At 70.3% G+C, this 56,594-nt stretch carries 57 protein-coding genes (1 of these 57 cut by a window edge); 38 read left to right on the top strand and 19 right to left on the bottom strand.

Going from position 1 to position 56,594, the window contains the following annotated elements; genetic code table 11:
* The 6 genes in view from ACWFR1_RS00420 to ACWFR1_RS00395 are tightly spaced (at most 11 nt apart) and all read right to left on the bottom strand, a layout consistent with a single transcriptional unit that may run on beyond the window.
* A protein-coding gene (locus ACWFR1_RS00420) for a dTMP kinase (RefSeq protein ID WP_453544967.1) crosses the window boundary here: on the bottom strand, nt 1-293 show its beginning. 430 nt of this gene lie to the left of the window's left edge; only the first 293 of its 723 coding nucleotides appear in the window; its start codon is at nt 291-293; its stop codon lies off the left edge, out of view.
* Nucleotides 290-1,108 carry a class I SAM-dependent methyltransferase gene (locus ACWFR1_RS00415; protein ID WP_453544966.1) on the bottom strand — a complete coding sequence of 273 codons (819 nt, stop codon included), beginning with the start codon at nt 1,106-1,108 and terminating at the stop codon, nt 290-292. Before ACWFR1_RS00415 ends, ACWFR1_RS00420 begins: the two co-directional genes overlap by 4 nt.
* On the bottom strand, nt 1,098-1,601 hold the full coding sequence (locus ACWFR1_RS00410; RefSeq protein WP_453544965.1) for a phosphoribosyltransferase: 504 nt from the start codon (nt 1,599-1,601) through the stop codon (nt 1,098-1,100). The genes ACWFR1_RS00415 and ACWFR1_RS00410 overlap by 11 nt, the downstream gene beginning before the upstream one ends.
* The gene (locus tag ACWFR1_RS00405) at nt 1,591-2,325 is read right to left on the bottom strand and encodes a 7-carboxy-7-deazaguanine synthase QueE (RefSeq protein WP_453544964.1); all 735 of its coding nucleotides are present in this window, start codon (nt 2,323-2,325) and stop codon (nt 1,591-1,593) included. The genes ACWFR1_RS00410 and ACWFR1_RS00405 overlap by 11 nt, the downstream gene beginning before the upstream one ends.
* The gene (locus ACWFR1_RS00400; RefSeq protein WP_453544963.1) at nt 2,322-2,714 is read right to left on the bottom strand and encodes a 6-carboxytetrahydropterin synthase; all 393 of its coding nucleotides are present in this window, start codon (nt 2,712-2,714) and stop codon (nt 2,322-2,324) included. The genes ACWFR1_RS00405 and ACWFR1_RS00400 overlap by 4 nt, the downstream gene beginning before the upstream one ends.
* Before the next feature lie 11 nt (nt 2,715-2,725).
* A complete protein-coding gene (locus ACWFR1_RS00395; RefSeq protein ID WP_453544962.1) occupies nt 2,726-3,790 on the bottom strand; it encodes an aldo/keto reductase in 1,065 nt (354 codons plus the stop codon).
* A gap of 988 nt (nt 3,791-4,778) precedes the next feature.
* On the opposite strand from ACWFR1_RS00395, the gene ACWFR1_RS00390 reads away from it, so the two are divergent.
* From ACWFR1_RS00390 to ACWFR1_RS00270, 25 genes are all read left to right on the top strand, one after another.
* Nucleotides 4,779-5,000, top strand: coding sequence for a helix-turn-helix domain-containing protein (locus ACWFR1_RS00390; RefSeq protein ID WP_453544961.1), 222 nt, complete (start codon nt 4,779-4,781; stop codon nt 4,998-5,000).
* 386 nt (nt 5,001-5,386) lie between these two features.
* Nucleotides 5,387-7,411, top strand: coding sequence for an ABC transporter ATP-binding protein (locus ACWFR1_RS00385; protein ID WP_453544960.1), 2,025 nt, complete (start codon nt 5,387-5,389; stop codon nt 7,409-7,411).
* Complete coding sequence (locus tag ACWFR1_RS00380; protein ID WP_453544959.1) at nt 7,408-8,454, top strand: phosphotransferase; 1,047 nt, start codon at nt 7,408-7,410, stop codon at nt 8,452-8,454. Before ACWFR1_RS00385 ends, ACWFR1_RS00380 begins: the two co-directional genes overlap by 4 nt.
* A 107-nt stretch (nt 8,455-8,561) precedes the next feature.
* On the top strand, nt 8,562-10,031 hold the full coding sequence (locus tag ACWFR1_RS00375) for an NUDIX domain-containing protein (protein WP_453544958.1): 1,470 nt from the start codon (nt 8,562-8,564) through the stop codon (nt 10,029-10,031).
* Nucleotides 10,028-10,819, top strand: a complete 792-nt coding sequence (locus ACWFR1_RS00370) for a class I SAM-dependent methyltransferase (protein WP_453544957.1) — start codon at nt 10,028-10,030, stop codon at nt 10,817-10,819. Before ACWFR1_RS00375 ends, ACWFR1_RS00370 begins: the two co-directional genes overlap by 4 nt.
* A complete protein-coding gene (locus tag ACWFR1_RS00365; protein WP_453544956.1) occupies nt 10,816-11,154 on the top strand; it encodes a hypothetical protein in 339 nt (112 codons plus the stop codon). The genes ACWFR1_RS00370 and ACWFR1_RS00365 overlap by 4 nt, the downstream gene beginning before the upstream one ends.
* Entirely contained in the window at nt 11,144-12,394 is a 1,251-nt protein-coding gene (locus ACWFR1_RS00360; protein WP_453544955.1) for a methyltransferase domain-containing protein, read from the top strand. Before ACWFR1_RS00365 ends, ACWFR1_RS00360 begins: the two co-directional genes overlap by 11 nt.
* Before the next feature lie 27 nt (nt 12,395-12,421).
* Nucleotides 12,422-13,798 carry an MFS transporter gene (locus ACWFR1_RS00355; RefSeq protein WP_453544954.1) on the top strand — a complete coding sequence of 459 codons (1,377 nt, stop codon included), beginning with the start codon at nt 12,422-12,424 and terminating at the stop codon, nt 13,796-13,798.
* Between the two features lie 598 nt (nt 13,799-14,396).
* On the top strand, nt 14,397-14,951 hold the full coding sequence (locus ACWFR1_RS00350) for an AAA family ATPase (RefSeq protein ID WP_453544953.1): 555 nt from the start codon (nt 14,397-14,399) through the stop codon (nt 14,949-14,951).
* Between the two features lie 34 nt (nt 14,952-14,985).
* On the top strand, nt 14,986-15,933 hold the full coding sequence (locus ACWFR1_RS00345; protein WP_453544952.1) for a S66 peptidase family protein: 948 nt from the start codon (nt 14,986-14,988) through the stop codon (nt 15,931-15,933).
* 119 nt (nt 15,934-16,052) lie between these two features.
* Entirely contained in the window at nt 16,053-16,862 is an 810-nt protein-coding gene (locus tag ACWFR1_RS00340) for a class I SAM-dependent methyltransferase (RefSeq protein WP_453544951.1), read from the top strand.
* A 116-nt stretch (nt 16,863-16,978) separates the two neighbouring features.
* Nucleotides 16,979-18,283, top strand: a complete 1,305-nt coding sequence (locus ACWFR1_RS00335; protein ID WP_453544950.1) for a phosphotransferase — start codon at nt 16,979-16,981, stop codon at nt 18,281-18,283.
* Between the two features lie 297 nt (nt 18,284-18,580).
* Nucleotides 18,581-19,120, top strand: coding sequence for an NUDIX domain-containing protein (locus ACWFR1_RS00330; RefSeq protein ID WP_453544949.1), 540 nt, complete (start codon nt 18,581-18,583; stop codon nt 19,118-19,120).
* On the top strand, nt 19,117-21,435 hold the full coding sequence (gene fxlM / locus ACWFR1_RS00325) for a methyltransferase, FxLD system (RefSeq protein WP_453544948.1): 2,319 nt from the start codon (nt 19,117-19,119) through the stop codon (nt 21,433-21,435). Before ACWFR1_RS00330 ends, fxlM begins: the two co-directional genes overlap by 4 nt.
* Nucleotides 21,432-22,304: a hypothetical protein gene (locus tag ACWFR1_RS00320; RefSeq protein WP_453544947.1), complete on the top strand. Its 873-nt coding sequence runs from the start codon at nt 21,432-21,434 to the stop codon at nt 22,302-22,304. Before fxlM ends, ACWFR1_RS00320 begins: the two co-directional genes overlap by 4 nt.
* 378 nt (nt 22,305-22,682) lie before the next feature.
* Nucleotides 22,683-23,459 (top strand): PIG-L deacetylase family protein, encoded by a 777-nt coding sequence (locus ACWFR1_RS00315; protein ID WP_453544946.1) that lies wholly within the window; start codon nt 22,683-22,685, stop codon nt 23,457-23,459.
* A gap of 42 nt (nt 23,460-23,501) precedes the next feature.
* Nucleotides 23,502-24,602: an NUDIX hydrolase gene (locus ACWFR1_RS00310; RefSeq protein WP_453544945.1), complete on the top strand. Its 1,101-nt coding sequence runs from the start codon at nt 23,502-23,504 to the stop codon at nt 24,600-24,602.
* A gap of 34 nt (nt 24,603-24,636) precedes the next feature.
* Nucleotides 24,637-25,122: a GFA family protein gene (locus ACWFR1_RS00305; protein ID WP_453544944.1), complete on the top strand. Its 486-nt coding sequence runs from the start codon at nt 24,637-24,639 to the stop codon at nt 25,120-25,122.
* A 398-nt stretch (nt 25,123-25,520) separates the two neighbouring features.
* The gene (locus ACWFR1_RS00300) at nt 25,521-25,724 is read left to right on the top strand and encodes a hypothetical protein (RefSeq protein WP_453544943.1); all 204 of its coding nucleotides are present in this window, start codon (nt 25,521-25,523) and stop codon (nt 25,722-25,724) included.
* Entirely contained in the window at nt 25,724-26,464 is a 741-nt protein-coding gene (locus ACWFR1_RS00295) for a restriction endonuclease (protein ID WP_453544942.1), read from the top strand. Before ACWFR1_RS00300 ends, ACWFR1_RS00295 begins: the two co-directional genes overlap by 1 nt.
* 112 nt (nt 26,465-26,576) lie before the next feature.
* Nucleotides 26,577-27,158 carry a restriction endonuclease gene (locus tag ACWFR1_RS00290; RefSeq protein ID WP_453544941.1) on the top strand — a complete coding sequence of 194 codons (582 nt, stop codon included), beginning with the start codon at nt 26,577-26,579 and terminating at the stop codon, nt 27,156-27,158.
* A 78-nt stretch (nt 27,159-27,236) separates the two neighbouring features.
* On the top strand, nt 27,237-27,689 hold the full coding sequence (locus ACWFR1_RS00285; RefSeq protein WP_453545383.1) for a GNAT family N-acetyltransferase: 453 nt from the start codon (nt 27,237-27,239) through the stop codon (nt 27,687-27,689).
* 99 nt (nt 27,690-27,788) lie between these two features.
* A complete protein-coding gene (locus tag ACWFR1_RS00280) occupies nt 27,789-28,520 on the top strand; it encodes an NUDIX hydrolase (protein ID WP_453544940.1) in 732 nt (243 codons plus the stop codon).
* 83 nt (nt 28,521-28,603) lie between these two features.
* Nucleotides 28,604-28,948 (top strand): MazG nucleotide pyrophosphohydrolase domain-containing protein, encoded by a 345-nt coding sequence (locus ACWFR1_RS00275; RefSeq protein WP_453544939.1) that lies wholly within the window; start codon nt 28,604-28,606, stop codon nt 28,946-28,948.
* Nucleotides 28,949-29,108: 160 nt separating this feature from the next.
* Entirely contained in the window at nt 29,109-29,543 is a 435-nt protein-coding gene (locus ACWFR1_RS00270) for an NUDIX hydrolase (protein WP_453544938.1), read from the top strand.
* A gap of 460 nt (nt 29,544-30,003) precedes the next feature.
* Here the strand turns inward: ACWFR1_RS00270 and ACWFR1_RS00265 are convergent, their stop codons facing one another.
* The 4 genes from ACWFR1_RS00265 to ACWFR1_RS00250 all read right to left on the bottom strand — a co-directional run bounded on the left by ACWFR1_RS00265 (nt 30,004) and on the right by ACWFR1_RS00250 (nt 33,087).
* Entirely contained in the window at nt 30,004-30,531 is a 528-nt protein-coding gene (locus tag ACWFR1_RS00265) for a TSCPD domain-containing protein (protein WP_453544937.1), read from the bottom strand.
* Between the two features lie 205 nt (nt 30,532-30,736).
* Complete coding sequence (locus ACWFR1_RS00260; protein ID WP_453544936.1) at nt 30,737-31,147, bottom strand: hypothetical protein; 411 nt, start codon at nt 31,145-31,147, stop codon at nt 30,737-30,739.
* Between the two features lie 212 nt (nt 31,148-31,359).
* On the bottom strand, nt 31,360-32,268 hold the full coding sequence (gene hemC, locus ACWFR1_RS00255; protein WP_453545381.1) for a hydroxymethylbilane synthase: 909 nt from the start codon (nt 32,266-32,268) through the stop codon (nt 31,360-31,362).
* A 279-nt stretch (nt 32,269-32,547) separates the two neighbouring features.
* Nucleotides 32,548-33,087: a GNAT family N-acetyltransferase gene (locus ACWFR1_RS00250; RefSeq protein ID WP_453544935.1), complete on the bottom strand. Its 540-nt coding sequence runs from the start codon at nt 33,085-33,087 to the stop codon at nt 32,548-32,550.
* Nucleotides 33,088-33,377: 290 nt separating this feature from the next.
* On the opposite strand from ACWFR1_RS00250, the gene ACWFR1_RS00245 reads away from it, so the two are divergent.
* On the top strand, nt 33,378-33,503 hold the full coding sequence (locus tag ACWFR1_RS00245) for a hypothetical protein (RefSeq protein WP_453544934.1): 126 nt from the start codon (nt 33,378-33,380) through the stop codon (nt 33,501-33,503).
* Between the two features lie 625 nt (nt 33,504-34,128).
* Here ACWFR1_RS00245 and ACWFR1_RS00240 read toward each other — a convergent pair.
* Entirely contained in the window at nt 34,129-34,341 is a 213-nt protein-coding gene (locus ACWFR1_RS00240) for a DUF397 domain-containing protein (protein WP_453544933.1), read from the bottom strand.
* Nucleotides 34,338-35,195 carry a helix-turn-helix domain-containing protein gene (locus ACWFR1_RS00235; protein ID WP_453544932.1) on the bottom strand — a complete coding sequence of 286 codons (858 nt, stop codon included), beginning with the start codon at nt 35,193-35,195 and terminating at the stop codon, nt 34,338-34,340. Before ACWFR1_RS00235 ends, ACWFR1_RS00240 begins: the two co-directional genes overlap by 4 nt.
* 432 nt (nt 35,196-35,627) lie before the next feature.
* Here ACWFR1_RS00235 and ACWFR1_RS00230 point away from each other — a divergent pair, with 432 nt between their 5' ends.
* The 4 genes from ACWFR1_RS00230 (at nt 35,628) to ACWFR1_RS00215 (ending at nt 38,091) form a co-directional block, all read left to right on the top strand.
* Complete coding sequence (locus ACWFR1_RS00230; RefSeq protein WP_453544931.1) at nt 35,628-35,807, top strand: hypothetical protein; 180 nt, start codon at nt 35,628-35,630, stop codon at nt 35,805-35,807.
* Entirely contained in the window at nt 35,804-36,313 is a 510-nt protein-coding gene (locus ACWFR1_RS00225) for an ATP-binding protein (RefSeq protein ID WP_453544930.1), read from the top strand. The genes ACWFR1_RS00230 and ACWFR1_RS00225 overlap by 4 nt, the downstream gene beginning before the upstream one ends.
* Entirely contained in the window at nt 36,310-36,480 is a 171-nt protein-coding gene (locus ACWFR1_RS00220) for a hypothetical protein (protein ID WP_453544929.1), read from the top strand. The genes ACWFR1_RS00225 and ACWFR1_RS00220 overlap by 4 nt, the downstream gene beginning before the upstream one ends.
* Nucleotides 36,481-37,104: 624 nt before the next feature.
* Nucleotides 37,105-38,091: a phosphotransferase family protein gene (locus ACWFR1_RS00215; RefSeq protein ID WP_453544928.1), complete on the top strand. Its 987-nt coding sequence runs from the start codon at nt 37,105-37,107 to the stop codon at nt 38,089-38,091.
* A 39-nt stretch (nt 38,092-38,130) separates the two neighbouring features.
* Here the strand turns inward: ACWFR1_RS00215 and ACWFR1_RS00210 are convergent, their stop codons facing one another.
* From ACWFR1_RS00210 to ACWFR1_RS00185, 6 genes are all read right to left on the bottom strand, one after another.
* On the bottom strand, nt 38,131-38,823 hold the full coding sequence (locus ACWFR1_RS00210) for a class I SAM-dependent methyltransferase (protein WP_453544927.1): 693 nt from the start codon (nt 38,821-38,823) through the stop codon (nt 38,131-38,133).
* A gap of 103 nt (nt 38,824-38,926) precedes the next feature.
* Complete coding sequence (locus ACWFR1_RS00205; protein WP_453544926.1) at nt 38,927-40,240, bottom strand: ATP-grasp domain-containing protein; 1,314 nt, start codon at nt 40,238-40,240, stop codon at nt 38,927-38,929.
* Entirely contained in the window at nt 40,237-41,388 is a 1,152-nt protein-coding gene (locus tag ACWFR1_RS00200) for a glycine amidinotransferase (RefSeq protein WP_453544925.1), read from the bottom strand. Before ACWFR1_RS00200 ends, ACWFR1_RS00205 begins: the two co-directional genes overlap by 4 nt.
* A 34-nt stretch (nt 41,389-41,422) precedes the next feature.
* Entirely contained in the window at nt 41,423-42,391 is a 969-nt protein-coding gene (locus ACWFR1_RS00195; RefSeq protein WP_453544924.1) for an aspartyl/asparaginyl beta-hydroxylase domain-containing protein, read from the bottom strand.
* Nucleotides 42,392-42,406: 15 nt separating this feature from the next.
* The gene (locus tag ACWFR1_RS00190) at nt 42,407-43,813 is read right to left on the bottom strand and encodes a preATP grasp domain-containing protein (RefSeq protein ID WP_453544923.1); all 1,407 of its coding nucleotides are present in this window, start codon (nt 43,811-43,813) and stop codon (nt 42,407-42,409) included.
* 71 nt (nt 43,814-43,884) lie between these two features.
* Complete coding sequence (locus tag ACWFR1_RS00185; protein ID WP_453544922.1) at nt 43,885-45,054, bottom strand: cytochrome P450; 1,170 nt, start codon at nt 45,052-45,054, stop codon at nt 43,885-43,887.
* A gap of 368 nt (nt 45,055-45,422) precedes the next feature.
* On the opposite strand from ACWFR1_RS00185, the gene ACWFR1_RS00180 reads away from it, so the two are divergent.
* The 4 genes from ACWFR1_RS00180 to ACWFR1_RS00165 all read left to right on the top strand — a co-directional run bounded on the left by ACWFR1_RS00180 (nt 45,423) and on the right by ACWFR1_RS00165 (nt 49,676).
* On the top strand, nt 45,423-46,742 hold the full coding sequence (locus tag ACWFR1_RS00180) for a helix-turn-helix transcriptional regulator (protein ID WP_453544921.1): 1,320 nt from the start codon (nt 45,423-45,425) through the stop codon (nt 46,740-46,742).
* Between the two features lie 278 nt (nt 46,743-47,020).
* Nucleotides 47,021-47,464, top strand: coding sequence for an NUDIX domain-containing protein (locus tag ACWFR1_RS00175; protein ID WP_453544920.1), 444 nt, complete (start codon nt 47,021-47,023; stop codon nt 47,462-47,464).
* Complete coding sequence (locus tag ACWFR1_RS00170; protein WP_453544919.1) at nt 47,457-48,308, top strand: phosphotransferase enzyme family protein; 852 nt, start codon at nt 47,457-47,459, stop codon at nt 48,306-48,308. Before ACWFR1_RS00175 ends, ACWFR1_RS00170 begins: the two co-directional genes overlap by 8 nt.
* Before the next feature lie 129 nt (nt 48,309-48,437).
* Nucleotides 48,438-49,676, top strand: coding sequence for a hypothetical protein (locus ACWFR1_RS00165; RefSeq protein ID WP_453544918.1), 1,239 nt, complete (start codon nt 48,438-48,440; stop codon nt 49,674-49,676).
* A gap of 837 nt (nt 49,677-50,513) precedes the next feature.
* On the opposite strand, the gene ACWFR1_RS00160 is transcribed toward ACWFR1_RS00165, so the two are convergent.
* Nucleotides 50,514-51,956 (bottom strand): MmyB family transcriptional regulator, encoded by a 1,443-nt coding sequence (locus ACWFR1_RS00160; protein WP_453544917.1) that lies wholly within the window; start codon nt 51,954-51,956, stop codon nt 50,514-50,516.
* A 1,022-nt stretch (nt 51,957-52,978) separates the two neighbouring features.
* Here ACWFR1_RS00160 and ACWFR1_RS00155 point away from each other — a divergent pair.
* From ACWFR1_RS00155 to ACWFR1_RS00140, 4 genes are all read left to right on the top strand, one after another.
* Nucleotides 52,979-54,022 (top strand): hypothetical protein, encoded by a 1,044-nt coding sequence (locus ACWFR1_RS00155; RefSeq protein WP_453544916.1) that lies wholly within the window; start codon nt 52,979-52,981, stop codon nt 54,020-54,022.
* Entirely contained in the window at nt 54,019-54,771 is a 753-nt protein-coding gene (locus tag ACWFR1_RS00150; RefSeq protein WP_453544915.1) for an ATP-binding protein, read from the top strand. Before ACWFR1_RS00155 ends, ACWFR1_RS00150 begins: the two co-directional genes overlap by 4 nt.
* A 122-nt stretch (nt 54,772-54,893) precedes the next feature.
* Complete coding sequence (locus tag ACWFR1_RS00145) at nt 54,894-55,577, top strand: WhiB family transcriptional regulator (RefSeq protein WP_453544914.1); 684 nt, start codon at nt 54,894-54,896, stop codon at nt 55,575-55,577.
* Nucleotides 55,574-56,594 (top strand): DUF2637 domain-containing protein (locus ACWFR1_RS00140; RefSeq protein ID WP_453544913.1); only part of this gene is annotated, 1,021 nt, incomplete at its 3' end. The genes ACWFR1_RS00145 and ACWFR1_RS00140, both read left to right, overlap by 4 nt.

The raw sequence follows: 56,594 nt of genomic DNA, 5'->3' as shown, positions 1-56,594 counted from the left end.
TCGGTTTCGCGGACCTTGAGGGCCAGCAGCGCCAGGGTCTCGACAACGGGGTGTCCGGTGCGCAGGAAAACGTCTCCGCTCGCGGCGAGGGCGGCGATCACCTGGCCTGGCAGGGTGTCGGCGGTCTGGTCGGTCAGCTCGTCAAGAAGCAGGCACCGCGGGCCGAGGGATGCGGCGGTCGCTCGGACCGCGGCGGTCTTCCCGACCCCGTTGATGCCCTCCACGCTGACCCAGAGCGGCCGGGTGGCGTCCCCGCTCACGCGGCGGGGGCCCGGAAGCGTGGTGGTGCTCATGCCGGCCTCCGGCATACATACAGCAGCTCGGTGGCCGCGTCGGGCACGGCGACGGCCGAGACCGTGTCCAGCAGGGCGCTCGGTACGCGGGCGGCTAGATCGCGGTACCAGGCGACCGCGCCGGTCCCGTACCGCTCGCCAAGCTCGGCGGCCACCTGGTCCGGCGCGGGCGGCAGCAGCCCGATCACGTCGTCCACGACCAGGCCGGCCCCCTCGACGGCCTGCTCGACCTCCTCGCGCGCCCACTCGTACACGTGGACCCGGTACTGCAACGGGCGCGGCGGCGGGCCGAATGCCTGCGGAGTGGACAGGAATAGCACTCCCCCGGGTGCGAGCGCGGCGGCCGTGGAGTGCAGGCTCTTCACGCCGAGGTCGTGCGGCAGGTGCTCGAGCGCCGAAGTGTAGATCGCGAGGTCGAACAGCGGCAGCTGCGGCCAGGGCGCGGCGACGTCGCATTCGACGAACTCGACCGGGAACGGGCTGCCGTACTCCTCCCGCAGGCCGGTAAGCCGCGTACGGGCCTCGGAGAGGTTGTCCGGGCTGATGTCGAGGCCGACGTAGCGGCCGGTCTTCGGCGCGTACCGGTGCAGAAGCGGCAGGGCCAGTCCGCGGCCGCAGCAGACGTCGAGGACCTTCGCGCCGTCCGCGCACCGTTCGGTGGCGATGAGGTGCTGCATCAGGTTCATCAGTCCGGTCGGCTTCGCCTCGCCGCGGGCGAGCGCGGCGTAGAAGTCGTCCATCTGGTTGGTGCTGTAGGGGCCGATCATGGGTGTGCCCGGCCGGGTGCGGTGCTGCTCGTCCAGTTCAGTGCCCATGCTGTTCCTCCCAGGGGAAGACGACCCAGGTGTCCGTCAGCGATGCGATGTAGTCGATGCGGGAGCGAGGCTCCGGCCCGTCGGTCCAGTTGGCCCGGTTGACGGTGAGCACGGCGGTTCGCAGCCGCCGGGGTTCGAGGGTCTTGATCAGCCAAGCCGTGTGGGCGAGAGTGGAACCGCTGCCGGCAATGTCGTCGATGAGTAGGACGTCCCGTCCGGTCAGGTTCCCGAGCGAGGCCGTGTTGATGGCGGTCGGGCTGGCCGACTTTGCCGCGTCGATGCCGTCCGCCACGGTGTGGGTGACCTCGACGGTTCGCACGTCACGGATCCGGAGCTGGTGGGCGAGCATCACGGCCGGGATCATGCCGCCGCGCATGATGCCCACCACGGTCTGCGGTGCGCCGTCCGTCGCGACGCGTACGGCGAGGCTGCTCGTGGCGGAGGTGATGGCGTCCCATGTCAGGGTCAGCGCGGTACCCGGGTCAGCGTCCACGCTCGTCCTTCCACAGCAGGATGTGCAGGCGGGTGGTCATGGACCAGCCTCGGGCGATGACCGGATCGGCCAGTTCCCTGCCCCGGCGGATCACGTCGTCGGGGCTGGTGCCCTCCGGCATCACGAACACCGGAGACAGGCCGAAGCTGTCAACGACCTGCTGGACTTCGTCCAAGTCCTCGACCCGCTCGACGACGAACTTGAAGACGGCTCGCCCGCTGCTGGAGAGGACGCTCAGGGCCTCGGGGACAATCCGGCGGCTCTCCTCCCCGCCCGCGTTGGAGAGTTTGGGCGAGACGTTGAACCTGACCCCGTCGATGAGGAGGTCCCTCGCGGGGGCGATGGTCCCGTTCGTCTCGAACTCCACCCGCTTGCCCTCTTTGATCAGGTGGTGCACCAGGGGCACCAGGCGCTTCTGCTGGAGGAGCGGTTCGCCGCCGCTGATCACGATCAACTCGGCGTCCATCTTCGACAGCTCGTCGCCGACTTCCGCGAGGGTGCGCTTGGCGGAGTTCTCGCGCCGCGGGAACCGGGTGGTGTCCCACGTGTACGGCGTGTCGCAGGGCATGCGTTCGGCGCAGGCCAGGTTGCAGCCCCACAGCCGGAGAAAGCCGGCCAGCGTGCCGAGGCTGGTGCCTTCGCCCTGGAAGGTCGGTCCGAAGATTTCCGAGACCAGCAGCTCGGCCGGCTTGCCGAAGCTGGGGGTGTCTGTGAGCGAGGTCATTTCGTGGTCTCCAGGTCGTATTGGGCCCAGGTCTTCCCGGTCTCGCTCACGCGGACCGCCTTCACCCGGCCGTCGATGTGCGGTTCCAGGTTCTTCACCGCCCACTCGGCCAGATGCATGGCCAGCAGCTCGGAGGTGGGTTCGAACGACAGGACCTCGTCGAGGTTTTCGTGGTCGAGCTCGTCCTTGAGGTACTGCTCGAACGGCTGCAGGTTCGCGAAGTCCGTGACGAACCCCGGGCCCACGAGCTCATCCGAGGTGAGGATGAGCTCGGCGGTGTAGCTGTGGCCGTGCTGCCGCGCGCACTTGTGGTCCGGGCCGAGACTGACCAGCCGGTGACCCGCTTCGAAGGTGAAGGTCTTGCCGATGGTGATCGTTCCAGGAGGCATAAGCATGCTCCTCACGAGTGGATGGATGGGGGACGGGTGACTCGGTGACCAAGCGCGCGCAGTCTCTGGCCAAGCTCCTGGTAGACGGAGTGAGCGAAGGCGTACTCGCCATCGCTCAGTTCGTCGCCGAGACCCCGGAGGTTCGCGGTCACCTGCTTCAGGGAGGTGAATCCGGTGAGTACGACCGCGTCGGGGCATCGGCGCAGGGTGTGGTGGAGGGCTACGCGGACGAGCTCCTGCGGCGCCGTACCGAACCGGTCCCTCAGCGGCTGCAGCCCCCGGTGGAGGACGTCGAGGACCGATGCGGGGATCGCGGTGCGGACATCACCGGCCTTGAACACCGATTCAGGGCCGTACTTGCCGGTGAGCAGTCCCATCGCCAACGGCTGGCATACGAGGGTGGCTGCCTCGTGGCGGCCGCTGAAGCCAAAGACGTCCTTGTTGCTCTGGTCGTCATGGAGATCTGGACTCAACGGGTCGTACGTCGTGCTGAGCACATCGGGCCGGACTCGCTGGAAGAGGTAGGCGAACCGGGCCGCGCCTTCCGCTCGTGCGGGGGCCTCGATGCTCGTTGCAGAGCGATGGGGCGTGATCATGCCGAGCGCCTTGACGGCCCCCAGATCTCGAAGAGCCTGAAGGGTCTCCAGTGTTTCGTTGAGGTAGCGGTCGCGGGGACCGAAGTCGTGGTGCTGAAGGGTGAGGACGTCCAGGTAGTCCGTTCCGAGGTTCTCCAGGCTCTGCTGGATCTGGCCGTGGAGGGTCAGTGCGCTGTAGCCACTGAGCCCTGTGCCCTGGAACGCGCCGACTGCGCAGGTCAGTCGGACGCTCTCCCGGGGGACCTGTGCGAGCATCCGCCCGAGCAGCCGCTGGGAGTGTCCGAACCCGTAGACGTCGGAGGTGTCGAAGACGGTAACGCCGAGGGCCTGGGCCTGGAGCAGACCGTCGACCAGGTCACCGTCATCGGCGGCCGCCCAGCCCGCAGCGCGGCCGCGATTGCAGGCAGGGCCGCCAAGGGGGCGACAGCCGATGCCTAACGGGAACTCATCCCGCCCGGCTACCAATCGGCGCCGGCTCACGTGGGAAACGGTCACGGAAAGGGGCTCGCTCTCATCGCGTTAGACGAGGGGATCAGAGATCGCTGGCCATACGCATCAGCCAGGGGACGCCCCGGGAGTCCAAACCGTCCAGAACGGTCCTAGCTGCGGGGTGCCCTGCATTCACGGTGGCAGCGCGTCGCCCAAGCCGTCCAGGTGAGCAGGGGATCACCACGGAGGTCATTCGGCGGGACAGAGCCGACTCGCAACGGGCAACTCGTTTACCAATGTGGCGTTTTAGGTACCTCGTCGAATGCTCGGCGCGGCGCTGCGAATGACCCCTGCCGTGATCCCTCGCCGCTCTGGCTTCCTCTGCACGCGGAACGGCACGCTGATGCCCGGATCTTGAGAACTACCGAAGCAGGCGGTCGCCCGCCCCCGAATTCTGGGCGAGCGCCCCCGGACCGCGAACGGAGCGCAACGCGAAAGGGCCTGGGCTGCTGCGGTGCGATGTGATGTATTGAGACGGGAGACGACGTCATGCCGGGCTACGTCAACGGGGCAACCAGGCTGCGCATCCGCGTACCTGGACCGCGTCGTCGTCCCCGGTTCAGGCGCGCCGGAACGGCCGCAGGTACCAGCGCCGGGTTGCCCTCCCGATCCGCCCTCGCCCCTTGGGGTGCCTGTTTCCTTGCCCGCTGGCGGCGGCGTGAAGGCAAGCCTCTGCTGCCGAGCAGCGTCGTTCGGGCGCCCGATCGGGTAGAGCCAGCCTCCGAGCAGCGCAGTGCCCGATCCAAGACCTGGGAGCTGACCGGTGTACCGCCGCCTCCCCCAAGGTCCTGGAGGAGCACGCGCCGCAGATGACCGAAGCCGGCGGCGCCACACACAAACGCCGACGGAGTTCGTCCCGCCCCTGCTAGCTCAGCCCGCTGGCCAGCATGCCCTCCGAGCTCCATCCACGAGCCTCCGGCCTCGCGGGCCTGCACCCGTGCAACGCGTCAGCCGCCAACCAGAAAGGGACCCGGCCCTCATGGCATCCATCCAGCCCCCAAGCCTCCCGCTCCGAGGGGAGGCCCGCCACTCGTATAGCGCTCAACTCGCCAAGGTGTACGAGAGCGAGCAGCTCAGCATCCGGGCGCTCGCCGCGATGACCCACACCTCCTACGGCCTGGTACACCGACTGCTCAGCGAGGCAAAGGTCCGCTTCCGCGGCCGTGGGGGAAACCACAGGACTCAACTCGTAGATCTGTGAGCACCACCCACAAGGGCAAGCTCCCGCATGCTCGGGCGGAAACGCTTGAGGGGTCCCTATGTCGGCGTTTCGGCCACCCCCCTGCCGGACCACGACCCCCTTGCCACAAGGGTCGGTGCACCCGGCACGAACGCACCTTCGCTCAGTCACGGGGTTCGCACGGCGTCCGAAAAACGTGTGTTCGACGGGCCCGGCCTTGTCGTTGAGCCTCCCGACACCCGAACCCCCTCCCTCCTGGAGAAAGCCATGTACCCCCTTCCCGACCGTCTTGCCGCTCCCGTTCCTGCCGGGCCTCTCCCGCCCTTCGGGGGCCACGTCAGCGCTCCGAGGCCTCGTCGAGGCGCCGGCGCATTCCGCTCAGCACGTCCGGATACGAGGTGGGGGGCATGAAGACCGCCGCGGACAACGCATCGCCCACAGCTGGGGCGGATACCCATTCGGCTTCCGAGCAGCTGCTGTTCGGCGGTCAGCTCGACTACGACCAGGGTTGGAACCAGTACCGCGGGACCTGGGTGAAACTGGGCATGTGGAGCATGGCCGTGAGCTTTCCCCGGCAGGTCGCCGTCGCCGTCCGACTGGCGAGGCAGGCCGACCGGAGGGCCCTGTACACGGTGGCGGTCAGCGAGTTCGGCCGAGGCCTGACGCAGGCGTTCACCCTGGTGGCGGTGAACGCGCTCCTGGCCGAGTTGCTGGCGACGGGGCCCCTGGTCGACCGGCTGCGGGCGTCCGTGCCGGCGCTGGTGCTCGTCTCGGTGATGTCGGTCCTCTCCTCGCTGCTGAAGTCGGCATCGACCGCCTCGACGGGAGTCCTGGAGCCGAAGGTCCAACGGGTCGCCACTGAGCGGTACTTGGGCCTTGTCGCCCGGGTGGAGATGAACGCGATCGAGGACGACGCCTTCCACAAGCTGATGGACTCCGCACAGTGGGGCGCGGACGGGGCCCGGCGGATGGTGGGCTACTGCACGGCCGTGGTCGCCTCGGCCATCTCGCTGGTCGCGGCCGCGAGCGTGCTGACGGTGCTCCACTGGGCACTTTTGCCTCTGCTGGTCGCGATGGCGCTGCCCAGCGCGTGGGGATCGTTGACGATGGCCCGGGCGCGGTACGCGAGCTGGCACCGGTTCGTCCAGCACGCGCGCGCGGCACAGCTGATCAGCCGCCTGCTGATCGATCAGCAGGCGGCGGGCGAGGTCCGGGTCCATGACGTGGGTCCGTTCCTTCTGGAGCACTTCCGCGGTATGGCCAAGACCAGCGAGCGGGAGCAGACCCGGCTCGCGTGGGTGGCAGCCCGTACGGGGCTGTTCGCGGACGGGGCTCGCGGTGTGGCAACGGTGGCCGCATACGGGGTGCTCCTCCTCCTGCTGTGGAACGGGCAGATGGCGCTCGCGGTCGGCGGTACTGCGGTCCTTGCGATCCGGGCCGGGTCGGCGAGCATCACCGACCTGGTGCTGCGGGTCACCGATATCCAGGAGGAGTCCCTGTTCGTTGCCGACCTGGAGCGGCTGTGTGCCGAGGCGGAGCGGCGGGCGATCCCGGATACGGGCGTGGACGTGCCGGAGGACTTCGACGCGATCCGATTCGAGAAGGTCTCCTTCTCCTACCACGGCGCCGAGGAACCGTCCCTGCGGGAGGTGGACCTGGTCATCCCTCGCGGCAAGACCGTGGCCCTGGTAGGCAAGAACGGATCGGGTAAATCAACCATTTCGAAACTTCTGTGTGGCCTACACCTACCTGCTTCTGGCCGCGTTCTGTGGGGAGACGTCAGTGCCGCTGCCGCGTGCCGGGATCGGATCTTCTCCCGGGTGGCGATGGTCGCGCAGGACTTCGAGCGGTGGCCCTTCACTTGCCGGGTGAACATCGGCATCGGCCGCAGCGACGTCGCGATGGACGACACGGTCATCGAGGCCGCGGCCGCGTACGCGGGAGCCGATGAGGTCGTCAAGGGGCTCCCACGCGGTCTGAGTACCCTGCTGGCCCGCGGCTACCGGGGCGGGCAGGAACTCTCCGGCGGACAGTGGCAGAAGATCGGCCTGGCCCGGGCGAAGGCTCGAGATGGTCAGGTGCTGATCGTCGACGAGCCGACCAGCGCCCTCGATCCGGCCGCCGAGCAGCGCGTCTTCGACCAGATCCACCGGCTCGCCGGCACCGGCCAGACCACCGTCCTGATCACGCACCGCCTCCACAGCGTGCGCCACGCCGATCTGATCTACGTGTTGGACGAGGGCCGGGTCGTCGAGCACGGCACGTTCGCCCAGCTCATGGACCCTGCCACGAGCACGGGGGCGTTCCGGGAGGCGTATGAGCTGCAGGCCCGCCAGTTCGCTGCCCCTTCGGTGCCGGCACAGCCCGCCCCGGTGAAGGGCACGTCGAGCGAGCCCGGCAGCCTCCTCGACGAGGGGGAGGTGCTGTCGTGACGCCCACCTCACTGGAGTCGAGAATCTCGCTGGTCACGCTCCTCCTCGCTGCCGACTTCGATGTCCTGCCTTCCTCCGTGGCGGCGGGCCCGGCTGGGACCGACACCCAGAACTATGTCGCCAGGACCGAGGCCGGTCGTCACTGGTTCGTGAAGACCTACGCGGCGGGTACCGACCTGGGACAGGCTGAGCGCGCCGCCGCGCTCAGCGAGTACGCGCGGCTGTGCCGGGTTCCGGTCGCCCCCGCCCTCTACACCGTGAACGAGAACCGTCTCATCGCCAAGCACCAGGACCTGGCGATGTCGGTGACCAGGTTCATCCCCAACGCGGTGACGGCGGAAGGGCGGCTGACCGGGCACCGATGGGAGGCCGTCGGCGAAGCGGTCGGGCGCCTGCACCGGGGCCTGGCCCGGCACCAGTTCGGCCCGCCGCGACTCGGCCCGAGGGACAAGGCCATCGACCTGGCACGGAACGCGGCACGGCTGGAGGATCTCGTCTCCCGGTACGAGGCGGCGCCGCCTGTCACGGAGTTCGAGCGGTGGGCGGTGGCGACGGCCCGCGAAAAGCTGACGCGGCTGCCGGAAGTGGAGCAGCTGCTGGGGAAGGTCCCGCGGGCGATGCTGTCGCAGGTGGTGCATGGGGATCTGTCGGGTCCGAACGTGCTGCTGAAGGGCGAGCGGGTGGCCGCGCTCGTCGACTTCCACCCGCCTGTTCGGCGGTCTCCGGTCTGGGAACTGGGCCGCTTGGCGCTCGACCCCCGCACTGTGCTCTCCCAGCCGGACTGGCCCGAAGGCCTGGGCCGGCTCACCGCCGCCTACCGCTACCTGTATTCGACAGTGGGAGTGGAGGAGCTGGTGAGCGTGGTGCGGGTGACCGCTGCCGCCCTGGCGCTGTCGGTGTATCCGCTCAATACGGTCGTCGACGGACTCGGGCCGCCCACGCCGTCGCTGGAGGCGTACGCCCGTGCCCGCCACCAGGCCGCCGCGGTGCTGCGCGAGCGCCTGGACGAGGCCGAGGGGATCCTGCGTGACCGCCTCAGCTAGATCCCGCCCTCCGCACAGTGTCTCGCCGACATCCCCTGCCGGTGGGACGGCCACGCCATCCGCTGGGCTTCCCACTGCTGGGCCCTTGAGCTTCGTGAGGTTCTGACATGCCGCCTTTCCCCTCCCACATCCATACCCTGGTCACCGCCTACCTCGACCGGCACTCTGGCGAACACGACGCCCTGGCCGGGCTTCTGGCCGCGCTGGAAGCTGCCGGCGATCCGACCAGCCGCACCTCCCTCCCCGGCCATGTCACCTGCAGTGTCGCTGTGATCGACCGCGACGCGCGGGTCCTGCACGTGCTGCACCGAGGCACTGGGCTGCTGCTCGCCCCGGGTGGCCACGTCGAGTCCAGCGATGAGACTCTGCTGGCCGCGGCCCTGCGGGAGGTCAAGGAGGAGGCCGGGATCCCGGCCTCCGCCCTCGTCCTCACGCCGGAGTTCCGGGACAGGCCGATCGACATCGACGTCCACGACATCGACGCCAACCCCACCAAGGGCGAGCCGGCGCACCAGCACTACGACTTTCGCTTCGTCGTCCACCTCGCCGACGACGCACCAGACCTCACGCTCCAGGCCGAGGAGGTCGACGGCACAGCCTGGCTCCCCTTCAACGAGGTCTCTTCCTCCACCCTGCGCGCCAAGCTCGTCGTCTCCGGGCTGGACGGCGTGATCCGGTCGGTGAACGCCGGCGCGGTCATCCACGACGGGCGCGGCCAGTACCTGCTGCATCTGAGGGATGCGAACAAGCCCGAGATCTGGGAGCCGGGGTCGTGGTCGCTGCTCGGCGGCGGCCGGGAGCCTCAGGACGGCACGCTGCTGGACACGATGCGCCGCGAGCTGAGGGAGGAGGCGGGGCTGGAGATCGCGGACCTCCGGCCGTACGCGGTCGAGTACGCCACCGTCACCGATGGCACCCGGGTACCGATCCAGCTGTTCACCGGCCGATGGAGCGGCGACCCGTCGACGCTGCCACTGGCCGAAGGCGTGATGGTCACCTGGGTCCGCCCTGAGAAGTTCCCCTTCATGACCATGGTGCCGTCGACGAGGAAGATGCTGGAGCGGCACGCGGCCGAGCACCCCGTACCCGCCGTCAGGACAGGGCCGGCTGCGGTCGTGCCGGCGAAGGCACCGTCGGGGACCGTGCTGAACGTCGTCGGCGTCCACCTGTACCTGGAGCGCGACGGCCACGTCCTGCTGGGCCGCCGTCATCCCGATTCGGCGTACGCGGGCGGATCCTGGCACGCCCTGGCCGGTCACCTTGAGGCGGAGGCTGCGACCGCTGGCCTGGTCCGGGAGGCGTACGAGGAAGCTGGGCTGGTGATCGACCCGGCCGACCTCGAACTCGTGCACACTGTGCACCTCGTTGACCGGCCCGGAGGCCAGCCCCGTATCGGTCTCTTCTTCCGAGCCCGCCACTGGGAGGGCGTGCCGGAAGTACGGGAGCCGGACAAGTGCGTCACCTGGCAGTGGTGGAGCGCCAAGGACTTGCCTGAGCCGATCGTTCCCTACACCCGCGCCGCGATCGAAGGCATCCTGGCCGGCCGCCTCTACACGGAGATGGGCTGGTCGCGTTGACCGACTTCGCCGCCGTCGGCGCCGCCTACGCCACCCACTCCCGCACTGCCCGGGGTCGCCTGCGCCACGATCTAGTCGCCCGCCGCCTGCTGGCCGAACTTCCCGCCGGGGCCGTGCGGGTGCTGGACGTCGGCTGCGGCGACGGCGAGATGACGCTCCGGATCGCCGCGGCCGGACACCACGTGACCGCGACCGACCCGTCAGCCGCGATGCTCGGCGCCGCGGCCCGTCGCCTGGCCGCCCGGCCCGAACTCGTCGCGCGGGTCCGTCTCCTTGAAGCCGGTATCGAGGACCTCTTCCTCGACGGAGACCAGTTCGACGCGGTGTGCTGCCACGGCGTGCTGATGTACCTGGACGACACGCCGGGCGCGGTTGCCCGGCTGGCCGGGCTGGTCGGACCGGGCGGACCGGGCGGACTGCTGAGCATTCTCACGAAGAACCGGGCCGCGATCGGCTTCCGCGAAGCCTTGCGCGGCGATTACCCGGCGGCGCGCCGTCTCATCGTGGGCGGCGCCGACACGAGCGTCGGCAACCTCGGCCTGGACACACGAGGAGATACGGCCGAGGAGCTCGACCGGCTCGCGGCCGAGCACGGCCTCACGCCGCTGGACTGGCAGGGTCTCCGGGTCTTCACCGACCGTCACAACGATGACTGGGACCCAGACCCCGGCGAGTACACGCAGGCGCTGGAGACCGAGTGGGCCGCGTCGACGCGGGACCCCTACCGGCAACTCGGACGCCTCGTGCACACGCTGGCTCACCGCGAGCCGGAACGGAGCACACCGTGACGGCCACCACCACCCCCGGAGCGAGAACATCCGCCGCCGGTGCCGCTGCTGGCACGCCGCTCCGGCAGGCGACACCGCCCGAGCTGCAGTCCCGCGCGCAGCAGACGTCCGTCTGGCTCGTCTCTGGTGTGCGGCCGCTCGCCGCGCTGACCGCGGGCGGGATCGCCGCCGCGTTCGGTGTGTGGGCGGCGTTGCTTGCAGGGACCCTGCTCTACCTGGCCCCGGTCGCGTTCCTGTGGGCATCTCCCATCCGCCGCATGGCCACCATGCCCGAGCCGGCGTCGGCGCCCCGCCGTCCTGCCTCACTCACGGAGGGCGATCGCCATGAGCACTGACCTGTCGGGTCTCTCCACCGATCCAAGCAGCCGTCGCGCCGCCCTGGTCCACCGTCTCGAAGCCGACGGCGTGCTCAGCGACCCGCGCCTGCGCGAAGCCCTCCTGCGGGTGCGCAGGGAGGTTCTCCTCCCTCACGCCTATGTCCGCGTCAGCGGCCCGGCAGCGGATCCGATCGACTGGCGCCTCCTCGACGGCTCACACCTCGACGACCGGACGGAATGGCTCGACCTCGTCCACGAAGGCGACTCCGTCCTCCTCCAGCGTGACGGAGAACCCCTCGACGCCCTCGGGCGCGGGCCGGTGACCGGTGGCCATATGACCTCGATGTCCAGCGGGCTCCCGTTCACCGTCAGGGCGCTCCAGACGCTGCAACTCGCGCCCGGACAGCGGTTCCTGGACCTCGGGCCGGGTCCGGGGATCTCGCTCGCGCTCGCCGCCACGATCACCGGACCCGGCAACGCTACCGGCGTCGAACGGGACCGGCACATGACCACGTTCGCCCAGCGGAACCTGGACCGGCTCGGGCTCGGCGTCCAGGTCGTGACCGGCGACGCCCTCGACGGGCACCCGGCCTCGGCTCCGTACAACCGGGTCCATTCCGGGTTCGGGGTGCCCTGTGTCCCGCCTGCGTGGGTCGATCAGCTCGCCCCCGGTGGACGGCTGGTGACGACGCTCGCGACCAGGACACCTAGCTGGCCCGGGCAACTGCTCGTCACCCGCACGCCGCAAGGCCGGATCGAGGCCGTCCTCAGGGGTGACCGGCGCGGCACTCGGCCCTTGCTCGGCTACCAGTGGCTCACCGCCGTCCACCACCGCCCCCGCATCGTGGCCGACCCCGGCCGACCGCGCGCCACCCGGCTGGCGCCGCCGGAGCGGAAGGCGTACGGCTTCTGGCTCGCGGCCGCGTACCTCGCTCCGGGGCTCATGTGGGACTTCCAGGACGAGACGATGAGGATCGTCGCCCCCGGCGACGACTCCTGGGCCGTGCCCGGCCCCCAGGAAGGGACCGTCCGCGTGCATGGGTCGCGGGATGTGTGGGCCGAGCTCGAGGCCCTCCACGACCGGTGGGAGCTCGCCGGACGACCGGACGTGTATCGGGTCGAGATCCCCGACGGCGGCGGGCCACAGCACGTCACCTCCGGCGCCCGCGGCAACGCTCTGGAATGGGTGCTGCCCACACTCGCCACCGTCCCCCGCCAACCCGCCTCCACCTCGCATCCGGCGAAGGGCGAACTGTGATCCTGGACAAGGCCGAGGGGGTACTTCGTGACGGTCAGCCCTGACCCGGCCACTTCGCCGGTCTCGTTGTGGCGGCACCGCGACTTCCGGCGGTACCTGACCGGTCAGACAGCCAGCGTGGCCGGGAGCTCGATTAGTTCGATGGCGATTCCCGTACTGGCCGTCCTCGAGCTCGACGCCACGGCCGGCCAGGTTGCCTGGCTGGCGTTCCTGGGGCAGCTCCCGCCCGTGCTGCTTGCTCTGCACGCCGGTGCGCTCGCGGACCGGTACTCCAAGCGGTGCCAGATGATCACCGGCGATCTGGTCAGCGCCGCGGCGCTTGTGACGGTGCCGGTGGCCGCGGCCCTGGGGATGCTGACCCTGACGCAGCTCATGGTCGTCGCCGCGGTCCAGGGGGCCGCCGGGGTGCTGCACGACGCGGCTGCGATCAGCCTGCTGCCGAAGCTGGTCCACCCGTCCCTGATCCAGCGAAGCAACAGCCGCGTGGGCGCGCTGTTCGCGATCGCCGCGACCGGCGGCAGCAACCTCGGCGCCGCGCTGACCGCGCTGCTCGGCCCGGCCCGCGCCCTGCTCGGTGACGTCGCCTCCTACCTCCTCAGCGCCTGGTTCACCACCCGAATCCAGGCCCGAGAGACCACCCCGGCACCCGCCGGGAACCGCCGGTTGCTGACGGAGATCGGAGAGGGCCTGCGCTATGTGCGCGCCGACCACCGGCTCAGCGTGCTCACTTGGGTCAACGCCACAAGTTCGTTCGCCCTTTCGATGCTCAACACGCTGTGGGCTCTGTACCTCCTGCGAGTCCTGGAGATGAGCGCGACCGCTTTCGGCGTGGTCCTGGGCCTCGGCGCCCTGGGCGCGGCCGCCGGCGCGTTTTCTGCCCCGGCCGTCGCGCGGCGGTACGGGCCCGGGCCCATGATGCTCGGCGCACTCGCCCTCACACCACTCACCCAGATCCCCCTGCTGCTGGCCTCCCCCGGCCTCGGCTGGGAGTTCACGATCGGCGGCGCACTGTTCCTGCAGCTGACCTGCGCCGGGGCAGCGGGCACCACCCAGCGGTCGATTCGCCAGATCATCACGAAGTCCAACATGCAGGCCCGGATGCAGGCCGTGAGCACGTGGCTGACCTCCGGGGCCCGGCCGTTGGGGGCGCTGCTGGCCGGTGGGCTCGGCACATGGGCCGGAGTGCGCACCGCCCTGATCGTCGGCACTTGCCTGCTCGCCGTGCCGCTTGCGGTCTTCGTCTGTTCTCCGCTGCGCGCCCTGCGACAGATGCCCGACCCGCCACCCTCCCCGGACGGCCCGTCCGGGACGGAGTCCAAGACGCCTGCCTCACCCTCGCCCGCCGCCACACCGGAACCGCTCTGCCCTTCCCCGACAACGCCTGACGGAAGTGCCCCGCGATGACGCACAGCACAGGCACGGCAACCGGAGCGGTGTCCGCCCCGCCGTTGGCCACGCCGCACGATGCCGCCAAGATCATCCGGCCGCGCTCGACCTTCGTCCTGTCGGACCCTCTCGACGACGAGTGGCTCGTCATCTGCCGCGATCACTCGCTCTCCGGCTCCAGCCCGGAGGCGGCGCCCGCGCCTACGTGGTCGACGCGCCGCCCGGCAGGCTCACCGCAGGCGCGCGGACTCAAGCATCCCGTCCTGCCGACCCCGAAGTACGCCAAGCGGCTGACCGTCCGGAACCACACCGTCGCCACCAAGCCCGCCCACCGGCGCCGCGACCACGCCCGGGGCCTTGCCCGCGCTGCAGAACACGTGGAGCTGGGCGGAGTCACGCTCTACGAACTGCCCGCGAGCGCGGACGCCGGCCCCTGTACGAGGAGTTCGGCTTCACAGGAGATCACTGGTGTCTTGCAGCTGCCGAGGTTCCCCCAGGTCCCGAAAGAGGATGTGGGATGCCGGAGAGGTGGCTCCCGCCCGAGGAGTTCGCTGCATCGCTGCCGAAGACCAGCAGTTTCGCCCCACCAGCACCGACACACACGAGAGAGAAGCGCATGATCGTCTGGGTCAACGGGCCCTTCGGTGGCGGCAAGAGCACGACCGCCTCGATGCTCCACCGACAGCTCACCACCAGCATCGTGACCGACCCTGAGGAAGTCGGATTCCTGCTGCGCAGAAGCATCGATGACCACCCCGACCAGCAGAAGGACTTCCAGGACTACCCGATGTGGCGCACCCTGGTTGCCCAGGTCTGCGCTGAGCTCGACCTCTACACCCGCGGCGGCCCGGTCATCGCGCCGATGACACTGCTACGACGCGAGTACGCGGACGAAATCTTCAACGCCCTCCACAAGGCCGGCGTCGACGTCCACCACCTCGTCCTGCACGCCGACCCCGACACCATCCGGGCCCGGATCGACTCCAGCATGGAGTTCCCCGACAGTGAGGAACGCAGCGAAAAGGTCCGCGCGTTCCGGCGCCGCAAGCTCACGGACTACGAGCAGGCGTACGCATCCTGGCTGAGCAAGCGGGCCGAGGTAATCGACACCACGGCGCTCAGCCCCGACCAGGTCGTCGACCAGGCCCTCACGATCCTGGGCCGTCTGTGACACACACGGCAGGAATCGAGGAGGAAGACGCATCATGACCACCACCGCTGTCCTGCCCGCCCCACTGTTGAAGGGGGCCCGGATCGGCATCGTCACCGTGTCCGCGCCGGAGCCCGCCCTGCACCCCGAGGCCTTTGAGCGGGGCCTGACTGTGCTGCGCGGCCACGGGTTCGAACCCGTCCTCGGCCGCGGTACCCGTGGCAAGCACGGCTACCGCGCCGGAACGGAGAGCGAGATCCTGGAGGACTTCCACCAGTTCATCGCCGACCCGTCGATCGCTGCCGTGATGAGCGCCGGCGGCGGGAAGAGTGCCAACCGGCTGCTGCGGGGCTTGGACTTCCCGCTGATCACCGCCCATCCGAAGCCGGTTGTCGGGGTGAGCGACCCGAGCCTGCTACTGAACGCCATCACCGCCCGCACGGGCATCCCGACCTTCCACGGCCCAGCGGTGATCTGGGACTTCGGCTCGCCGGACGCCTCAGCCTCCACCGCCGAGCACTTCCTCCGGGTTCTGTCCGGCGACAGCTCCGCGGCCCTGATCGACGCCCCGCTCACCTGGGGCAGGGCTGGGACGGCCGAGGGTCACCTCGTGGCCGGGTGCCTGTCCTCGCTGCGCTGCCTGCTCGGAACGCCGTTCGAGCCCCGCTGGCAGGGCGCGATCCTGGCCTGGGAGGACGCCTTCAAGCCGGTCGACCTGCTCGACCAGGCTCTGACGCACTTCCGCGACGCCGGAGTCCTGGACCGGATCGCCGGCATGGTCGTCGGTGAACTCTTCGGCTGCGAGCCCGCCGAGGGCATCGCCGCCCGGGAGATGGTCATGAGCCTGTGCGACGAGTACTCCTTCCCCATCGCCTTCGGCCTGCCGTTCGGACACACCGCCGTCAAGTACACCCTCCCGATCGGCACCGACGTCCGCATCAGCCCCGACGTCGGCCTGACCATCCTGTCCCCTTGGACCACGACGGTCGGGAGCGACCAGTGATCACCGCCGACGTCCCGGCGGCGGAAATCGAGGGCCCCAGTCACGTGGCTGCCGACGCTCGCGGCGGTCTCCCGCCATCCCGCCTCCACCTCGATCCCGCATACTGCGGAAGGAGAACTGTGAGCCTGTTCGACGCGGCGGCGTCCGACTACGCCCGCTATCGGCCCGGGATTCCCGCTGATGTGGGCCGCCTTCTCGCAGACATGGTGAAAGGTGTTGACCGGCCCGTCCTGCTGGATCTCGGCACCGGCACCGGGCAGGTGCCGGCCGCCCTGCTCCCGGCGCTCCCGCGGATCGCGCGCGTGGACCTGGTGGACCCCGACCGCGGCATGCTCCACGAGGCCACCACCGCGCTACTGCCGCTCCTCGGCGACCGCCCGGCCGGCTTTCACCCCGTGGCTGCCGAGGACTTCTCCCCGCCGTCCGACGACTACCGGGCGGACCTGGTCACCTGCGCGAGGGCATTCCACTGGATGCCCCGGACTGCGGTCCTCGCGAAGGTCGACCGTGTCACCGCCCCCAGTGGCGTCCTTGCGATCATGGGTGACGGCAGCCTCTGGACCCACCAGTCGCCGTGGACGACGGCCCTCAAAGGGCTGGTCCAGTCCTACCTCGGCGAAGACCGGCGGGCCGGCACGGCCGGGGTGTACGGCGGGGCAGGCCGCCGCTACGAGGACGACCTCGCCGATTCGCCGTTCAGTGACATCGCCGAACATCACTTTCCCGTCCACCGCATCTGGACCCCCGACGGGGTGGTCGGCTATCTGCGCAGCACCAGCTTCGCCCGCCCTGCGCTGTTCGGTGGACGCCACGGGCATTTTGAAGCCGAAGCGCGCGAGCTTCTTGCGGAGCACGCCGAGGGTGGAGACCTCGCTGAGGACACCGCGTTCACGGTCCTGCTCGCCCGGCGTCCGGGATGTGCCCGGTGAGCGGGGACGGACGGCACACCGTGCCGCTGGACGTGCATCTGCTCGCGACCCGCGAAGGGGAGGGTGGGCCGGAGGTGTTGCTGTCCCGGCGAGCCGGATCCGTATATGCGGCGGGCATGTGGCACGCCATTTCCGGTCACGTAGACGGACCGATCGAGGACGTCGTCACCGCGCTCGTACGCGAGACGTACGAGGAGGCGGGCCTCGTAGTGGATCCGGCCGACGTACACCCCGCGGTCACCATGCACCACCGCTCGCCGGCCGGAGGCGCGCGCGTCGGGTTCTTCTTCGAGGTCCGCCGCTGGGCCGGGACGCCGAAGGTCATGGAGCCCGAGGTGTGCGACGCCATGGGCTGGTTCCCGCTCGACGCCCTGCCGGAGCCGATGGTGGCCTACTGCCGCGCCGGGCTGGATGCGTACCGGGCAGGTGCCGGGGTCGCACTGCACTTTCAGGAGCCGGGGGACCCGATCGGCTACGACCAGGCCGTCGACCGGCTCCGCCTCGTTCCCGCATCGGGTTCCGCCGGGCCGCAGCCCGGGCCGGAGGTAAGAGACTTCGCCGAGCATGCCGTCGGCCGGATCGCGGCATGGGTCGACGTCTCCTGGGCCCGGGAGAACAGCCGCGTCTGGCGGGCCGAAGGCACCGGCGGAGGCCTGTGGTTCGTCAAGGTCCACCAGAACGCCAAGTTCCACCATCGGGAAACGGCCGCCCTGCGCGGGTGGGTCCCGGAGCTGGGCGGCGCCGGGCCCCGCCTCGTGGCCGCCGACCCCGAGCTCCTGGCGGTCGTGGTGACCGCCGTCGAGGGCCGACCCCTCCACGGGGCCGTCCTGACCACCGCCGAGGAGGCCGAGGTATTCCGGTCGATCGGCGCGCTCGCGGCCCGTATCCACACGAGTCCCCTTCCCGCGCCCGGTGCCGCTGCGCCACCGATTGGTCCGTACGACCGGCTGGAGCGCCACCTGGCAGCGGCCCGGCCGCTGCTCGAACCGGGGGACGAGGAGTGCGTCCGCTCGGCCGTCGCCGCCGCCCAGGAGCTGCCGCCGCTCGAACAGGTGGTGACCCATGGTGACCTCCAGTACCGCAACCTCTTCCTCGCCGGTGACGGCACCGTGCGCTTCATCGACGTCGAGCGGAGTGAACCCCAGTCCCGTGTGCGGGACTTCGTCCGCCTCCTCGACTGCTTCGACGGCCGGCCCGATCTGGCCGAGGCGTTCCTCGTCGGCTACGGCCGCCCGCTCACCGGCGCCGAAGAGACGCATCTGGTCGCGAGCACGGCCCTGGACGCGGTCTCCGGCATCGCCTTCGGTACCCGGACCGGGGACCCGGAGCTCGTCGAGCGCGGCCGCCGCACCCTCGCCCGCCTGCGCACCGAAGCCATCTGGCCCTTCTCCAACCGTCCGCAAGGAGGTCTTCCGCGATGACACCCGACGACGGCACGCCGGCTGCCGCAGGGCCCGTTCCGAGGGTGGCGACGCCGGACGAAGCCGCCGAGATCGCCCGGCTGCGCTCCCACTTGATCCCCTCCGAGCCTCTCGACGCCACCTGGCTCGGCATCTGCCGCGACCCGCTCGCGCACGGCTCCGGCCCGGCGGGGACGCCCGCGCCTACGTCGTCGACGCCGCGTCCGGCGGACTTGCCGCATGTGCTCTCGGCTTCACCAGCGATCCCGGCCTCATGCGGATGACGAGGTTCCCGCAGGCCCAGGACGGGAGCCCCCGATGACCGAGTTCCTACCGCCCGAGGAGTATGCGGCGTTGCTGCCGAAGGCGACTGTGTTCGGCGCGCTCTTCTTCACCGACATGAACGACTGGCCCGTGCAGCTGCACGCCGTCTACAGCGCCGAGCATCCCTGGCAGCTACCCGGCGGCACGGCCGAGGACGGCGAGCGGCCATGGGACACCGCGGTGCGAGAGACCGCGGAGGAAACCGGGCTGCTGGTGCCCGGGCCACCGCGCCTGCTAGCGGCCGTCTTCGGCCTGCCCGGCGCGTCATGGCCGCTCGCGACCGCAGGCTTCGTCTTCGACGGAGGACGGCTGACCGACCAGCAGATCGCGAGCCTCACGCTCGCCCCTGACGAACATGACGAGGTGCGAGTCCTCCCGCTGGAGGAGTGGCGCGCGCTGATGCCGGCGCGGGACTCCGCCCGCCTCGCCGCCGTTCTGGAGGCCCGCCGGTCCGGGGTGGCGGCCTACGTCGGCGACTGGGACTGGGACACCGAGACGAGTACGTCCACGAGCACCGAGGAGACAGCACGGTGAGCACGACATCATCCGCAAAGGGCTGGAGCGAGCACTACATGTCGGGCCGTGGCATCAAGCCGCTGTCCGGCGCCGAGACGACCATCGTGCGCGACCGGCTCGTTCCGGGTGCCGATCTGGAGGAGCCGCGGGCGCTGGATGTCTGCTGCGGTACGGGCGAGGTGGCCCGACTGCTCGCCGACCTGGGTTACACCGTCGACGCGGTCGACTACGCCCAGGGTGCCATCGACCGCGCATCCGCCGAGACGCCCGGGCCCACGGTCAGGTACCACTGCGCTGACGTGACCACGGGCGACCTCAGCGTGCTCGCGCCCGCTGACGGCTTCGACCTGATCACGATCCGGCGATCGCTGGCGCACCTGGGCGACCGTACGAGGATCGTTGCCGAGCTCGCGGGCCTGCTGCGGCCCGGTGGAACCCTGTGCGTGATCACCCCGCATGCCGACCGGTTCCCGGAGAGCCTCCGCGACATCTGTCTGGACGACGCCGAGATCTCCCTGCTCACCGACGGCTGGGAGCACTCCGAGCGGGTCGATGCGGAGGACTGCACGGTCGTGCTGCTACGCGCGCCCGGCGCCCGGGCGGCGGCGTATCAGGAGAAGCACCGGCCGAAGGCGGCGGCGTTGGCCGGCGTCGCGGTCGTCGTGACGAACCCGCACGGGCAGGTGCTGCTGGGCTGGAACCCGGCCCGGAACGTGTGGGAACTTCCGGCCGGGAAGGTCGAGCCCGGGGAGCCGTTCGAAGCGACCGCTGTCCGGGAACTGGCCGAGGAGACCGGCCTGCTCGCGACCGCGGAGCAAGTGGTGCTGCTGGGGACCCTGTGCGACGACGCCCACGGTATGACACGGGTCACCGAGGTCGCCCGGCTCACCGAGTACGACGGCGAACCGCTGCCCCTGGAACCCCAGTTGATCGCCCGTTGGGAGTGGCATGCGCCGGGCGCCCTCCGTACTCTCCCGCAGCCGCTGTTCACCGCGTCCGCGCAGGCTCTGAACACGGTGTGGCCTGGCCTGCTGCCCGGTCTCCCGCCCGCGCACTTCACCCTGCGGCCCGCCCCGGCCGGCCGTGAGCGGTTGCGGTTCGGGGAGCCCTCGACGGCGGTGCGGCTGCGTCTTCGGCTCGTCGAGGCTCTGACCGAGGCCGGCTGGACAAGTTCGCCCGCTCTGCGTGCCGCGTTCCAGGTCGTGCCGCGACACGCCTTCATGCCCGAGCAGTCCCTGGACCGCGCCTACGCCAACGAGGCCGTCGCGACCGTGACCACCGACGACGGCACATCCTTGAGTTCCGTGTCCCAGCCCGAGATGCAGGCCGTCATGCTCGACCACGGCCGTCTGCGCGCGGGCAGCCACGGCCTGGAGATCGGGGGTGGCGGCTACAACGCCGCCCTCATGGCCGAACTCGTCGGCCCCGCCGGCACCGTGACCTGTGTCGAGTACGACCCGTACGTCTACCGGCGCACGGTCCGCTTCCTGCAGGAGACCGGGTACGCGGACCGCGTGCGGGTGGTGCTCGGTGACGGCGCGCACGGCGCCCCTGAGCATCTGGTTCCGCCGGGCGGGTTCGACACGATCCTGGTCACGGTCGCTTCAATGGACGTTCCCCCGGCGTGGACGGCGCAACTGGCCGACCATGGCAGGCTCGTGGTCCCGCTGCGGCTCGGCGGCTATACCCGCTGTGTCGCCTTCGAGAAGCAGGGCCCTCTCCTGCGGTCGACGTATGTGAGCCCGTGCGGGTTCGTGCCGATGCAGGGCATCGGTCGCTGGGACGACACTCCGGTCCCCATCGGGGAGAGCGGTTACGGGATCCGCTGGGAGGACACGCCGCCCGCCCCGGTCGACGCCCTGGAACGTGCCGTCGCGGGCGATCCGGTCGAGTTGTGGACGGGCGTCACGGTGGCCGGGGGCGAGTCGTACGAGACGCTGCAGCTCTGGATGACCGTCGCTCTACCGGGCTTCTGCCGCCTGACGGGTGACCGTGAGAAGGGTCCGGTCCTGCTGCCGAAGAACCAGGACGCCGCAGCCATGGTGTCGGGCCGGTCCCTGGGCTGCATGACCGTCCGCCGCATCGAGCACGACGAGACCGCCGGGGAGTCGCTGTGGGAGTTCGGCGCGCAGGGCTTCGGCCCTGACGCCAAAGCCCTCGCGGACACCGTGGCCGGCGCCATCCACGCCTGGGACCAGGACGTCCGCCGCCACGCCATGCCTGTACTGACTGTCCTGCCGACCGCGATGCGCGACGAGCAACTGCCCGCATGGCGCTTCATCGACAAGGAGCACTCCCGCGTCTTCCTCACCTTCCCGGAGGGATCGTCATGACTCCAGGTACTTCCCCCGCCGGCGGCCCCCCGACGGTGTTCAGCGCCCCCGAGGACGCCACTGACCGCGCACGGATGCGGCGTGCGCTCGCGGCAGCGGCCCGGCTGCTCGCGGTCCGGTCCGAAGGGGCGGAGGTATGGGGCTGGCGGGGCCGCACTCTGGGACGCCGGGCCGGTGACCGCTGGCTACGCGTCGTCTCTGCCTTGAAGGAGAAGCAAGGCGGACGCCTGTGGGAGGGCACGGCCCTGGCCGACACGCATGTGCCTCCATCCGTGCCGCGGCCCCGGCTCCATGATGTCCTGGACTGGACCGGCGGCGATCACGCCTATCGTGCCGAGCTCACCGAGTACATCGCCCTCCCCACGGTCACCACCGGCAGTCCGGTACTCGACCGCGACATCGAGCTGCCCAGCGCCTGGTGGGCCGACCTGCGGTCCGCGCTCAACGCGCTCGCGACCGTGCCTACGGACCGCGAAGCGGTGCGCCAGCGGTGGATCGACAAGAACTTCCGCCGCTTCCTCGGCATCGATCCCATCCAGGTCCGGCACTTCACGACCGGGCACGCGGATCTTCACTGGTCGAACCTCACCTCCGGGGCCCTGGTACTGCACGACTGGGAATCCTGGGGACGACTGCCCGTCGGGTACGACGTCGGCCTCCTGCACGCCTACACCCTCACCGTGCCCGCGACCGCGGCGCGCATCCGGCAGGAATTCGCCCACGTCCTCGACAACCCTGCCGGCCGAGCCGGAGAGCTCGTCGCACTCGGCCAGCTCCTGCAGGCGTGCAGCCGAGGCGTCCACCCCACTCTTGCCCCGCTCATCGCCCGCCAGGCCGAGCACCTCACCGGCACCCCCGTACCCGTGTAGGTTCCGCGTCTCGACGCGCAGTGGTCGCGCCAGATGCGCAATCGATGCGCAATTCCGGGCCCGAATGCGCAATGGATCTCGTGACCAATGTCGACGTCGAAGGCGACCCCTCGTCGGCCCACGACTCCGCCGCGGGATTGCGCATCCACGGCCGACCGGACCACTGCGCATCGAGCCCGGAATCCCAGGTTTCCGCAGACCCCAGTGCGCCCGAAGGCGTGGAACCTACAACCCGCTCCCTGATCGATCCGGCCACGACCAGCCCGGAGGAACCCATGCCCGCCCCGCGCATCGGCGTTGCCGTACTCGCGCTGTGCGCAGGCAGCCGGCCACCGGTCATTTTCCCCGCACGCACGTACGCGCACCAGGAGGATCCCTGTGAAGACCAGGAGCCAGCCCAGCCTGTTGGGCGTCTTCGCGCACCCCGACGACGAATCCCTCCTCGCCGGTGGCATTCTGGCGCAGCATGCCGCCGGCGGTGCCCGTACGGCCGTGGTCACGGCAACGTGGACGGCGAGTAGTCGCCGGGCACCCGAACTTTCCGATGCCCTCTCGGTCCTGGGTGCCGGTCCGCCTCGGCTGCTCGGCTACGCCGACGCCCGCAACCCGGAGTCGGCGCCGCCCGGGACGGATCGGCTCGTCGACGCGCCCCTCGACGAAACCGTCGGCCGTCTGGTGAGCCACATCCGCGAGTTCAAGCCCGACATCGTCGTCGGACACGACACTCTCGGCCAGCTGACCGGGCACCCGGACCATCGGCGTACCCACCAGATCACCCTCCTCGCCGTCGAAGCCGCCGCACTCGGGCACCTGTTTCCGGAGGCAGGAGAGCCCTGGCGGCCTTCGGCCTTCTACGCCGCGACCCACTCCACCAGCGGTGTCGGCCGTCTCGCGGCTCTGCTGGAAGGCGTGGGCAAGAGTGTGCTCGCGGTTCCCGACTCCCACGTCACCACGATCGTCGACGTCAGCCCGTGGGCAGAGGTGAAGTGGCGGGCAATCTGCGCCCATCGCGGCGAGGTCGCGGCCGCCCGGCCCTTGCCCGGCCTCCTCGCCCGCCTGCCGTCCGCGGACCGCGACGTAATCATCCGCAGCGAGCAGTTCACCCGCCTCACGCCCGGTCCCATCCCCGGCAACCCGCACCAGCTCACTGCCTGACACCCGCCTGCCCAGACCCGCAGAAGCTCCGATCGGAGAAAGATGACCACGACGACCAACCCCGACGAAGCACCCGGCTCGAAGATGACGGACGAGGAGTACGGGGCCTACCGAGCCTCCTCCGCGCTATGGGCCGGCACCTCCGTCCTGATCACCAACCAGACGGGGGAGGTCCTGGTCCAGCACGTCGACTACCTCGACGGCACCTGCCTCCTGCCGGGCGGAGGCGTGGACAAGGGAGAGTCCCCCGCATCCGGCGCCGCCCGCGAGCTCCAGGAGGAACTCGGCGTCACCGCCGTCATCGATCGCGGCCTCGCCGTCGACTACGTCTCGCCCGGCGCCGTGAACGCGCCCCCGGAGATGCGATACCCCGGGGAACTCCTGCACGTCTTCGACGGCGGCACATGGGACGAGAAGCAGATCGCCGCCATCCGGCTCCCCGAGCGCGAGATCACGTCCGTCGAATTCGTCGAGCCCGCCCGCCTGCCCGACTTCCTCTTTCCTCGCGATGCCCGCCGCGCCCTCGCTGCGCTTCGGGCCCGCATCAACGGCGCCGGCACTGCGCTCCTGGAAGACGGCCACCCTCTGTCTCCGACCGTTCTCGACCAGGCGGGGGTCCTGCGCACGCCGCGCGCCCAGCACCACTACCCCTTCCACGCTGCCCAGGTGCCGGGCGCCAAGACGTCGATCCGGCAGTCCTGGGTCTGGGCCTTCGCGCCGGACGGACGGATCCTTCTCCTCCTCGATCCCGACACCGGCGCCGCGTGCCTGCCCGGCGGGACGCCGGAACCCGGCGACCACGGCGACCCCATCGCGACCCTGACCCGTGAGGCCGATGAGGAGGCCGCCGCACAGCTGGTGTCGGTCACGTACGTCGGGTACCTGTCCGACCCCGAGCAGCCGTGCGCGCGCGTCCGCTACGCCGCCGCCCTCACACGCCTCGGTCCTCCGCCCGTCGATCCGGCCACCAACCGCACCTACATCCGGATCCTGGCCACCCCGGAACAGGCCCTGGAGCTCTTCGACTGGGGGCCGCCCGCGGCCGAGCAGCTCACCGCCGTCCATCAGGCCCGCGAGCAACTCGGCATCCCAAAGGCCGCCCGACAGCCCGTCACCGAACTCGCAGGCCCCGCCACCTGGTAGCTCTGCCCCACCGAAGCGAATTCGAGGATCCCTCATGACCTGCGCCGTCCCCTCGCCCGACCAACCGCCCGCTCTCCTCCCGAGCGCATCCGACGGAACACCTACCGGCCCGAACGGCACTCGTCCCGAAGCCATTCGCACGGGGCACTGTCAGTGCGGCCGGATCGCCTACCAGGTCGCTGGCGACCCGATCGATCCGCACCTCTGTTCGTGCCGCCATGAGACGCGGATCAGCGGCGGGCCCGCCGTGCTCTGGGTCGGATTCCGCAAGGACACCCTGGCCTGGACCGGCCCCGGTGGCGAGCCTGAGTGGTACGCGACCTACCCCACCCTTCGGCGGGGGTTCTGTGACCGGTGCGGCACGCATCTCGTCTCCGTGGCCGACGGAGAGAACCTGATCGCGGTGACCGGTTTCAGCCTCACCGATCGCCGCGGCATCGCGCCCGTCGGCCATTCGTTCCGCGATGAGGCAGAACCCTGGGCAAACTTCACCCTCGCCCCGGACTCGGGACACGTGTAGCGCCTACCCCCACCGTGCTGCCCCGGCCTGAAAGTGAAGACCTGCCCGGCGCTGCGTCCGGCCGGCGGCACGTGGGGGCGCACACGCGCGTACGCGGGGAGCGTGCCCCCTGCCTTTCTCGCCAACTTCGCTCCACCGGGCAGAGTGCTGCGACCAGGGGTTCTCCGGCTGCCGTGTGGTGCCCGGGCGGTGCGGACTCGGCCGGGACGGCGATCGGTTCTCCGTGGCCACCTGGCCGTTCACCTCATGTTCGGCCGCTAGAGGAAGGTCGTTGACGGGGATGGCCGGTTTGGAGTGATCGCGGTGCGGTTCTCCCGGGTCGGTGTCGGTGGCCGCTGCTACATCCATGTCAGGAGGGTTCGCATAGGTGCGGCCCTCATTTCGGGAGGGGACAGTTCATGACGCCTGAGGGCTATCACCGGGTGCGGGGCCACATCCGCCGGAATCCGACCCGGCGGTCTGCGAAGAAGATGAGTCCGTGGCTGATCGGCGGCATCGCCGCCGTGGTGGTGCTGTGGGCGCAGTTCTTCGGGTTCGAGGGGGCGCAGCCGGCACAGCCCCCCGCGCCCGGGGTGACGGCGACGCCGTCGGCGGGCCGCTGATGGGGAGGCGGCAGTTAGCGATCCGTCGGCCGCGCGGCGCGGTCGAGTACGGGGCGGCGGCCCTGGTCGCCGCAGCGGTGGCCTCCTTGGTGGTGCGGTTGCTCGTATGGGTGGGCGAGGCGCTGGTGCGGTGGTGGCCCATCGTGACTGTGCTCGCTCTACTGGGATTCGCGGCCGGCGTCTGGCGGGCTGTAGCGGCCGGCCACGAGCACGCGGCGCGAGCACGGCGTTTGTCGGTCCTGCGGTTCAGCCTGGCGGAGCTCGACGCGATGGACGACCGGCAGTTCGAGTTCGCGCTGCGGGACCTGCTGATCCGGGACGGCTGGTCGGCCCGACAGGTCGGGCAGCAGGGCGATCAGGCCGCCGACGTCATCGCCGACCACCCGGCGTACGGGCGCCTCGTCGTCCAGGCCAAGCACACCAAGGTCGCCGCGAAGGTCGGCTCCCAGGTGATGTACCAGGTGAAGGGGACAGCAGGCCCCGCCCACCGCGCGAATGCGGCGACGGTCGTGACGAACGGCGGCTTCACCCGCGATGCCAGGGAGTGGGGAGAGCGGCATGCCGTGGGCTGGACCGACCGTGAACGGCTGCGCTCATGGGCCGAGCTGGGTATCCCGCTCCACCAGGTCCTGCAGCTTCCCGCCCTCACCCGCCGACGGCTCCCTGGCGCTCGCCGGCCCCGGTTCGCCGCGCCGTACGGACGGACCGCTCCGGAGGGGAGGACGGACGGTGTTCGATGAAGACGGCTCCCTCGACCCGTTTCTGAAGTTCCTGCTGTACACCGCACTGGTCCTGGCCGCCGGGAAGATGCTCTGGGAGTGGTTGACCTGAACCGTCATCGGATGGATCACCGTGGACCTGTGGGGCGCGGTCGCCGCACACCCTTGGTGGACCGCTTTCATCGTGATCGGCTTCCTCGCTGTCCTGTTCCTCCTCGCCCGGCTCGCCGGCGCTGTCCTCGACGTTCTCGCCACACCTGCCGTCGCCGGTGTGGAGGTGACATCGGTCGAGCCGGAGCCTGCCCTGCTCACCTACGGGATGAAGCAGCTCGAGGCCATGAGTCCGACCGGGTTCGAGCACGCCTGCGCCGAACTCCTCGCCCGGGACGGCTTCCTCCATGCCCGGCGGGTCGGCGGATCAGGCGACCTCGGCGCCGATGTCATCGCCACCGACGCTGATGGCCTCACCATCGTTGTCCAGTGCAAGCAGCTCAGCCGCCCCGTGAACTCACCGGCCATGCAACAGTTCAACGGCACCGCCCGCCCGGAGCACGGCGCAGATCACGCCGTCATCATCGGCCTCAACGGCTTCACGCAGCCCGCCCTCGACTTCGCCTCCCGCCACCGTCCGATCACCGTCGGCCGCGAGGACCTGAAGAGATGGGCACACGGCACCCACCTCTACGACGTCATCCGCACCCGCACCACCCCGTAGGCCGGCGCCAGGACACAAACGGTCGGCCCAACGCCCCGTCGTCAACCCGATTCGTACTGCAGGAGGAGCACCTTGGACGTGCGCCGTGCCGACCGCCATGACGCAGCCGAGCTCACCCGGCTGCGCCGCATCATGCTCGACACCACACGGCCCACACCGGACGGCGAATGGGTTACGGCGTGCGAGGCGGCTTTCGCCGACTTCCTCGAAGCCCCCAGCTTCGCCGCCTTCGTCGTCGACACGCCCGACGGCGCCGGTCTCGCCTCCTGCGCGGTCGGCACCTACGCCCCTCGCTTTCCCAGTCCCACCAGCAACTCCCCTTTCCACGGCGAGATCCACTCCGTCGCCACCGACCCCGCCTGGCGCCGGCGCGGCTACGGACGCGCCGTCGTCACCGCAACCATGCAGTGGCTCGCCGGCCAGGGCTGCTCCTCCGTCCGCCTCAACGCCTCCCCCGACGGCCTCCCCCTCTACACCGAGCTCGGCTTCCGCCCCATTCCCGCACCAGCCATGACCTGGAGCTGCCGGTAGGAAGCGATCCAGCGTCCCCGAACCGGAGCAGCCGGTGCGGGGGCCGTACTCGCCACATTCGATCTATCTGAGCGCCCCGACGGGCGGGAAGGACCTCCGATGCAGCCCGGGCATCTCCCTGTCGAGTTCCTCGACGCGCAACAGATCGACTTCGTCGAGCACCCTCCACCGGCCCTGTCACCACAGGAGCGAGGCGAAGTCGACCGTCTCTGGGCGAATACGAAGGCCCACAACCCCACCACCTTCGACGGCCCGCTCGTCGCGAGCCTGGGCATCGACCTGCCCGGGCCCGGCCCGCTGGTGGTGCGATGGGCGAGGACGACGTACCGTCACCGGGCCCTGCGGCAGCTCCGGCCGGCCGAAGAAGTCCCCGGGTCCGTCTTCGTCACCGTCCTGTTGCCGACGGAGGACGGACTCGCGGTCGGACGTGGCTCCTCCACCACCGCGGCGCCCGGCCACTGGAGCCTCCCCGGCGGCTCAGCGGAACCCCCTGCGGCGAGGCGCCCCCTGGACATGGCGTCACTCCGTCGGGATGCCGCCCGCGAACTGGCCGAGGAGCTCGGCGTACGCGTCGCCGCCGAGGAACTGCGGCTATGGGGCCTCACCCGAGGAACACGGTTCGGCAGCCTCGGCTTCCACTTCCTCGCCCCGCCCGTGCCCAGCGCACTCGTGCGTCGCCGGCATGCTGATCTCACCGTGTGGGAGACGGAACGTGGAGACGTATCCGAGCTCGACAAGATCTCGTTCGTGCCCTCGGCCGAACAGGCTGCCTGCCTCGGCCCGGGCGCGGACTACCTGCACCAGGTCCTGGCCCGGTACTTCTCGACCTGAAGCCGCAACCCGGTCCGGCGCTCCCTTCTCCAGGCGAACGGGCAACACTCCTCAGCACACTCACCCCGAAGGGACAGAACTCAGTGGGCCTCGATGAGTTGAAGCGGCAGGCAATCCGCATCCATGACCGCTACGACGAGCTGAACCGTCGTGAGCGCGGCCGAGTCTGGACACGCACCGAATTCGTGCTCGGCTTCATGGGAGACGTCGGCGACCTGGCCAAACTCGTCATGTCGGAGGAGGGTGCGAGAGAGCACCCGGGCGGTCGGCCTGCGCTGGAGCACGAGCTCGCCGACTGCCTGTGGTCGGTACTCATCCTGGCTCACCGCTACAGCGTGGACCTCGAAAGCGTCTTCCATCGCACCATGGCGGAACTCGACGAGAGGATCAGTGCACGGTTGTCTCAGGGCGATACCCCTGGCGCGTGAGCCCCAGGCAATCTGGCGCCATCGACCGCAACGACGGCACGAGCCCCGTCTCGATCCGCTTCGCTCTGACCTGCATCCCACGTGGCGCCCGGGTACTCATGACCGCGGCCGTGGCCGTGGCGGTCGCGTACAGCTTCACCGAAATCGAGAGGGTGTTCTCGTGCCCGAGAAGGTCACCAAGGACAAAGTGCTGTGCTACATCGTGCGTAACGGGAGGCTGCTGGTCTTCCGGCACATCGACTACAGCTACGAGGAGGTCGGGATTCAGGTCCCTGCTGGCACCATCCGTGAGAGGGAGACGCCGGAGGCAGCGGCCCTGCGGGAAGCTGGGGAGGAGACCGGCCTGAACGACTTCAAGATCGTGCGAAAACTCGGCGAGGCGATGTACGACATCAGCCCGTACCGGTTCGAGATCCAGCACCGCCACTTCTTCCACCTGGAGCTGACCGGACCTGCCCCGAAGCGGTGGACCAGCCAGGAGAATCATGACGGTGAGCAGGAGCCCACCCGCTTCGAGTGTTTCTGGATCCCGCTGGCAGCCGCCCACGTGCTCCAGTCCGGACAGGGCACCCTGCTGGGAAGCCTGTGCGAATGATCCCTCTTTGACCACGGATCGCAGGAAGCGCCTGCCAGGCCACGCTCAACCGCCTGCGCGAGCGCAACCACACTCCTGCCGGGCACCAGTTCGACACTGACAATGCACTATCCGGAGCCGGATTCTCGCCAAGGCAGCACACAACAACTCCACCGTCACGTAGTCGTCCGCTGCGCTCTGCGGATCCCATTTCATGTCGGGCGTGGCATCCCCGTGACGCCGCTACCTCATCCGCCGGTGGACAGTTGCCCGGCGTCGCCGACCCACCACCCCTACCTCCGAATTCTCGCTACGAAACGCCGCATCACTGACAGACCGGGACGCACCCTCGTGCCCGACGCGTGCGCCGCAGTCGAGACCGCCCTCACCTAGACGGCCGACTGAGCCCGGCGTGTACGACACAGACGAAGGGGCCGACGCCGCGAGCGATCGCGACGCCGACCCCTCCTTGTCGTGACCCTCAGCCTCGGCGGGGGCTCGCGACGGTCGGTGCGGACATCGCCAGGCCGATCATGTCGGCCCAGGCCGCGTCGCCCACGTTGTCCTGGAGTTCCTTGGCCGCGCGCTCGTCTGCTGTCAGCACGCCGAACTCCACCCGGGTCTCGTACGGCAGGTAGTCGAGCGCCAGGCGCCGGCCGACGTAGTCCAGTACGGAGGTCGCCTGCCGGATCTCGGGATCATTGGTCAAGCCCGCGGGCTCGAAGCGCATGCTGACGTACTCGCGGACGAACACCTCCAGCGGAACCTGGTGCCGCAGGCCCTGGGTGATGGTCGTACTGAAGCCGTCCATCAGGCCCGCCAAGGTCGAGCCCTGCTTGGCCATGAAGATCGTGACCGCAGCAGGACGGCCGTCCTCGGCGCAGGCGACCGTGAGATAGCCCTTCCCCTCGCCGACGTTGAACGACCTGGTCGTAGATGTCAGACGCCTCGGGGACCGCGGGGGCACCTGCCCGAGGGGGTGCTCCCCGCTCGTCTGCTTACGCGCCATGCCGTCAACGGTTCGGTCCGCCATTGAATGTGTCCTCTGGATGGTCAAAATGGGCATAACAGGGTTGACGTCCACAACCTACGGGCATTCAGCGTTCGGCGACCACAAGATGTGGGATTTCTACCGTAGAGGTGAGGGGCGGTCGACACCAATCGCGGCACGCCGAACATCCGCCCCCAGCCTGTTCGTTCGGTGGTCGCGCTGCTCAGCCCTCCACGAGGTGGGGAAGCGGCCGGACAAGGACGTCCGGGTGTTGCTCCCGGAGCTCCGCGAGCCGGCCCAGTACCCGGCGCCGGAAGTCCGGCCGGCCCGACCAGATCACGCTCCCGGAGTAGGTGTCGCTACGCGCCCAGTCGCGCTGACTACGCCCGTCGTCCTCGCTGGCACCGAAGAGCGCCTCGTACATGTCGGTGGCCGGGAACGATGTGAAGAAGTGATGCTTCTGCTCGTTGTGCGGCAGCTGGGCCAGGTCCTGGATGACACGAATCGTGAGGTCGCTGTCCTCGCCAGTCTCCTGCGGAAGGTCGTGAATCCAGCTGGTGAGCTGGACGATGCCGGCCTCCGACAGCACCCGGCAGCCGTCGATCGTGCGCTGGACCATCGCGTTCTTCGCCATCGCCCCGGTTCGCTCCCCCGGAGCACGACCAAGGACCGCACGCTCCCGCGCCCGTACCCACATCCTGCGGGTGACGTCCGTCCGGTCGCGACCCCACAGCAGCTAGTCCGTCATCACGGCATCAGGCACCGCTACGGCCAGGCACGTTGGGCACCCCCCTCCCTGCGCCTCCGCCCCGGCCTCGCCGCTGCCACAACATCCTCCTTCCTCAATCAGAGCCTCGCCAGGACGACACCCGCGCCCATCTCCATCAGGCCCCGTGCGGCAACCCGTCCCAGCTCCTCCGGCCGCGACGCGTCCCCCTCGACCTTCACCCGGTACTGCGTCTTCCCGTCCAGCGAAGTCACCGCCGCCGACAACCGAAGCAGTCCCTCCCCCGACGTCCGGGCCCACGCCCCCACCGGTACCGAGCACCCGCCGTGGAGCTCGGCGAGCAGCGCCCGCTCCGCTCGCACCGCCGCGTCCACCCCGGCGTCCCCGGTCCCCGCCAGCAGCACAGCCGCCTTGCTCCCGGCCCGTACTTGGACGCCGAGCGCACCCTGCCCCGGTGACGGCGGGAACGTCTCCTCGTCCCAGACCTCCACGATGTGCTCGGCCAGCCCGAGCCGGGCGAGCCCTGCGACGGCGAGGACCACCGCGTCGTACCGGCCTGCTTCCCGCAGCGCATCGAGCCTCGTGGGCACGTTGCCCCGCACTGGCACCACCTCCAGATCCGGCCGGAGCGCGAGGAGCTGCCCGATCCGGCGCGGCGCCCCCGTGCCCACCCGGGCCCCAGGCGGCAGGTCCGCCAGCGACCGGCCGCACAACGCATCCCGAACGTCCTGGCGCGGGCCCGGCGGGCGCAGCAGCACCAGCCCGTCCGGCATCGCCGTGGGCAAGTCCTTGAGCGAGTGCACGACGACATCGACCTCACCGGCCGCGAGCGCCGCCTCCTGCCGCGAGGAGAACGCGCTCGTCCCGGTCGCCCGCGCGACCTCGGCGATCGTCGATGTTCGGCGGTCGCGGTCGCCCTCTTCGAGGATCACCTGCTCTACGAACTCGACGCCCGGGAACAGATCCCGCCACCCGGCCAGAACCTCGCGCACCTGTGCCCTTGCCAGACGGCTCGCCCGCGAGCCCACCACCACCCGCACCAGCGACCTCCGCACTCCGGAACCGATCTTGACGGGCAGCCTAAACCCGCGCAATCAGTGCTTTTACCGACGGACCGCCGGAGGTTCGACGCCCCTTGGCGCCGCAGCAGGTGACCGGCAACACCTCGGCCGGAACCGTCATCTGATCGCAGCTGCCGGCCTCGCGTCCGACGGGCCCGCCCACGGGACGCAGGCGGGCGCGCCGGCAAGTGACGTACATCCTGGGCGCGGGCCTGATCAGTCCAGCCCGCTCACACCACCCCCGTATCAGCTCGACCGCAAGGTCTTCGCGAGGACGACGCTGTCGTAGTTGGTTACGTCCCACCGCCACGTCCCGACCGGCGCATACCCGCGTCGGCGGTACCAGCCGACGAGGTCCGCAGCCTGCAAGGAGGTGTCGATGACCACCTCCGTCGACCCCAGAGCAGCGATCCGCGACTCCGCCAAGGCCAGCAGCCGGTTCCCGAGTCCCGTGCCCCGCTGGGACGGATCGACCGCCAACTGCCAGAACGAACCCCCGCCCGCCAGGGCCGGGTAGCCAGCCGGAGTGGTGTGTGGAGCCGACACGGTGACAGTGCCGACCAGCGCCGCCCCGTCCAGGGCGACCCAGCACTCACCCCTGCTCAGACGGTTCGTGGTGTCCTGCGGAGACTGGTAGGAGGCGAAGAAGACCCGCCCCGCAGCGGCGTGATCAGCGTAGGCGCGATGGAGAAGATGCGTCAGCTCCTCCACCGAGTCACCCTCGTGAAATCGCCTGAACTCGACGTTCCTTGCCCTACCCTCAGCCGTCGGCTGCCGATCGCTCATGACCAAGCATCGTCCCACGGCCACCGGCACCAGCTCCGGCGATAGGCAACACCGACACCAGCGAGTTGTCATACGTCCTGCCGCAGCCGCCGCCAGTGGGACATTGAGCCGGCGGCTGACGACGGCCTGGCCCAGTATCGGGGGTCGGACGACCACGGCCACCAAGACGGAAGGCAATGTCGTCATCACAGCCGATCTCGCCAGCGAAGCCATCCGCGCCGCCACCCCCGGCGCCCACACACATCGCCGCCGAGGAAGACCACGACAGCCACCACGTCACCGGCCCACGCATGCTGGTCTGGTTCGTCAACCCGCTCGACCGCACCCGCCCCTATCTGAACGGCTCGCCCGACTTTGCGATCCGCCCGGCGCGCTGGCTCGCATCCATCGAGCTGTCGACACTCAGCCCCTCCTGAGCTGAGTGCACCACCTCCGCCAGGGCCACGGCACCCTGCCCGCTGGGAGCCCGGTCATCGGAAGCCGGCCGGGAGCTGTTTTGGCCCTCTCGACTTTCTTCCACTGCTCGATCGCGGACGAGCACGCCAAACGGGAGCTGGAGCGTTCCCCGCTCTGCCCTCCCTGGCTACTCCGGCGCCAAGGCGGCGTCCACCGCCTTCCCTACACGGGACGGCTCCCGCGCACAGCCGTACCGCGTCGAAGGTGTCTTCGCTACCCCTCGAACGATTCACCGATGAGGCCTTGGCCATCGGCATGCTGCAACAGCCAAGTGAGCGTGCCGTGCTGGTGCTCGCGACTGCCAGGGCGGGGACCTCCGGTGACGGGCGCACGCCAGAGCTATGCGGCGACCGCGTATCGCGGCCGTGGCCGCGGCCCCGCGCACACCCCAGCACGGGCACGGCAACCACGAGGCTCCTGGCCGTCCGCCAGGGAGACGCCGTTAGCCACCGGGCACGCGCCCGGCCCGATGTTGAACCAGCAGGGTAGGTCGCGCGGTTGATCGAGTATTGGTACACGAGAAGGGCCCCCCTCCCCCAGATTGGATGGGGAAGACGGGCCTTCTGTTTTCCGCTGGCAGTCGGCTCAGCCCTGGAATGATGCGGTGAACGCCGCCCACTGGTCTCGGTCGAAGGCGAGGATGCCGGCCTCGAGGTCCTTCGTGTCGCGGACGGGGACGATTCGAGGCAGGTTGGTGGCGACCTCGACGCAGTTACCTTCCCCAGCGCTGTATGAGGACGTGAACCAGTCGGCATCGGTGAGGTCGCGGGCGGGTGCGGTGTGGGTGTGCTCGGTCATGAGCTGTTCCTTTTCTCCATCTTCTTGAGCAGTGCCAGGGAGTCGTCCACTGACAGGGCCGAGCCGACGATGAGGCCGAACGCATCGTCGAACAGCGTCACGTCCTCGCCGCCTTCGGCGTAGTTGGAGCCCTTGAGGTTCTCGATCTGCACCACGTCGGGCATGGGATGCGGGAATCCGAACAGGCTGAATGCCCCGGCGCCGCCGGGGTGAGGGGTGGAGTTGAGCGGCATGATCTGGATAGTCACGTTGGGCAGCTGCGCCCTGGAGATCAGGCGGGCGATCTGGTCCTTCATGATTTCAGGCCGCACGGCGAAACGCTGGTGCAGGACGGCCTCGCTGATGACAGCGCGGAGCTTGAGGGGCGTCCGTTCCGGCCGGGTGGTGAGAACCGACTGGCGCGTTACGCGCACCTCGGCCAGCGCTGCGACTTCCTCGGCGGTTCGGGTCAGCGCGTGCGAAGAAATGGCCTCGCGGGCGTATGCGTCCGTCTGGAGCAGGCCAGGGATCAGGAGCGGCGACCACTCACGGACGCTGTCGGCATCACGCTCGAGAGAGATCAGGTCGGCGTACGACGGGGCCACAACCCCGCTGTAGGTCTGCCACCATCCGGTCTTCCCCGCGTCGCGGGCCAGGGCCTCCATGGCTGCTATGGCGGCGGGGTCATCGACCCCCATGACCCCGAGGAGCTGTGCGACGTCCTTCGGGTTGAGCTGCCCCTTCGCGTTCTCGATGCGCGAAAGCTTTCCGGGGTCCCAGCGCATGGCCTTCGCCACGGCATCGCCGCTCATTCCGGCTTTCGCCCGGTAGTTGCGGACCAGCCCTGCGAGCCGGCGCCTGCGGACCGTAGGCACGAGCGGAACTGTAGGCATACCGCCACTTCTCCTCACTGACTGCGTAATGGGTAGAGCTGATGAGGCGAGCCCCGCATTCGGGTGTTGCGCAGTCTCATGCGGGTGATGCCCTGCTGCCCTCGGGTGCTGCTGGCCACGTCACGGGTGCAGTGTGACGGCGCGCGGGGGTTCAAGTCGATAGAACACCCGTTTTTCACTTGGGGAGTTGAACCCCAATCTTGCACCCGCCTACCCCATGGGTGCATTCTCTTCGACAAGCGAACATGACTGTGCGTCAAATCATGATCATTTGGCGACGCTTGGTTAGCGCGCTCCCATCTACTGCCGGCTCTGAGCATGGGCCCGGCATGGCGGCCCCGGCGCCCGCCCCACCCGTCGGGGGCCGGGGCCGCCACCACTCCAACTCGGCAGCCTCAACGCAGAGGAACGGCGATGAACACGCCCAACCCGAGCACCACCCCGAACCCCCAGCACGGCCGTCCCGCCGGTCCCGGCGCGAAGTTCGCCCGCGACCACGGCCCCGTCGCCCGCTGGACCCCGGACACCTGCGACCTGTACCTCGACCTGTACAGCGCCCCCACCCCCCGCCGCACGAGGGGAGCCGCCACGTGACCAGCACGCTTACCACCCCCGTGCTCCCTGAGGCGCGGCGCATCCCGGAGATCATCAACGCGATCAAGGTGGCCGCCTTGCTGGACCACATGAGTTCCGAGTCCGTGGGCCCGCCTAGCTACCGCGCCCGCTACGTCGCCCGCGACACCGCCCCGGGCCAGGCCCGCCAGAGCGTCACCCTCGCGCTGGCGGTCTGGGGCATGGGCCACGTCGCCGACACCGCGCGGCTCCTCGCCTCCGAGCTGGTCACCAACGCCGTCGTCCACACGGACTCGCGGATCGTCAGCATGGTCGTCACCCGTACCAGCGACACCACCGTCCGGATCACGGTGATGGACACCGGCCGGAGCAAGATGCCCGTGCCGGCCTCCCCGGGGGGCGACGAGGAGCACGGCCGCGGCCTTGCCCTCGTCGCCGCCCTGGCCGACCGGTGGGACATCGAGCACGTCGTCACCGGCAAGCGGGTCTGGTGCGAGCTCGACACCACGAAGGCGGCCCAGCAGTGACCGCCCCCCGCCGCGAACCCGCAGAACCCACCACCCCCGACCTCCACGACCAGTGGGCCGCCGCCCGGCTCGACTCCTCCCTGGAGGAGCTGACGGACCTGTTCGGCGCGTACTTCACCATCGAGCCCCCCGAGTCCCCGAACTCCGGGCCGGCGGTGACCCCGTGAGCGGCGCCGGATTGGGAGAGTTACACGGCCCCACCCACCTCACCCCCAGCGCCTCGCGCCGCGCCCAGCACGCCCGCGCCGAGGTCGGTGAAGGCGTGGTCGGCCCTGTGATGATCGCGGCGAACGCCATCGGCCTGGCCCTCACCGGCTGGATCAGCATCGGCGAACTCGCCCCCGCGCACGCCGCCCCGGCCACCGTGTCCGACCAGCCGCCCGCCGAAGAGCAGCCGCACGGGCCCCGCACGCCCGCTGTAGCCGACGCCACGGCAACCCCAGTCCCCAGCGCGTCCCGCACGGCGCGCCGCGGCACCCACTGGCTCACTGGACCAACCGGCAGGTCCGCCGCAGCGGCCTGTGCTTCTCGTGCTGGCTGCGGGAGAGCGAGCCCGATGCCGCCCTCTGCGACGGCGGCGCCTGCCGCAACGCGCCCCGTCCCCTTCAGTCCGTGCGCTGAGCGCGCCGCACCGGGCGCCCGGACGGGGAGCCGTCACTCTTCCCCGCCCGGGCGCCTGGAGCGTACGGGCCTTCGGCCGGAACCGTGTCACCAGGACGGACCTGTTTCCGCCGTACCGCTGTACGCGATGGATGTGACGAACGGCCGTCGGGCGGGGCATCCTGGGCGGTATGGACTTCCATCCGGTTGAGCGCGCCTCGGACGCATTCCAGCAGTCACTGACCGCGCAGGAGATCGGGAAGGTCTGCCAGCGGGCGTTCGGGGACGCCGCCACGCCGGTGTCCGCCGTCGAGCTGGGCACGGGGATGTACAACAACGTGTACCGCGTGGCCCTGGCCGGGCGGGACCAGCCGGTTATCCTGAGGGTCGCACCGGAAGAGGCCCGCCAGTTCCGTAGTGAGCGCCACCTGATGCGCAACGAGTACGGCAGCATGCCGTGGTTGGCGGTGATCGCGCCGCTGATGCCGCAGGTCCTCGCGGCGGACTGGTCGCACGAGGTGATCGGCCGGGACTGGATGATCCAGACCCACCTGGACGGCGTCCCGGCCCCTGAGCACCTGGGGACGTACCCGCGCACGGCGTGGCCGGCGTTCTTCCGGCAGATGGGTGCCATCGCCCGCTCCGTGCACGACGTGCGGGGCCCGCACTTCGGGCCCGTCGGCGGCCCGGGGCACGGGACGTGGAGCGAGGCGGTGATCACGTCGCTGGAGGAGATCGCCGCCGACCTGGACGGGGCCGGCCTGGACGCGGCCGACGTACGCAAGGTCGCCGCAGTGGCCGCGCACGACCGTGGCGTGCTCGACGAGGTCAACGAACCGGGGCTGCTGACCGGGGACCTGTGGACGGTCAACGTGATGCTCGACGCCGGGGCCGCAGAGCCCACAATCACCGGGGTGCTCGACATGGACCGCACATGGTGGGGCGACCCGGCCGCGGACTGGACGATCCGCATGGCGCTGGCGAAGCAGGACGAGCGCGTGGCGTTCTGGGAGACTTATGGGGAGCGGGACTGCTCTCCCTCCGCGGTATGGCGTTCGCTGGTCTACGAGGTCCGGCACCTCGGCGCCGTCCGGCTGGAGCGCCACCGGCTGGGCAACGCCACCGGGGTGGAGAACACCTACAACGCCGTAGCCGCCGTTCTGGCCGACCTGAGCTGACGTTCCCGCACCAACCGGTGCGCCCGGTCGTCTGGAGGTTCAGCCGGATACGGCGGTGACGGCGACCCTGCGCAGGAGGTGGGCGGTGGGCAGGCGTCGGCGGGCTTCGCTTTGTAGTCCGGCGAGCGCGGTGTCCTGGCCCGGGTCGCCGAGCTGGAGCGCGACGCGGTAGATGTTCTGGTAGGTGTTGCTCCAGGCCGGACGGGCGTGGCATTGCACGGCGGTGAACCCGGCGGCGTGCAGCACCGCGGGCCAGTCGCTGTGGCGGTGGCGTTCGGGCAGTCGTGGGTCGCCGGGGCTGAGCGGGTGCCAGCCGGTGACGACGAGACGTCCACCCGGGCGGAGAATCCGGCGGGCCTCCCAGGCTGCTGCGGCGCGGTCGTCGGCGTACTGGAGAGCGTCGATGGAGACGGCCGCCGACACGCTCGCGCGGGGAAGCCCGGTGGTGGTCAGGTCGTTCACCACGAAGTGCGCCGTGCCTTTCATCTCGTAGGCGGTGGCCCGTTGCCGGGCCTGGGCCACCGCGACCGGCGAGAAGTCGATACCGACCAGGTCGGCGTGTGCCGCGCGGGCCAGCCACAGACCGGGGCCGCCACGCCCGCATCCGAGATCAGCCAGTTCCTCGCCCTCCTCCAGGGCCAGTTCGGCGTCGATGTGGTGCAGCAGATCGGCGCAGAGGAAGGAGAACGGTTCGGCCTCCGGCGGCAGCGCCGGATCGACGATCCGGGCCACCCGGCTGAAACCTCCAGAGCGGGCTTCGCCGTGGAACAGCGCGTCAAACTCGCCCGACAGAATCGCCGCAGGGTCCTCTCGCCCGATATGCGGGGTGATCGGCTCACGGTGCACGGGTTGCCTCCCTTTCCGGGCTCGGCCCGGGGACAGCGGGTGATCCGGCGCGGTGCGGCGCGCGGTCGGAGTCGACCACGACGGTGATCCGGGCGAGTATCTGCTCGGCCTGGCGCTCGACGGCGGCGGGATCAGGACCGGTGACGATGAAGTGGCCGAGGCGCCCGCGGTTGGTCTGTGCCGGTCGTACGGTCTGGCCGACGGCCGTGCGCAGGTGGACGGCGGGCACACCGGGGCCCTTCTCGGGCAGGCCGGTCACCGCGGCCAGGCGGCCGGTGTGAGGGCTGGTCAGGAACCTTACGCTCGCGTACGCGCGGCGGGCTGGGGTGAGGTGCGCGGGGCGGCCGAGGGCGGTGTCCAGGAGTACCGCCCACGGGTCGATTCCCAGCGCGTGCCGCAGGAGAACGCCGATGTGCCCGGCACCGAGGCGGGCACCGATCTCGACGACCGAGCACCGCCCGTCCCCGCCGACGATGACCTCGGTGTGCGAGGCGCCGTTGCGGATACCCACCGCGGCGATCGCCCGCTCCACCTCCTGGTACACGGCCCGCTCTGAGCCCGGGGGCAGGGCGGCGGGCAGGCTGTGACCGACCTCGACCCGGTGGGCGCCCGGGGTGACGCTCTTCCGGGTGGCGCACACATGCGTGGTCGTCCCGTGCTGCGTGATCGATTCGACGCTGTACTCGGTGCCCTCGACATAGTCCTGGACCAGGACGCGCGGGTCGGACGGCAGGCCGTACATGCCACGTGGGGAACGGGCCGCCCGCCAGGCACCGGCCGCACGGGCGGGGTCGGTGACGACGGTGACGCCAGCGGAGCCCGCGCCGTCAGCGGGCTTGATGACGCACGGGAGGGCAATCTCCCCGGCGGCACGGAGCAGGCGTAGTTCGTCCTCACTGCCGAGGACGCGGGTGCGGGGCGCGGCAACACCGTGGAGGGCGAACGCCTGGCTCATGGCGGCCTTGTCGCGGGCCGCCATCGCACGGGCCGGGTCGTTGCCCGGCAGGCCGAGCTCGGCGCATACCTGCGCGAGCAGCGGTGTGAGGTACTCGTTGGCAGTGAGTACCGCGTCGGCGCCGATCCGGCGGGCGTAGCCGACGACGTCCTCCAGAGCCCGGTCGGGGCGGGAGAAGTCGCTCAGCACGCAGCCGGACAGGATCTGTCGGAGGTCGGCGCCGTAGGCGGAGTGTGTGGTGGAATCGGTGGCGGCGTGGACCCGGTAGCCGGAGGCGGCGGCGGTCCGGGCGATCGCGCCGGACTCGGGGCCGGCCGCCTCCAGCAGCAGGACACGGGGCGCTCTCACGCCAGATAGTCCTCGCGGGCGCCCTCGCGAACCGTGTCGAGGGTGAAGCAGTGGAAGCCTCCGCCGAACAGCCGCCGGTGGCGGTGGCGTACCGGCACGGTGGTGAAGCCCGCCGCGTCGAGGGTCTTGGCCAGGCCGGTGCAGTCCTCGTTGACCAGCACGGTGTTCTCGTCGACGGACAGGACGTTGAGGTCGATGTAGGGGCTGGTGAGGACCAGGTCCTCGTAGTCGTCGTAGACCGGGAACGCGCCGGTGTCCGGCTCCGGCGGCACGATGTAGCGCCACGAGCGCAGCGGTTCGGGCATCAGGTCCCGGATGCCGTCGTGCCGGGCCAGGAACACCCCCGGCTTCAGGGCGAGGACCATGCTGTCGATGTGGTTGTCCGCCATCCGCCACACCCGGTGGACGCGGTACGCGTGGCCGAGGTGCCTCTCCAGCCACTCGGCGCCCCGGACGTGGTTGGCCTGGGCGACGTTGACGACCAGGTCTCGGCCCAGTCGCAGCACCTGCGCGCCGTCCAGCATCATCTCCACGCCGACGTCGTAGGGGCTCGGCCGCGGGTCGTCGACGGACTCGGTCGGCCCGCCCAGGGTGGTCGCGGTGTCCCGCGCGTACGACAGGTCGAAGCTGTTGTCGGTGAGAGTAGGGCGGGGCATCGTCGTCCACCGCGCGCCGGACTCCCAGTAGGCGGTGAAGACGGGGGCGAGCAGGCGGGTTTCCAGGTAGCGGGAGCGGATCGCCGGCGGCGTCTCGATGATCTCGCTCCCGAGGATCAGGGTGTTGTCGCGGATGTTCAGCGCCGGGGTCGGGGCGGCCTCCCAGCCCAGACCCGCGATGGGCTTTGTGTCCGGAGGCAGGGGCAGCGGCCGGTGCACGGCGACCCCGAGCCCGGTGAGCACGGCGGCCAGGGCCTCCACGTCCTCGTGCAGCTCCTCGGCGTACCGCTGCTTGATGGCCCAGCTCTCCCTGCGGCCGCCCGCCGCCCGAGTCAGGCGCGGATAGGCCCAGTCCGACCGGAAGCCGGCCAGGTTCTCGTGATGGAACAGCTCGAAGCTGACGTCACGCTCGTGGGACAGGTAGTTGGCGGCGGACCCGACGATGATCTCGTTGAGCGGGGTGAAGTCGTCGTGACTGTTCAGGCGGGGCATGGGCGTTCCTCTTCTCTCGGGTCTGCGGGGCGGGTCAAGAGGCGCGGGGCGCGGCGGTCACGTGCCGGTCGGCGAGCGCTCGGCCTCTGCGCACCCGCAGGGTCAGACCGCCGCTGTCCGGCTGGAGGGTGCGCTGCTCGCTCCAGCCGGAGAACCGGAACTCCCCGGTGCCGTCGACCGGGACGAGTGCGAAGGTGCGCCCGGCGACCGTCAGGGCGAGGACGTCGGCGTCGCGGTCGATGCGGGCGGGGATGAGGGAGCCGTCCAGCGGGGCGGGTGAGTCGAAGTCCGCGAACCCGGACGGCAGCAGAGCCTCGTACGGCAGCTCGCCGGGCCAGGCGGGAGCTCCGGCCAGGCCGGTGCGGTTGAGCAGGACCTCGCCGTGGGTGAGGAGTTCCTGCCAGGCGTCCGGGAACCAGGCCACGAGGTCGGTGGTGAAAAGGGCGTCGATGACGACGTGGACCCGGGTCACGGTCTGGCTGGTGTTGCGCACCAGGTGCTCGCGGGAGAAGTCGCCATACCAGAGGGTGCCCGGCTGCCAGCAGTGTTCGACGCCGTCCAGGACGAGCACGGCGGCCGGGTCGGTGACGACGGGGATGTGCAGGCGCGTGATGCCTCGGTCGAGCCTGTACTTGGGGTCGCGGTGCGGGTCCGAGACGGCGCCGGGCCCCAGTGCCATCAGCCGTACCGCGTTCAGCGGGGCCGGGAGCGAGTCCAGGATCTCCGCGAGGTAGGGCAGTCGGTCGAGCCAGTGCGTCGGCGCGAACGGCTGCGGCCCGGGGCCGCCCGGGTCAGTGCGTTCCGGATCGCCGCCGAGGCTGCGCAGGGGTAGGACCCGCCAGTCGATCGCGGCGGGAAGGCCGACCTGCCCGCCGTAGGTGTGGGTGCGCTGCGGGTTCCAGGTGTGGGCGGTGACGGCCGCGAGTTCGGCCGCAAGCTTGTCCGCGTCGAAGACGGGAGAGAGCTGAGCGGCCTCAGTGGCCGCGGTGAGGGAGGTGGTCATGGTGAGGCTCCCGGGTCAGGAGGAAAAGGACACGGCGCCGGTGGCGACGTGCTGGCTGGCGTCGTAGGTGCCGGCGGGCACGGTCGCGAACCGCGCGTCGAGCCGGTCGAACGCGCCCGCGTGGCCTTCGGCGGGGTCGTAGGCGAGGCAGAACACGAACTGCACCGGCTCCCCGGGGGCCAGGGGGACGGCGGGCATCGACACGATCACCCCGGTCCGGGTGACCGGGTCGTACGCCAGGCCCAGCTCGTCGAGCGCGGCCAGGAAGACGGCGAAGGAGGGCACCGCCCAGGTGGGCGGGACGTGGTACTCGACCACCTGCCGGGCCGGTTCGGCGGCGACGTCGACGATGGCGTAGGCGATCGACTGGTAGATGTGCAACGACCCGGAGACCTGCGCGTTGACCTCCGTGAACACCACAGCCCCGTTGGGCAGGACCAGGGCGTCCGCACTCAGGTGCCCGCGGTAGCCGAACGCCCGGTACGCCTCGGCCAGCCGGGTTCCGCCGTCCAGCAGCGCCGCCCGCACCGGCCCGGTGACGCCGTCCAGCGGCACGATCTGGTGGCTCAGGCGCCGCCCGACGTACAGCAGGCGGCCCGTCTCGGTGGCCCGGATGCCGCCGTCGGCGGCGTAGTGCTCGGAGTACACCGCGTCGGCGCCGGGCGCGAACTCCTCGACGACGACCGGCCACCGGTCGTTCCCGCTCGCCCACGGCCACCGCTCGGCCCAGTACGCGGCGATGCCGTCCGGGCCCGGGGCCAGGTGGTGCAGATGCCGGGCCCCGACGTGGTCCACGGCCATCTCCGGCTCGCGGACGAGCAGCTGGTTGCCGACCCCGGCCCCGTTGTGGGCCTGCTTGACCACGACGGCCCCCGACTCGGAGCTCTCCAGCAGCGCACCGGTCGCTTCGGTCGCTTCGGCGCGGCTGCGGCAGATGCGGCCCGGCAGGATCGTCACCCCGGCCGCCGCCGCCAGGGCCCGGAAGTTCGCCTTGTTGTTGCCGATCTCCCCGCCGCCCTGCCCGAAGAAGGCCGCGCCCGGGAAGCGGTCGGCCACGCCCAGGGCGTCGGCGAGCCGCGCCACGGCGGCCGACGGCCACAGCGCGAACACCTCGCTCACCGCGCCGGCCCCGGCCGGACCGAGCGCGGCCCGCACCTGCTCCACGAACTCGGGCACGGTCAGGGAGGCGGGATCGAGCAGCCTCTCGCCCCACGCTCCGGTCGGAGCGGCCAACACGGTCAGCTTCTCGCGCTTCACGCCGGTGTGGGACAGGGCGTAGTCGACGAACGCCGCGTCCGGCTCGCAGCACAGGATGAGCAGGTCCCCGGGGCGGGCGAACCAGAACAGGCGCTGCGTCCAGGCCCGCATGTCGCCGCGCTCGCGGATGGACGGATCGATGTGGTTGCCGATGAGGATGCGCACAGCGGACTCCTGAAGACGTGGGGCGGTAGCCCCGGGCGGTGCCGCGCGGCACCGCCTGGACCGGGGAGGGATCAGACGAGGAGGGCGGCGGGCAGTGTGTCGAAGGCCCGCATGGTCGCGGTCCGGCGCCGCAGGCCCTCGCCGGCGGCTGCCAGCCGGGCCGGGTGGTCGTTCAGGGCCGTGACCAGGGCGCGCAGCCCGGCCTGTGCGACGGTCGTCCCGATGCAGGAGTGCGGCCCCCACCCGTAGCCGAGGTGGCGGTTCGGGGTGCGGTCCAGCACCAGCTCGTCCGCCCGCGTGAAGGCAGCCGGGTCACGGTTGGCCGCCGCGAACAGGGGAACGACCTTCTGCCCGGGGGCGATGTCGACGTGACCGATCCGGCACGCCCGTACGGCCGTGCGCGTGGTGCCCTGCACCGGCCCGTCGAAGCGCACCAGCTCATCCACCCCCGTGGCCAGCAGCGCCCGGTCCCGCATCCGGTCGAGGGTTCCCGGGTGGGTGAGAAGGGTATGGACGGCGTTGCCGATGGCGGCCGCCATCGTGCTGTATCCGCCCTGGAACATCACCCGCGCCGTGTTCTTCACATACAGCCGGGCCTGCGCGTCGGAGCCGGGTGCCGTGGCCTGCCGTACCCGGGCCAGCAGGCCGGGCCTGGCGGAGGCCGTGAACCAGGAGTCAACCAGGTCGCTCAGCTGCTGGCGGGCGACGCGGCCCGGCTCGACGAGCGCGGGGTTGAGGCCGCCGTCCATGCTCCGCATGATCGCGTCCGACACCGCGGCGAACTCCCCGTACGGCGGAGGCTCGACACCAAGCAGATCCGCGACAACCGCCACAGACAGCGGCACCGCGATCTCGGCCACCACATCGAACGGGCCCCCACCGGCCAGCCGGTCGAGCCGCTCGCCCACCAGAAGGCGGGCACGGTCCTCCACCCCGGTCAGGTCCTGGGCACGCAGCGCGGTCATGAAAAGGGACCGGACCCGGCTCTGCTGCGGCGGGTCGAGCGTCTGCACGCTCAACGACGGCTCCGGCACCGTGCCCCCGGTACGCCGCGGATCGCGGGCGAACGTCTCGTGGTCGCGCAGCACCCGCACGCTGTCCGCGTACCGGGTCAGCGCCCACGAATCCATGCCCGCGTGCCAGAACACCGGCGCGTGCTCACGCAGTTCGGCCAGCACCGGGTAGGGGTCGCGCAGGATCTCCGCGTCCAAGGGGTCGTAGCGGTCGGTCACAGACAGCATCGCGAGTCCTTCCGGAGCGGGAAGGGCGGGCCCGCCACCTCGGACGGGCCCGCCCCGGACTTCTCGGGCTCAGTGGTCGTACGACATGGCAGCCCCTCCCTGTGCGTCGGTGACGGCGGGCGTACGGCGACGGCGAAGGCTCCGGTCGGCCCTCGCCCGACAGACGGGGAGACGCAGTCCGGCGGGCGGGACAAGGCCATAGGGAACGGTCGTCGCCGCGCTCCGCCCGGTCACGCGGGGTGCCGGGCGGAACACAACGAGTACAGCGGGCGCCGGCCGCGGTGCCCAGAGGAAATCCCTATCCCCGCCCTATCCCCGGTCTCCTCGAACAGCTCTCCCGGGCGCGGAGCAGGTGGTGCAATGGGCGGGTGGACGACGAAATCCGCCACCCCCTCGCGCACGCCAGGAACGAGCGCGGCTGGTCGCAGGAAGAGCTGGCCCGCCGTATCCGGCAGGCCGCCAAGCGGCGCGGCCTGCGCTCGGGCACCAGGGGCTCACGGGTCTCCAAGTGGGAGACCGGCCGCGCCGACCCCGACGAAGACGAATCCCAGCCGCTCATCGCCGAGGTCCTCGGCATCGACTACGCGGCCGTCGCCCATCTCGGCTGGCCCCACTGGCTCCCGGGCCAGGACAGACCGCTGCCACTGGGCCCGCACAACGCCGTCCCCTCACTCCGAGAGGCCCTGATGACCTCCCTGGACCGCCGGTCGTTCATCGCCTACACCAGCGGCTCGCTGGCCGTTCTCGCCCACCAGTGGGCCGTCACCGAGTCCGGCCGGTTCGCACGGATCGCCGCGCCCGGCGAAGTCGACGCCGAGATGCTCGACTGGCTGGAGGCCACCGGGACGGAGCTGATCCGCCTCGCCACCGAACGCAGACGCCGCACCCGCCATCTCCTCAACGCGCACCTCACCACCGTCACCGAGTTCATCAGCGAGTCCCGCTACACCCCCGCCGCCGGTCAGCGGCTGCACACCCTGGCAGCCTCCCTCTCCCAGGCCATCGCCTGGCAGCACTTCGACGAACGCCGCCACGCCTCCGCCGGCCGCTTCTGGCACGCCGCACTCCACAACGCCCACACCGCCCACCAGCGCGACCTCGGCGCGGGCATCCTCTCCGACCTCGCGTACCAACTGCTGTGGCTCAAGGACGCCCGCGCCGCGGCCGACATCCTCGAACACGCCATCCCCCGCACCCAGCACCCCACCGCGCGGTCCCTTCTCCACCTGCGACAGGCCCGCGCCCTCGCCGCCCTCGACGAGGGCGGCCAATGCCGCCGGGCCCTCACCGCCGCGGAGAAGGCGCTCGACACCCCGTCGTACGATCCGGCCCCCGCCTGGTGCTCGTGGATGTCAACCGCAGACCTCGCAGCCGACGGCGGTCGTTGTCTCGCGGATCTCGGCCAGCGGCGCCAGGCCCACCAGCTGATGGACGAGGGCATCGATCTGCTGACCGCCACCCGTTCCAAGACCAAATCCGTGTTCCTGGCCTACCAGGCCGAGACCTACCTCCGGGACGGCGAACCGGAGATCGCCGCGGCGACCGCTACCCGTTCCCTCGACCTGGCCAGCCGGATCGACGCGCCCAGGTGCGTGACGATGGTGCGCGACCTCGAACCGGAGCTGTCGCGATACGCACACACGGCCGGTGTCGGCGAACTCCTCGAACGGCTCCGAGTCGTCGGCTGAAGCCCTGCCACCGGCCACCCCTGCTTGCGAAGCTCGAACAGAGCGCTGCCAACGCGCCCGAGGCGTACCCCGAAGCCGTCGAAGCGGCCCACGCCGACTTCGCCGCCCGCCAGACCGGCGAACTCCCCGGCCCCCGAGCCCAGCCGCAGACCGCACACTGACCCACTTCAGAGCTTCAAGATCATTCCATGGCCCCTTTTGGGCTCACCTTGGAACCGACGCATCGAGAGTCCCGACGACCCCGCGATCACCACTCCCGCATGAGAATGTAGGACTCTGTGACGACCAAATACAGCATCGAATGCTGGATCACCCACCCTGACCAGGGCGTCCTCCTCCTTCAGGTACCGGCCCGGCCGGGCAAGCACGAGGCGTTCTGGCAGCCGATCACCGGCGGCATCGAGGACGGGGAAAACCCGCTTCAGGCTGTCCTCCGGGAGATCCGCGAAGAGGCCGGGCTGGAGTTCACCGACACCCAGCTCACCGAGATCGCCACAGACGTGACCGTCGTCATCTCCCCCGGGCTCACCATCAGCAAGACCCTCTACACCGCCAGCGCACCGGACACCACGGTGACCACCAACCCGCACGAGCACCAGGCCCACCAGTGGGTCGCGCCTGCCCGCGTCGCCGAGGCCCTGTTCTGGGACAGCAACCGCGACAACTGGAAACTCATCAGCCAGCACTACGGCTACGACGACAGCCCCGAGCACGATGAGTAGTGACACCCGAGCGCAGGTCGAGGCGGCGCTCCACTGCCGCCTCAGCCCGATCGCCCACAAGCAACCGCACCACAACACCCACTACAAAGGTGTCACGGCCGACGGAACCGCCCTCTTCATCAAGGTGATCAACGGCCACCCCGCCTACTACACCGCGGAGCTCCGCGCACAGCACCACCTCACCGGCACCCACATCCCCACGCCGAAGATCGTCGACCACGGAACCCTCGACGACCAGCGCCGGTGGCTGGCGTACGAATGGCACGATCTGGAGCCATTCCTCCCCAGCCCAGACCACATCCGCCGTGCCGGACGCCTCCTGGGCAATCTCCACGCCGCAACCAGTGGAATCCACGACAGCCACCTGCGCCGGTATGCCGATGTACGCGACCTCATCACCGAAAAGGTCGCACTCGTCGCCCAGTCCGACCCGCCCCTCGCCGAGCGGATCCGAAAGATCAGCGACCAGCTCCTCGCCAACAGCCCGAAAGTCGTTCCCGACAGCCGCGTCTGTCTCCTCCACGGCGACATGGGCTGGCGGAACCTCCACGTGAACTCCCACAACCAGATGTGGCTGCTCGACTTCGAGCACGCCGCCATCGGCCAACCACTCCTGGACTTCGCGAAACTATGGGACCGCGAACTCAATGCCCGCGAGGACCGCGAAGCCTTCCTCTCCGGCTACGGCCTGAGCCAGATGACCGAGCCCGTACAGCACGAGGAAATCGACGCCGTCCGGCTCTGGGCCGCAGCCAGCATCTTCCCCTACGCCCGGCCCCGCAGAGATCACGACTTCGAGCGCCATGCCTACGAGATCCTGGACCGACTGGAAGGCGGCCGATAGAGATCACGGCGCACGACTGGATCGTGGTCCGCCTCAGCTGACTCACCCGCGCCCAACCGCCCCGGGACAACGCTGACCTCGTATCCGAATCCCCCGTCCCTCCATGGTGTTCGGTGAGACGATCGGGGCGTGAGTGAGATAGCCCGGCGGCTTAGCCGCGCCCCACGGTCGGACCGCCGCGCCCTCGACCGGTTCTGCGAGAAGGTGGCCGAAGAGCTGGTCGAGTCCGGGATGGTCCCCGACTTCACGGTCTCCTCCACGGACTTCGCCACTGACCCGGTCCTGATCTGCGCCGACCGCTACTGGCGGATCCGCTTCCTGGCCGAGCCCAGCCTCGACACCGCCGTCCGGTGCGCCCTGTGGCTCGCCGAGCAAGTGGATGCGGAGCAGCGGCGGGTGATCGAGGGGAAGTGGGGGCTCGGCTACGGGTTCATCACGTCCGACACGGTGGACACCGACACGGCCGTGGAGGCGTTGACCGCCCAGATCGGGCAGCTCGGCGAACAGGCTGCGGACGTCGCCTACTTCGCCTGCCTCTACCAGGGCGGGAAACTCCGCGCGAACTTCTCCTTCCGGGCCTTGTACCGGCTGCTGGCCTACAGCCGTCTCGCCCAGACAGCCGCCCACCGACGTACCGAGCCGGTACTCACCGCCCTGCGGTCGCTGGCCGCGTACGGGGACCGCACCTACACCTCCGACCACGCCCTCGACCTGATGCGGGAGGCATGGGCGCACCCCGGCCGGGGCCGGGCGACGATGGACGTCTGCCTCAACGGGCTGGCGAACTCCAGGTTCTTCCCGGGGCAGGGCGAGGTCTTGGTCGAGCACGCCCGGCAGGCGCTCGACGAACATCCCGACGATCACGGGATGCATTACTGGCTGGCGATCGGCCATCTGATCTGTGAAGAGTACGAGAAAGCCGGGGCCGCGATCGACGAGGCCCTGCGGCTCCTCCCGGCACACGGCAGCCGGGGCAGCCACGCCCTGCTGGTGGAGCAGTACCGGCTGCGCCGCACGGAGATCCTCGCCGCGCAGCGCCTCGCGCAACAGCGCCCCAAAACCGCCGAGCCCGGCCCCGGAACGGAAGCAGTGCCGGGGGCGGTTCTGGGCGCCGGAGAGGCTCCTCTGCCATCGGCGGGTGTGCCGAGCAGGTGGCTCGCGATGAGGTGGGCGGCCGTGGCGCTGCCGGTGGTACTGCTCTCCGCGCTGCTCGGGCGACTCGTGGCCGGGCCGACGCTCGATACGGGCACGGGAACGATGACGCTCGCCATGGCGACCTCGGCTGTAGTAGCTGCGGGGGTCACCGTGGCCTGGCTCCGGGCCCTCGCCAGGCCGCGCGGCGGATCAGCAGCCCGCCGCAGCAGGTGATGGGCAGCACCTCGCCGGCACCCGTGTTGCCCGCCACCTGACCGGTCAGGCCGGGGCTACGCGGAGACGAGATCGCGCAAGGCCTGGGTATGAGGGTGCTCGCCTGCCGTCCCAGGCGGACGGGAACCGAACCCTGCGGGCGTGCTGCAAAAGCCGGTCGACCTCGCCAGACTCCATGGCACGGGACCGTACGGCCTTGCTGCCGTCTGCACGGGCCGAGCGGCGGAGATTGGCCGAAACGACCTCCTCCCAGGGCCATCCGGCAACTTCTGCCGACCCGTTCACGCCCTACCCACCGGGCCAGCAAGCCGGCAGGCCGCACGGTACGGTCCCGGCCCTCCGACACGGGTGGTACGCGTGGACCGGTCACCCCTTGACTCCGAGCCCCCGGGCCTGCCGTGGCCCGGGGCATCTTCAGCCGGTCCCGGTCTGTCGCCACCGACGCGCCGACCATCAGGCTGCTGAGACCGGGGCCGCGCACGTCATGGGAACCGTGCCCCGAATCACCGACCGCCACGCTGTGCCAGACTTGCCCCGCACGCAGCAGAGTCTGGCAGCCTGGGGGAGTCGGCTGAGGAAACGCCGGCCTGGGTACGGGCGCTGATGGCGCAGTACCGGCCGACGCCCGGCGAGATTCCGATGCCGCCCGGCACTGACTGACAGCAGCTCGCTCGATTTGCCGACTCTCGTCGTCGACACGTCCGACGGCTACACCCCCGACGTCAAACAGATCACCGACTTCGCCCCGGCTCCGAGGCCACACTGACCACGAAAGCGGCGATGGCCGGCCCCTTCAGTGTGGTCGGCCATCGCCTGCGGTCGTTTGCTGCCCGACGCTCAGATCTCGTCGGTCGGGGCCCAGATGTACGGGACGGTGCGGTCCTCCTCGTACAGATCCCGCCATACCTCTTCGAGAATCTGGATGCGCTTACTGAGCTGCGGGAGGAGTGCCTGGATCCGCGCCACCGCCTGCTTCGGGTCGGCGGGGAGGATCGCCCTGGTCAGGTGCTTCATCTCCTCGCGGGCTTCGTCCACAACGGCCGCATCCGGGATCTTTACGATCAGCGTGTAGGCGCTGACTTCGCTGATGCCCCACTCTCCGTCCGCTTCCTGGACGGCCCAGATAACCGTCTTGGCGGAAGGGGAGAGCGTGAGCTGGCAGTTCGGCCCGATCATCCGGCTGAGGACGGGCAGGGCGATTCGGTCGTCTCCCGCGAGCGCCGCAGCATCTTCGGCTGTCGGGACGGAGAGGCGTCCGGTAATGGCGTCTGCGATTCGGCGCCGCGCGGCAGCTGTCGGCTGCTCTGGCGACTTCTCACCTGGGGCCTCTGGTGAGTGGGAACCAAGAGCGGTGTCCACGTCGGCGTGCTCGGTCTCGTCCTCTTCCTTGGTCCACCAGGTGATGACGACGAACCGGCAGTCAGGCATGTTCGCCGGGTAGAGCACGTGACTGACGACGTCGATGGGCTCCCAGCCCATCACCGGAATACTCATCCGGAAGACGTGCCCGTCTCTGTTCTTCGTGAGTTCGTTGCATGTTTCCCAGATGTTCCGGACCTCGGGGTCCTTGCACACGTCGCCGATGAGTTCCATCAGCTCGCCGGAGTCCTGCCCGGCAAGGGCGAACTTGAGCATGCGAACGTACTCCACGGCGTGCCGGTGCCAGTCGTGGTATTGAGCGCGCGCTTCCTGGCTCGTCAGGGCCCAGCGCATCAGGTTGGCCCCCGGCTGCATCACCCAGGGCCACCACTCCGCCATGGACTGGTTGTAGCCGAGGATGTTCCAGTTGGCGTCGCACAGGTAGGTAGGCGAGGGCATCTGCTTGTCGATCAGCAGGCGCAGTCCGGTGCGGACGCGGGAGTCGACGCCTCCATCGGCCGCGGTGTTGGTGCCGAGGTTGTTGTACAGCAGGAGCGCGATGAACTCGTCGCGGTCGAGCTGCAGAAGGTCAGCAAGCTCCTCGCACTGCTTGCGGTCAAGGCGGTGTCTGCCGGCGCCGCGCTCCAGGTCGCGATACCACCGTTCGGACCGGTCGATCGCCTTCGCGCACTCACCCTGGGTCACCCGGCGGCCCCTGCGCTCGCCGGCCGCCCTGCGCCAGGAGCGCAGCTGGCCGGCGAATCCCATGACCTGCCCGGCATGCGGAAACTCGCCACGTTCTGGGGACGGCCGGCCGGACCGGGTGGCCGTAGCCTCCCTCTCGCCAGCTTCGTCGCCTGAGGCTACAAGTTCCTTCTCGCTGTCCCCGTTGTCTGCGGGGAGGGGCACTGTGGCGCCCATCCACTTCTCCTCGATCGTCTCTGCCCCTCCGGCGGAGGGTCTGCGGTCCCCGAGACGAGGCAGCAAAAGGGAGGGCTGCCACGCTCCGCGCGACGGCCCTCCCCTGACCTCCATTCCAGAGTACGAGATAAGTTATTGATCTTGGAAATCTTTGCCCGGGGCGGGCGTGACGGATTCCACAGCTTCCTACGCTTGCGTAGGGAGTGGGCGCGCGGCGATATCGCGGCGTTCGGGAGCGAATCGGACAGAAAACCGGCAGGGATTTGCCGGTTTCAAAACCGACAAATTCTTGCCGGTTTTTTCTTTCAGTCCCGAAATCCCCTCGGTCGTCTGCTCATGATCGAAGATCATCACCCCGTATCCCGAACCATCCCGCTTCCCTCGCTGGGGAGTTAGATCGGGACGCCTGCTTCGGTGCGTGAACTCCGGCGAATATCTACGCGCGTAAAACCGACTTGAGACGACGTTGACGACGTTTCCGGGGCGGGTTTAAATCCTGGTCATCAGCAGGTCAGCGGCGTGATCGCGTCGCATGAGCCAGGGGGAAGATCATCGATCCCGACATCGCACCGGCAGCGGCTCGGAGAGCCGACAACACGTCGGTGACGCAATGGACACTGCCTGCCTCTCTCGGCAGCAGCGTTCCTTGTAACGGGATTCAGAGCTATGTATGGACTTGCCGACGGGGTCTGCGTATGTTCGTCGTCCCCTCGGGTGATCATGCCCGGATCGAGACGCGCAAGGAGAACGTAGGCACCTGACGGGCCTGAGGGTCCCAGGAAAAAGCGGCGGCGCCTGAGAGCGGCAACTCTCAGACGCCAGACGCCTCAACAGATCACCCGTCCGAGCCGATGCCCGCGATGGAGATCACATTCACTCGCACCGTCCTTCTCACGGGACCAACCGGTGCGGCTTCACTGAACAGGAGAGTGTCGTATGACCGCCGCTCTGCGCAAGTGGCCGAGGGTTTCGGCCCGCGCAACGAGTGCGATCCGCCGCCTCCCCACAGGGGGTGCTGCCTGATGGCGCGTATCCGAACGATCAAGCCCGAGGCGTTCGAGTCGGAGGATCTCGCCTCGATCGACGTCACCGCGATGGTGACCTTCTTCGGCCTGCTCACGCAGGCCGACGACTCCGGCCGCTTCCGCGACCACCCCGCGATCATCGCGGGGCGGCTGTGGGCCCTGCGCGCCGATCACACGCCGGCCAACGTCGCCGTCGACCTGGAGCAGCTGGCGGGTGCCGGCCTGATCTGCCGATACATGGGCTGTGACGGGAACGATTACCTGCATGTCGTGACGTGGGACAAGCACCAGAAGATCGACCGCCCCTCCGCGTCACGGCGCCCGCGGTGCCCGGTCCACCAGAGCCACCAGAAGTGCGGCGGCTGTTCCCAGGAGTCCTGCCCAGCGGCCGAGCACCCCCGCACTGGGGTCCCGAACACGGTCCAGACGGTTTCGACGCATCCTCGTCGAGCCCTCGAAACGCCAGGATCGTCCGCTGTGGGAGAGCCGGACACGGCCTCGGAGGCCGTGGTGGGCAGCGGCACCGTGCGAGTGAGGAGCGAGGAGCGCCTCGTAAGGTCCGCGTCCGAGGCGCCAGGTAAATCCGCAGGTCAGGCGGCTTTCGCCGAAGACTCGGCGCATGCTCGCGAGGGCTCGGCGTCTGGATCTAGGATCTTGGATCCTGGATCTTTCCCTAAGGGGGGCAAGGCCCACGCCCCGCGAACCGCTGCGTCGGGCACCTCGACGAAGGCGCTGGTGGCCGAGTACGTGCGGGACTGCGCCCACCGTCCTCCCAAGGACGTCGTGGCGCTCGTCGGCCGGCAGGTGAAGGGCCTCCTGGAGGAAGACTTCGACCCGGACGTGATCCGCACTGCCCTGGGCCAGCTGCGGCTGAAGGGCCTGCACGCGACGGTCCTGCCGAGCCTGGTCAACGAGGCACTGAACGCCTCACCGTCCCCGTCCGCCGTCGGCGCCTCCGGCGGGGGCCGCTGGGCGACCTCCAGCTACACGCCCTACCTTGACCCCGCTGCCGAGCCGAGTGGATTCGGAGGCCGACTGTGACCCGCTACCAGCTCACCGATCCCCAGCCCGCCGTACCGGAGCGGCTGCGGGCCCGTCTGGAGGCGAAGCTCGCCGAGCGCGGGATCAACCCGGCCGCCACACTCCCGGACACCCCGGAGCCGATCCCCGCCCTGGAGGCCGCGCAGCAGCGGATCCCGAAGGACTACCGCGATGCCTTGGTGGAGCACCCCGATGTCGCCGCCTGGGTTCGGAAGGTCGCCGACAGCGCGGTCGCTTCGAACTCCGGCGGGCTCAACCCGCAGTACGGCGCTCCTGGCCGGCGTCGGCTCGCGCACGGACCGTCCCTGCTGCTGTGGGGGAACCTCGGGACCGGCAAGACCCACCAGGCGTACGCCGCGATCCGGGCTCTGACCGCTTCCGGGTGCGGGGTTGCCTGGCACGCGACGACCGCTGCCGACCTGTACGGCGACGCCCGCCCGCAGGCCGGCGTGGACCTGGAGCACCAGCTCCGCCGGATCGTCCGGGTGCCGCTGCTGCTCCTGGACGACCTGGGGGCGGCGAAGACCTCGGCGTGGAACGAAGAGGTGCTCTTCCGGCTGGTGAACTGGCGCTGCCAGAACCAGCTGCCGACGGTCTTCACCACCAACCTGCCGCCGGTCCGCGAGCTCGCCGGCTCCCCCAGCCAGCCGGTCCTGCGCGACCTGATCGGCGACCGGGTACTGAGCCGCCTGTCCGGCATGTGCACCCCGGTCCGCTTCACCGGCCCCGACCGCCGCTTCCAGCGCTGACACGCGCCCCCTTCGTCTCCTCGGCCCGCCGTCGTCGCTGGGCCCATTGACTCCGCCTCACCCTGCCCTCCGCCGCCCGGCCGGCGCCGAAGAGGCCAGAGGCGTACCCGAAAGACACCCTGATGCGCTACATCACCACCAACACCGGCCCCCAGTCGGCCCTGCGCTCCATCGCGGACCACAGCTGGCACGCCCGCGCCGCCTGCTACGGCATCACCCCCAAGGAGGCCGACCGGCTGTTCTTCCACGGCCCCCGCAACACCCGTGACCGGGCACAGGCCAAGCAGGTGTGCGCCGCCTGCCCCGTGCGGCTCGACTGCCTCAACTTCGCCCTGGAGAACAAGGTCGAGTGGGGGATGTGGGGCGGGCTGACCCTGAAGGAGCGGGCCAAGTGGCGCGCGCAGCTCGACGACCGCCTCGACTACAGCCGGGTGCGCTCGGCGATCAACGGGCGGGACGTCCACCTCAGCAGCCTGGAGCGCAAGGCCGTCATCCGCTATGCCTGCGCCAGGGGCTGGCGTGCAACCCGCCTCGCCCACGTCCTGGGCGTCACCGTCGACTGGGCCCGTGACGTGATGCGCGAGGAGTCGCACGCGATCGACGACCGCGACCGGTACAACGTGCACTCCGATCCCACCCCGGCCGCAACCGCCCGCGAAGCCAAGGCGCGCGGCGAGGAGCCGCCGACGACCAACGTCCACGACGCGGACAGTCCGGACGTCGAGCGCAACGACGAGGACATCGTCCCGGTGGACCGCCACGTCCACACTCCCGTCCTGTTCGACGAGCTTCGAAAGGCAGCATGACCCACCCTCACGATCCGACCGGCAGTCCCTCCACGGGGGCTGCCGAGCAGTACGTGCTCGTCGCCGCCGGCGCCGTCATCGTGGCCCTGACCATCGCGTCCTTCTGGCTGTCCTACGCTCACCTGGCCGAGATCGCCGGGCAGCACGGACTGGGCGGCTCCGTGACCCGGCAGTGGGCCTGGCCCGGGACCGTGGACGCCTTCATCGTCACTGGTGAACTGCTGATGCTGCGCGCAGGGCTGAAGCGTGTGACGGACGGCTGGGCGATCGGCCTGACGATCACGGGGTCGGTGGGCTCGATCGCGCTGAACGTCGCCGGCGTCCACGGCAGCACCGACGCCCCGGTCCCGCTGCTCGACTACATCGTCGCCGCCGTCCCCCCGACCGCCGCTCTGCTGGCCTTCGGTGTCCTGATGCGACAAATCCACCAGCTCGTCGCGCCCCGCAGCCAGCGTAACGAACCGCCCGCGCCGACTTCGGCACCGGGGACGGAAGTCGCGGCCGAAGGGGACCAGGGCCCTCCCCAGCAGAGCACCGCGGGGACCACGGAAGTGGGGACCGCCGGTCCCCGGGAATCGAACGACTCCGCCGCAGCGTCCCCGGTCCCCTGCCCGGAGCCGGATGCGGGAGTAATCGGTCCCCACGGTCAGGAGGCGGGGACCGGGAACCGTACGGTCCCGGCTGGCGACGGACCCCGCCCTGACGCGTCGGCTGGCACCACGGCCGCCCAGGAGGCTCCCGAGCCACCTCACCGGGGTACCAGCCTGAAGCCCCTGGTCAGAGGCGACCGTCCCCAACATGAGCACGCCATACCGGGGGCCGGTCTTGAGCAGCCGCTCCCCCACCCGACCTCGGAGGACTGTCCCGACGACGGCGGGGACCAGGAACCCAACGGGGACCGTCCCGACACCGACGGGGACCAGGAACCCAACGGGGACCGTCCCGACACCGACGGGGACCAGGAACCCAACGGGGACCGTCCCGACACCGACGGGGACCAGGAACCCAACGGGGACC

The sequence above is a fragment of the Streptomyces sp. NPDC055103 genome (assembly GCF_053607625.1).
Note: the sequence above shows the minus strand (reverse complement) of the source record. Positions and strands in the feature narration are given on the sequence as shown.

What these genes read in the sequence shown, in the direction of transcription:
- ACWFR1_RS00415 (WP_453544966.1), bottom strand. Translation starts at nt 1,108, where the DNA reads ATGGGCACTGAACTGGACGAGCAGCACCGCACCCGGCCGGGCACACCC.
- ACWFR1_RS00405 (WP_453544964.1), bottom strand. Translation starts at nt 2,325, where the DNA reads ATGACCTCGCTCACAGACACCCCCAGCTTCGGCAAGCCGGCCGAGCTG.
- ACWFR1_RS00400 (WP_453544963.1), bottom strand. Translation starts at nt 2,714, where the DNA reads ATGCCTCCTGGAACGATCACCATCGGCAAGACCTTCACCTTCGAAGCG.
- ACWFR1_RS00390 (WP_453544961.1), top strand. Translation starts at nt 4,779, where the DNA reads ATGGCATCCATCCAGCCCCCAAGCCTCCCGCTCCGAGGGGAGGCCCGC.
- ACWFR1_RS00385 (WP_453544960.1), top strand. Translation starts at nt 5,387, where the DNA reads ATGAAGACCGCCGCGGACAACGCATCGCCCACAGCTGGGGCGGATACC.
- ACWFR1_RS00375 (WP_453544958.1), top strand. Translation starts at nt 8,562, where the DNA reads ATGCCGCCTTTCCCCTCCCACATCCATACCCTGGTCACCGCCTACCTC.
- ACWFR1_RS00360 (WP_453544955.1), top strand. Translation starts at nt 11,144, where the DNA reads ATGAGCACTGACCTGTCGGGTCTCTCCACCGATCCAAGCAGCCGTCGC.
- ACWFR1_RS00350 (WP_453544953.1), top strand. Translation starts at nt 14,397, where the DNA reads ATGATCGTCTGGGTCAACGGGCCCTTCGGTGGCGGCAAGAGCACGACC.
- ACWFR1_RS00345 (WP_453544952.1), top strand. Translation starts at nt 14,986, where the DNA reads ATGACCACCACCGCTGTCCTGCCCGCCCCACTGTTGAAGGGGGCCCGG.
- ACWFR1_RS00335 (WP_453544950.1), top strand. Translation starts at nt 16,979, where the DNA reads ATGTGGCACGCCATTTCCGGTCACGTAGACGGACCGATCGAGGACGTC.
- ACWFR1_RS00330 (WP_453544949.1), top strand. Translation starts at nt 18,581, where the DNA reads ATGACCGAGTTCCTACCGCCCGAGGAGTATGCGGCGTTGCTGCCGAAG.
- ACWFR1_RS00320 (WP_453544947.1), top strand. Translation starts at nt 21,432, where the DNA reads ATGACTCCAGGTACTTCCCCCGCCGGCGGCCCCCCGACGGTGTTCAGC.
- ACWFR1_RS00310 (WP_453544945.1), top strand. Translation starts at nt 23,502, where the DNA reads ATGACCACGACGACCAACCCCGACGAAGCACCCGGCTCGAAGATGACG.
- ACWFR1_RS00305 (WP_453544944.1), top strand. Translation starts at nt 24,637, where the DNA reads ATGACCTGCGCCGTCCCCTCGCCCGACCAACCGCCCGCTCTCCTCCCG.
- ACWFR1_RS00300 (WP_453544943.1), top strand. Translation starts at nt 25,521, where the DNA reads ATGACGCCTGAGGGCTATCACCGGGTGCGGGGCCACATCCGCCGGAAT.
- ACWFR1_RS00295 (WP_453544942.1), top strand. Translation starts at nt 25,724, where the DNA reads ATGGGGAGGCGGCAGTTAGCGATCCGTCGGCCGCGCGGCGCGGTCGAG.
- ACWFR1_RS00280 (WP_453544940.1), top strand. Translation starts at nt 27,789, where the DNA reads ATGCAGCCCGGGCATCTCCCTGTCGAGTTCCTCGACGCGCAACAGATC.
- ACWFR1_RS00265 (WP_453544937.1), bottom strand. Translation starts at nt 30,531, where the DNA reads ATGGCGCGTAAGCAGACGAGCGGGGAGCACCCCCTCGGGCAGGTGCCC.
- ACWFR1_RS00260 (WP_453544936.1), bottom strand. Translation starts at nt 31,147, where the DNA reads ATGGCGAAGAACGCGATGGTCCAGCGCACGATCGACGGCTGCCGGGTG.
- ACWFR1_RS00250 (WP_453544935.1), bottom strand. Translation starts at nt 33,087, where the DNA reads ATGAGCGATCGGCAGCCGACGGCTGAGGGTAGGGCAAGGAACGTCGAG.
- ACWFR1_RS00245 (WP_453544934.1), top strand. Translation starts at nt 33,378, where the DNA reads ATGCTGGTCTGGTTCGTCAACCCGCTCGACCGCACCCGCCCCTATCTG.
- ACWFR1_RS00240 (WP_453544933.1), bottom strand. Translation starts at nt 34,341, where the DNA reads ATGACCGAGCACACCCACACCGCACCCGCCCGCGACCTCACCGATGCC.
- ACWFR1_RS00230 (WP_453544931.1), top strand. Translation starts at nt 35,628, where the DNA reads ATGAACACGCCCAACCCGAGCACCACCCCGAACCCCCAGCACGGCCGT.
- ACWFR1_RS00215 (WP_453544928.1), top strand. Translation starts at nt 37,105, where the DNA reads ATGGACTTCCATCCGGTTGAGCGCGCCTCGGACGCATTCCAGCAGTCA.
- ACWFR1_RS00200 (WP_453544925.1), bottom strand. Translation starts at nt 41,388, where the DNA reads ATGCCCCGCCTGAACAGTCACGACGACTTCACCCCGCTCAACGAGATC.
- ACWFR1_RS00195 (WP_453544924.1), bottom strand. Translation starts at nt 42,391, where the DNA reads ATGACCACCTCCCTCACCGCGGCCACTGAGGCCGCTCAGCTCTCTCCC.
- ACWFR1_RS00185 (WP_453544922.1), bottom strand. Translation starts at nt 45,054, where the DNA reads ATGCTGTCTGTGACCGACCGCTACGACCCCTTGGACGCGGAGATCCTG.
- ACWFR1_RS00170 (WP_453544919.1), top strand. Translation starts at nt 47,457, where the DNA reads ATGAGTAGTGACACCCGAGCGCAGGTCGAGGCGGCGCTCCACTGCCGC.
- ACWFR1_RS00160 (WP_453544917.1), bottom strand. Translation starts at nt 51,956, where the DNA reads ATGGGCGCCACAGTGCCCCTCCCCGCAGACAACGGGGACAGCGAGAAG.
- ACWFR1_RS00155 (WP_453544916.1), top strand. Translation starts at nt 52,979, where the DNA reads ATGGCGCGTATCCGAACGATCAAGCCCGAGGCGTTCGAGTCGGAGGAT.
- ACWFR1_RS00145 (WP_453544914.1), top strand. Translation starts at nt 54,894, where the DNA reads ATGCGCTACATCACCACCAACACCGGCCCCCAGTCGGCCCTGCGCTCC.